Origin of the sequence: Bartonella phoceensis (assembly GCF_902825145.1) — a bacterium.
Taxonomy (GTDB): domain Bacteria; phylum Pseudomonadota; class Alphaproteobacteria; order Rhizobiales; family Rhizobiaceae; genus Bartonella; species Bartonella phoceensis.
Map to the genome: position 1 here is coordinate 57672 of NZ_CADEAD010000004.1, position 57671 is coordinate 115342.

The following is a 57671-nucleotide window of genomic DNA, read 5'->3' on the forward strand; positions in this document are numbered from 1 at the left end:
CTACGTCTGCTAAGGCGGGGGATTATGTTGTTTTTCTTGGTGCGGGTAATATCACACAGTGGGCTTGTGCGTTGCCTCATCAGTTGGCGGTACTTGATAGCGATGATAAATTTTCAACTCATTGATGGTGAGGCGCTGTTGGCGCGATTGCAACCACTACTTTGCGGAATAAAAGGCAAACTTACGCCTAATGTCAATATGCGTAAGGTAACGTGGTTTCGCACGGGGGGGCTGGCAGAACTTTTTTATCAACCTGCCGATGAAGCCGACTTAGCTCTTTTTTTACAAAATCTCCCTGAGTCTATCCCTGTAACAATTGTGGGGATTGGTTCTAATCTTCTCGTGCGTGATGGTGGGATTCCTGGTGTGGTTATTCGTCTTGCGGCTAAAGGTTTTGGGCAAGTGCAGCAAGTTTCTCCAAAAGGCTTTTTAGTTGGTGCTGGTACGGCGGATAAACATTTAGCTGCTGCCGCATTAAAGGCAGAAATTGCAGGTTTTCATTTTTATCATGGTATTCCTGGTGGTCTTGGCGGGGCTCTCAAAATGAATGCAGGTGCAAATGGTGTTGAAACCGCAGCGCGTGTTGTTGAGGTTTATGCGCTGGATCGCAAAGGACAACGTCATATCTTGAGTTTGAAAGATATGCATTATTCCTATCGCCATTGTGATATTCCTAAGGATTTTATTTTTACGGCTGCTTTATTGGAGGGAGAACCCAGTAATAAAGATGCTATTCGTGCTGCTATGGATGAAGTTGCTCTTCACAGAGAAACAGTGCAACCTATTCGCGAAAAAACAGGGGGATCAACTTTCAAAAATCCTGAGAATACATCCGCGTGGTGCGTGATTGATGAAGCAGGGTGTCGTGGTTTGCAGATTGGTGGAGCTCAAATGAGCGAAATGCACTGTAATTTTATGATCAATACAGGGCAAGCAACAGGTTATGATCTGGAAGCTTTGGGGGAGACGGTACGTGCGCGTGTTTTTGCTCACTCCGCCCATCTATTAGAGTGGGAAATACAACGTATCGGTCAATTTGAACAAAGCCGTATTGTCCCTTCTTTTGACCCATCTCATTAGTTGATTCAGTTTTATAAAAAAATTGGTAATAAAAAATTGAGTCATTTCAAAGAGATAATAAAAAAATCTATTAAGAATCAATAAATTAACAAAGAAACTCTTGCGTCATGCGTCTCAGTCTGATTCATTATGCAAAATGCTAGGTTATTGATTCGAAAAGATAAATCTTGGCGTTTCCCGTATATGGTATTAGTGGTTTCTATATAGTCTATATATAGTATACACAAGAAGGTCAGTTGTTATGAAAGATGAGCATATAGCTGTATTGATGGGAGGATTTTCTTCTGAACGGTCTGTAAGTTTGTCTTCAGGTGCTGCTTGTGCTGATACTCTTGAAGCGCAGGGGTATCGTGTGAGCCGCATAGATGTTGATGGTAATATTGCTTCTGTTCTTGAACAATTACGGCCTGATATCGCTTTCAATGCATTACATGGGCTATTTGGTGAGGATGGACGTATACAGGGTATTCTTGAGTATTTGAAAATTCCTTATACCCATTCTGGAGTGATGGCATCAGCTTTGGCGATGGATAAGGGGCGTGCAAAAATTATTGTTGCAAGTGTTGGGGTTTCTGTTGCGCCTTCTTTTGTTATGAGTCGTTTTGCTGTTGGACGGGAGCATCCTATGGAGCCTCCTTATGTGATTAAGCCTGTCTGCGAAGGGTCAAGTTTTGGTGTTGTGGTTGTAACAGGAGATGAAGCCACACCACCATGCAGTGTTATGGGGACAGAGTGGGTTTATTCAGATGAGGTAATGGTTGAAAAATATGTTCCTGGTCGCGAACTTACTTGCGCTGTTTTAGGAAATGAGGTGCTGAATGTTTGTGAAATTCTCCCCGCTCAGCACTTTCAATTCTATAATTATGATTCGAAATATAAAACTGGTGGCTCTCTTCACATTTGTCCTGCACAACTTTCACCAAATATTTACCAAAAGGTGCAAAGAATGTCTTTATCAGCACATCAGGCGATAGGTTGTCGAGGTATTAGCCGTTCTGATTTTCGTTTTGATGAAGAAACAGGAGAATTGGTTTGGCTTGAAATTAATACGCAGCCCGGTATGACATCTACCTCTCTTGTTCCTGATATTGCAAAAGCAAGTGGTTGTACTTATGGCGATCTTGTTCAGTGGATAGTGGAGGACGCGTCGTGTATGCGTTGAATGTTAATAAAACGAATGTTTCGATGGAGGTGCCATTAGTGCCAGCTTTGCCACGACTTTATCGTCGCTTTCTTCGGATTATGTTTGAATTTTTCTTTATTAATATTCATGTTCCACGCCATTTTGGTACTTTTGCAGTTTTGTCGTTTTTCTTTCTTACGGTGCTTTATGGGCTTTCATCAAGTGGGCACATGGGAGTGATTATGAAGACAGCCGTGTCCGATATTGGTTTTGTGGTAACCGATGTCGAGATAAGTGGTACTAAACGCTTGGTAAAGCAAGAAATTTTAAAAATTTTAAGACTTGATTCTGCTCAATCCATATTCGCTTTTAATGTTGATAAAGCGCGTTCTCTTTTAGAGCAGCAGGTTTGGGTGCAATCGGCTAATATTCAGAAGATTTATCCCAACAAAGTGCGTATTTCAGTTGTAGAGCGTAAACCCTATGCAATTTGGCAGCATGATGGTGTGATGGATATTGTTGATGAGACGGGTCGTGTCATCGTGCCCTTTAAAGGGGGGCTCATTCGGGGTTTGCCACTTGTGGTTGGTCAGGGTGCGCAAAAGGCTGCTAAACTGTTTATTCAAGCACTTTCGGCATATCCGCGATTGTACAGCCGTGTTCGTGCTTTTGTGCGTGTAGGTGATCGGCGTTGGGATCTTGTTTTGGATAATGGATTGCGTGTTATGTTGCCTGAAAAGGGTGTATTTGAAAGACTCTCTTCTCTTCTTAAGACAGGTAAGATGCAAGATCTTTTTTCTCGCGACATTTTAAGTATTGATTTACGTCTTTCTGATCGCATTACAGTTTCTTTATCGGATGAGGCGTTGCGACACCGCGCTGCTGTCGTGGCAGAAGAAGAGCGCATTTTAAAAGCGCGAAAGGCAGGGAATCTATGATGTTGCTCGGATCACATCATGTGGGGGGGCGTAAAACACGTTTTTTAACGGTACTTGATGTTGGCTCCAGTAAGATTGTTTGCCTTATTGCTTGTTTGCGTCCTTTAAAGCATGCACACTATTTACATGGTCGTACCCATTCTTTGGAAATTTTAGGCTTTGGAGTGCAGCGTTCACGCGGTATCAAATCTGGTGTTGTGATGGATATGTTTGCAGCAGAGCAATCAATACGGTTAGCTGTTGATGCAGCAGAAAAAATGGCTGGTTTGGTGGCTGATTCAGTGATTGTCAACTTTTCTTCAAGCCGATTACAAAGTGCTCTTATCAATGGTATGGTACGTTTGGGTGGTCGTGAAGTTACTAAGCGTGACGTACGTGTGGCTTTTTCAAATGTTTCGTGCAAAGCCTTTGATGCTGAGCGTCATGTTATGCACTCAGTTCCGATCTCTTACGTATTGGATGGAGATAAAGGCATTTCTGACCCTGTTGGTATGGCGGGTGAATTGTTTGGTGTGGATGTGCATGTGGTTACAGCGGAAACTGCGGCTTTGCGAAATTTAGAGACTTGTATTAATCGTGCGCATTTGAGTGTCGAAGCGATGGTTGCAACTCCCTTTGCAAGTGGTCTTGCTGTTTTAATGAATGATGAGGCACATTTAGGAGCAGCATGTATTGATTTTGGTGGTGGAACAACAACATGTTCAGTGTTTTTTGAGGGCAAATTTGTCCATGCGGATGCACTTGCTGTTGGTGGGCATCATGTGACTCTTGATGTCGCGCGTGGATTCTCTATGTCACTTACAGAGGCAGAACGTTTAAAAGTTGTCTATGGTTCAGCGCTTCTGACAAGTGCTGATGAGCGGCATATGATTAATGTGACGGAGATTGGGAGCGAACATCGTGAAACGCAATATCCTCGTGCTGTTCTTGGTCGTATCATTCGTGCACGTGTTGAAGAAATCTTAGAGATGGTACGTGATTGTTTAAATCGTTCTGGTTTTGGTCATATTATTGGTAAGCGTGTTATTTTAACTGGGGGAGCAAGCCAGTTAACAGGATTGCCAGAAATGGCACGTACTATATTGGGAAGAAATGTTCGTATAGGGCGGCCTTTGGGTATTTCGAGGCTTCCTTCTCTTGCAAAAGGGGCGGCGTTTACATCTGCGGTTGGATTGTTAATTTATCCACAATTGGTGGGTTTTGAAGAAAAAACAATAAAAACTGCGGTGAATCATTTATCGGTGGGCACGCGTGGGTATTTTCAGCGTGTTGGTCAGTGGTTGCGTGAGAGTTTTTAAATAAGTCTGAGGTAAATTAAATTTCATCGCTTGGACTTGCGATGTTTTATGAGAAGGAAAAGGAAATGACGATTAATCTGCATCGGCCAGATATCGCGGAATTAAAACCACGCATTACCGTTTTTGGTGTTGGCGGTGGTGGTGGAAATGCCGTGAACAATATGATTAATGCTGGTCTTCAGGGAGTTGATTTTGTTGTTGCAAATACGGATGCACAGGCTTTGGCTATGTCAAAGGCTGAACGTGTTATCCAGCTTGGTGCAGCAGTTACGGAAGGTCTAGGTGCCGGTGCTTTACCAGAAGTTGGGCAAGCGGCTGCAGAGGAATGTATTGATGAAATTATGGATCATCTAGCAGATTCTCATATGGTTTTTATTACTGCTGGTATGGGTGGAGGTACTGGAACTGGGGCAGCACCTGTTGTTGCTCGCGCTGCGCGTGAAAAAGGTATTTTGACGGTTGGTGTGGTAACAAAGCCATTTCAGTTTGAAGGTGCACGCCGTATGAAAACAGCAGAGACTGGTATTGACGAATTACAAAAGTCTGTTGATACATTAATTGTTATTCCTAATCAGAATCTTTTCCGTATTGCAGATGAAAAGACAACATTTGCTGACGCTTTTGCTATGGCTGATCAAGTGCTTTATTCTGGTGTTGCTTCTATTACGGACCTCATGATTAAAGAAGGGCTTATTAACCTTGATTTTGCTGATGTTCGTTCTGTTATGCATGAAATGGGCCGGGCGATGATGGGAACTGGTGAGGCGTCTGGTGAAGGTCGTGCTTTGAATGCTGCTGAAGCTGCTATTGCGAATCCCCTGTTGGATGATACCTCTATGCGTGGTGCTCGTGGCTTACTTATTTCTATTACAGGTGGTCGTGACATGACTCTCTTTGAGGTCGATGAGGCTGCTAATCGTATTCGCGAAGAAGTAGATGCGGATGCGAATGTTATCTTTGGTGCTATTGATGATGAGTCATTAGAAGGTGTTATTCGTGTATCCGTTGTTGCAACGGGTATTGATCGTGAGGTGAGTGAAGTGATCCAACCTTCTCATTCTCAAATTCAAAGACCAGCAGCTCCAATTCGCAAAAACGATCCTGGAATGACGTCCAATTCTTTTCATGTTCAGTCACAACCATTGCGTTCTGAATCAATGGTAGAAGTGATAGAAGCACTTGAAATAGAAAAGGGAAAATCGACGGGCGAGCAGTTCCGTCCTAAAAGTCAAATTTTTGCACAGCCTGCAGATACCGTTGCTGCACGAAGTGCGAATACTGCTCCTTATGGGGCAAGTACTGTGCATGGGCAGGTGTCAAGTGCGTCGCGTATGCAAGTTAGTCGTGGTGCTCAGTCATCTATGGTTGCACCAGTGAGCATGGAGGCAACAGCCCATGTTCTTGATGAGATGCCAGGAATTGTAGAGCAAAAAGAGAAGCAAGTACAACAAAGGCAAGTACAACATGTGCAAGCGCGTTCACCTATGCGTATGCCTGAATTAAAGGATTTCCCTCCTGTTGCGCACGGTCAACGTGAGAGAGCATATGCTGCCGAGCAGGGACCTCGCAATCTTTGGCAGCGTTTGAAACAAAGCTTGACATATCGTGAGGAAGTTGGGCCAGAAGCTAGGTTAGAACCTGCTGTGAGATCTTCTCAACAACAAGATGCGCATGCTCTTCATAAAAGTTCTCAAGCGCTTCCTCAAGATGCTTCTGTTTATGTTCCACGACGTTCTAGTGAGTTACACCCCCATGTACCACAAGATCAGCGTGCTTTTATCAGTGAGGAAGATCAATTGGAAATACCAGCGTTTTTGCGTCGTCAAGCAAATTAATGCGTAAAGGTAGTGAAGAAGGAATTTTTTTATCTGTTTTGTAATATTTAAAAGCTTTGTAGAGCAAACATACTGTAATTTTTGGGAGATCCTCTGTTTGTTATAAACCCGCTTAATAATAGGCGGGTTTATTATTTGCTATGCATGTCATTTTTATGATTTTATAAATATTTTTTTAAAAGCGTAAAAACGATTCAATGAAGTGACATAATGAAGTTAATGCAAAAATATCAGTCTACTCTTAAAAAGGCCGTGACATTTGAGGGTATTGGCGTTCACAGTGGGTGTTTGTCTGTGGTGAAAATTTGCCCGGCTGACGTGGGATGTGGTATTATTTTTAAGTGTTGTGGATTAGATGGAACAGGGTACAGAATTCAAGCACATGCATCGCAAACAGGAGCAACTGAATTATCGACAGTACTTGGACATGGAAATGCGAAAGTTGAAACAATTGAACATCTGATGGCTGCAATTGCTGCTTATGATTTGGATAATCTTATTATTGAAGTATCGAGTCATGAAATCCCTATTTTGGATGGTTCCGCTTGGCAGTATTGTCGCGCTTTTGAAGAAGTTGGTATTGTAGAGCAGAATGCACAGCGTTCTTATTTCATTATAAAAAAACCGCTGCGGATTGAAGGAGCTCATGGTTTTGCAGAGTTTTTGCCGTTTGATGGGCGCCGTTTTGATATCACGATTTCTTTTTCTTCTTCAGCTATCGGTAAGCAACATTTCAATTTTGATCTCACCCCAAAGGGGTTTCGAGATGATTTGTCACGTGCGCGCACTTTTGGTTTTGTCAAAGACGTGGAAAAATTATGGATTTCTGGAAAGGGTATAGGCGCTTCTTTAGAAAATTCTCTTATTATAGGTTTGAATGATAAAATTATGAATCCAGATGGTCCTTATTGGAAGAATGAATGTGTTCGGCACAAAATGCTTGATGCGATTGGAGATACCGCTTTGCTTGGAGCGCCTTTTATTGGGTTGTTTCGTTCCTATTGTAGTGGGCATAAAATTAATTCGCAATTGGTAAAGGCTATTTTGGCAGACCAATCATGTTACGAAGAGAGTTATTTATAGGTGGAATAGAAAATTGAAAAGACTTTCTATAGTCTATTTGATTTTTAAGGGGATGATTAATTTTAAGCTATGAAATTGGTTAGTGGATTTTAAAGTGATATGGTATAAAAATTTCTAATAAACAATTTTTGCTACAAGGTGATATTCTCTGGAGGCCGGGAAAACTATGATAAAAACTTATATATGTATTGAAAATATATCATATAGAAAATCTAAAATTGTGCGTAAGGTATTGGGGATAATGCTTTTGGGGAGCACTTGCATGTTAGCAGGTTGTTTATTTAAAGAGAAAAATACTCTTAATCCATCAGCATATGTTTTAAAAATGGATCCACCGGATGTTCTCTATAATCAAGCGCTTACTAGTCTTGAGAGTGGGCGTCTCGCGGATGCATCAAAAAAGTTTCTGACGATTGAAAAGCAGTACGCTTATACTGATTGGGGGCGTAAATCCTTAGTGATGGGTGCTTTTACAAATTATCGACTTGGCAAGTATGACGATTCAATTAGTATGGCTCAGCGCTATATTACTCTTTATCCAGGATCAGATGACTCTGCTTATGCTTACTATATTATCGGTCTTTCTTCTTTCCGTCGTATTCCTGATGTTACACGGGATCAACGCGATACCAAACGTGCTATTGCTGCCATGCAGCTTCTCATAGAGCGTTATCCTCATTCTGAGTATGTCAAGGATGCCAAGGATAAAATCCGTTTTGGGCGGGAACAGTTGGCTGGTAAGGAAATGCAGGTTGGCCGCTATTATGAAGAGGGACGGCGTTATGTTGCTGCAAGTAAAAGATTTCGTACTGTGATTGAAGAGTATTCTGATACAAATCAAGTTGAGGAGGCACTTTTCCGCTTGACAGAGGTTAATCTTGCTCTTGGCTTAACTATGGAAGCACAGACAGCAGCAGCTATTTTAGGACGTAATTATCCCAAGAGTGAATGGTATAAATTTTCTTATAATTTATTGCAGAAGAATAGTATGTCACCACAGGAGCATAAATCTTCTTGGATCTCCAATGCTTTAAGTGGTGATAAGAATAAGGTACGTTGATTCTCTATGCTGGTACAGCTTTCGATTCATGATATTGTTTTGATCGAAACGCTCGAAATTCATTTTACAGCGGGATTGTCGATTTTAACTGGTGAAACGGGTGCTGGGAAATCTATTTTGCTTGATGCTTTGTCGCTGGCTCTTGGTGGGCGGGGTGATGCTTCGCTTGTGCGTCATGGCGCTACCCACGGGCAGGTGGCGGCTGTTTTTGATGTCCCTGTGTCACATCCTGTGCGTCAGCTTATTCGTGAGAATGGTTTTGATGATGAGGGCGATATCATTTTACGGCGTGTGCAATCTATCGATGGTCGTAGTCGTGTTTTTATCAATGATCAGGTGGCGAGTGTTGCATTGATGCGTAATATTGGCCGTCAGTTGGTTGAAATCCATGGACAGCATGATGATCGCGCGCTTATTGATGTTGCTACACATCGCCAGTTATTAGATGCATTTGGTGGGCTTGAAGATGAGGTGGAAGATTTACGTCAATGTTATCGGATATGGCATGAATGTGAAGAACGTTTGCAAAAACAGCGTAGTAAAGTAGAGGATGCTGTGCGCGAGGCTGATTATCTTCGGGCATGTGTGGAAGAACTTGAAAAGCTTGATTTTCAAATTGGTGAAGAGGAAGCTCTCTCTCTTCGTCGTGCTGATATGCTTAAATTAGAAAAAATAGCAACAGATATTAAGGAAGCTGATGACCTTTTAAATAGTCAAAAATCACCAATACCCGTTCTTTCCAATTTTGTGAGGCGTTTGGAGCGAAAAATTCCTGAAGCGCAAGAGCTTATTGCACCTGTTGTGAAATCTCTTGATGATGCATTGCATGCACTTGCAACAGCACAAGAAGAGATCGAGACGGCCATACGAGCATTGGATTTTGAACCTTATGAATTAGAACAAATAGAAGAACGCCTTTTTGCTCTTCGTGGTTTTGCTCGTAAATACCATGTTTCTGCTGATGAATTGGTTCAGTTGCGTGATAAAATGTATGCTGAGCTTGCTGATTTTGAGGAGGCCCAGATCACGTTAATGCGTTTTGAAGATGAGGCAAAGCAAGCACAGGAAAATTATGATACATTGGCGCAAGCGTTGTCAATAAAGCGTCGGGAAGCAGCAAAAAACTTGTCTGAAAGTGTTATGACTGAGTTGCCAGCATTAAAATTGGAAAAGGCAGAATTTATCGTTGAAATGCAAACCGATGTTGAAAGACGCAATGCAGAGGGATGTGATCGCATTGAATATTGGGTTCGGACAAATCCTGGAACACGTGCTGGCCCCATGTTGAGTGTTGCTTCTGGTGGTGAATTGTCTCGTTTTTTATTGGCATTGAAGGTTGTTTTGTCTGATCGTGGATCAGCTCCCACACTCATTTTTGATGAAATTGACACGGGGGTTGGTGGAGCTGTTGCTGCTGCCATTGGGCAACGGTTACAGCGTTTATCGGAAAGCGTTCAAGTTTTTGCTATTACACATGCGCCCCAAGTCGCATCAAAAGCACATAGTCATTTTCTTATTTCAAAAGTTGAAAGCGGTGATAAAGGTTGCTTTGTGACAGCTATTCATAAAATGGAAGAGCATGAGCGTGCAGAAGAAATTGCTCGCATGTTGGCAGGAGAACAGATTACTGAAGAAGCGCGTGCAGCTGCTCAAAAGCTTCTCGCATAAAGGTTCAGTGATTTAGCGATAAAAATATCGCTTATCAATTATCTTACTGGCAAGTATGTGTTTATTTGGATTCTGTTTGTGACAAAGAGTTGAGATCCTTATGGCTATAGCCTATAATTTGGAATAGAGTTTATGAACAAGGACAGAATTAAAAACCTCACTGCTGTTGAAGCAAAAAGTGAATTAGAGTGGTTGGCAAAAGAGATTGCACGTCATGATGTTCTTTATAATCGTGATGACCAACCTGAAATTTCTGATGCAGAATATGATGCTCTTCGTCAGCGTAATGCAGAAATTGAAGCTCTCTTTCCTGAACTTATTCGTGTAGATTCTCCTTCGCATAAAATTGGGGCACCGATTTCTGAAAAATTTGAAAAATCTGTTCATACACAGCCGATGCTTTCACTTGATAATGCCTTTAGCGCTGAAGATGTGCGTGAATTTGTTGAGCGTATTCGTCGCTTTTTAAGGCTTCCAGCAGCACAGGTCGTGGAAATAACAGCTGAACCGAAGATTGATGGTTTATCTTTGTCTTTGCGTTATGAAAAGGGGCGGCTTGTATGTGCTGCAACACGTGGCGATGGAACTATCGGTGAAAATGTCACTGCAAATGCACGAACAATCTCTGATATTCCGCAAGTTTTGCAAGGAAAATTTCCTGATATTCTTGAGGTTCGTGGTGAAGTTTATATGGGACGCGAGGACTTTCAAGCGCTTAACAGGAGGCAACAAGAAAAAGGCAAGTTAACTTTTGCAAATCCTCGAAATGCAGCAGCTGGTTCGCTCCGTCAGCTTGATTCACGGATAACCGCCAACAGAAAGCTTCAATTTTTTGCTTATGCTTGTGGTGAAGTGAGTGAAATATTTGCAGAAAGCCAAATGGAGATAATGAAAAAGCTAAAAGAATATGGCTTTATTATCAATCCGTTCACGAAAGTTTTTAAGACAGTAGGAGAAATGATTTCCTATTATCACGATATCGAAGAATGCCGCCATTCTTTAAGTTATGATATTGATGGGATTGTTTATAAAGTTAATGATTTGATGTTTCAAATGCGTTTAGGGTTTGTGTCTCGTTCGCCACGCTGGGCTATCGCGCATAAATTTCCAGCAGAAAAAGTGATAGCGCTTTTGGAAGGCATTGATATCCAAGTGGGGCGCACTGGAGCACTAACCCCTGTTGCGCGCCTCGCACCTATCACTGTTGGTGGTGTGGTGGTTACCAATGCGAGTTTACATAATGAGGATTATATTAAGGGAATTGGTCATAAAGGAGAGCCTATTCGTGAAGGGCGTGATATTCGTGTAGGCGATACAGTGATTGTACAACGTGCTGGTGATGTGATTCCTCAAATTGTTGATATTATTGCTGAAAAACGTCCAAAGGACTCCTCTGCTTTTGTTTTCCCTCATCTCTGTCCAGCTTGTGGGAGTCATGCTGTTCGTGAAGTGGGAGAAGCTGTGCGTCGATGTACAGGTGGGCTTATTTGTCCTGCACAAGCAATTGAGCGTATTCGTCATTTTGTAGCACGCAATGCCTTTGATATTGAGGGACTTGGAAAAAAACAGGTGGAGTTTTTCTTTCATGTTCAAGATAAGGCCCTTTGTATTCATACACCAGCTGATATCTTTACTTTACAACGTCGCCAGGAAAATTCTCTGGTACGTTTGGAAAATATGGAAGGTTTTGGTGCTGTTTCAGTTCGTAAACTTTATAATGCCATTAACGCACGTCGAAAAATTCCTTTAAGCCGTTTTTTATTTGCATTAGGAATTCGCCATGTTGGAGAGGTTAACGCACGACGTCTAGCGCGTGCTTATCAAAATTATACGGCTTTTGAAACTGCAGTGATGGCAGCGGCTCTGTCGTGTGATAAGGAGAATGAAGAAGGCAATGAGGCTTGGATGGAACTTACAAATATCGAAGGAATTGGACCACAGGTAGGAAGTGCAATTATTGACTTTTATCAAGAAACGCATAACCGTGAGGTTTTGTCTGTCTTGCTTGAAGAGGTAACACCTCTTGATGAGGAGTCTATTCTAACAGATTCTTCACCCATCGCAGGAAAAATCATTGTTTTTACAGGAACTTTGGTACGTATGTCACGCGATGAAGCAAAAGCATTGGCGGAACGATTAGGAGCAAAGACCTCTAGTTCTCTTTCTAAAAAAACGGATCTTCTTGTTGCAGGATCTGGGGCAGGGTCAAAATTAGCTAAAGCACAAGAGTTAGGTATTGAGGTTATCGATGAAGAGACCTGGTTTCAGTTGATTGAGAGACATTGAAGGCTTTTTTCTTCAAAAGAGATGAATATATTTTATATAGGGCGAATTGATTTATAGAAATATTTTCTTTTTTAGACAGATTTGATTTTTTAATATTTTAGAAAAAACTTGTTCTATAAGGAGTGTTTTTTATTCTTTAGTGGCAAATATGCTTTTTAAAGAGGGGAGAGAAGAAAAAATTGTAGGGGGTGGCTTAAAGGGGCAGTGTTGCTTCTTTTGCCCATTTTTTCTCTTCTTCATTTAAGTAAGGTGCATTAGTCTGATAAACATGTGCATGGTAGTCGTTAAGCCATTGCCGTTCTTGTTGTGTCAAAAGCTCTGGGAGGATGAGCTTTCGGTCAATAGGACAATTTGTGAGTGTTTCAAAGGAAAGCATTTCTTGATCACCACCATTAATTTTTTGTGCTGGCTTTACAATGAGTAAGTTTTCAATACGAATACCAAAAGCACCTTCACGATAATATCCAGGTTCATTAGAAATAATCATTCCGGGAATCAATTCCTGAGACCCATTTCGTGAAAAATTTTGTGGCCCTTCATGAACAGAGAGATAAGATCCAACACCATGACCCGTGCCATGGGCATAATCAAAACCCGCTTTCCATAAGGTGATGCGTGCTAGAGCATCAATGTCTTGTCCGCGTGTTCCTTTTGGAAAACAAGCGGTTGAAAGAGCGATCATACCTTTGAGAACAAGAGTGAAACAGCGTTTTTCTTCTTCTCCAATATTTCCAATTGCTACTGTGCGTGTGACATCTGTTGTGCCATCACGATATTGTCCACCTGAATCAACAAGATAAAGTTCACCAGCATTGAGCTGCTTATTTGTTTGTGTCGTTACACGATAATGAACAATGGCACCATTTTCTCCTGCTGCTGAGATTGTATCAAAAGAGAGATCTTCGAGTTTTTCTCCCATTTCTTTTGCTGTCATTATGCGAAATTCTTCTAATTTTTGAGCAGTAGAAATTTCACTCATTGTACCTGGTATTTGTCTATCTAACCAAGAAAAAAAACGGGTAAGGGCGACGCCATCGCGAAGATGTGCTCTGCGTGCACCGTCTTGTTCTGTCCTATTTTTAATGGCACGTGGTAGAGCAGCGGGATCAGTCATCTTAATGAAAGAGCTTCCTTGTTCTTCAATAATGGAGCGTAATTTTTCGCATGTTAAACGCGGATCTAGGGCAAAAATTGTTCCTTTTTGAACATAATCTTTGATCTTTGGAATGAGCTGTGTTGGTTCGTATAATTTTGCATAACGTTCCAGATACTGTTTTTGTTCTACACCAATTTTTTTGCTGTTAATAAATAAGGCGGGTGCTTCTTTGATGGAAATAAGAGCAAAACAAAGGACAAAAGGTGTGTTGGAGACATCATTGCCCCGTATATTGAATGTCCATGCAATGGAGGAGGGGTCTGTAAAAATAAAGGCATCTGCATTGGCTCGTTCAATATTTTGGCAAATCAAAGTTAGCTTTTCATCGGTATTGCATCCTGCATATTTGAGAGAATGAACCGATACGGCAGATTGTGGTAAGGGTGGTTGATCATGCCAGATAAGATCAATAGGATTTTGTTGAACTGCTACAAGCTTTCCGCCTGCTTTTTCTAATATTTTTTTCAATGTATCTATAGTGAAGATGGTATGGAGCCATGGATCAAAGCCAATAGAGAGCTTTTGCCCATTTTTTTCGAGCCATTGTGAGGGCGAGCAAGTTACCAGATTTTCATACTCAAAAATATAAGGGTCAGTTTGTTGGCGAACTTGGAGCTTATAGCGCCCATCTGTGAATATAATGGCTTTGTTTTTTAAAATAAGTGCGATACCCGATGAGCCAGTAAAACCAGTGAGCCAGCTAAGGCGTTGAGCATGGGGAGGAACATATTCTCCTTGATGTTCATCGCACCGTGGAACAAGAAAGCCATCGAGTCCAAGATGATCGAGTTCTTTACGAAGAGAGGCAATACGTTCGAGAGCATGAGTAGGATTTGTTATTGCCTCAAAAGATTGATACATAACAACGTCCTTTTTATTTATTTGAGATGTATAGTAACCCATCCTTGACGGTGGTATGTTTCAATATGCTTGAGGCCTTGTTTTACATAAGCTTCCACTACATGAGTGTGTTGTTCTTCAAGAATTCCAGAGAGTATGAGTGATCCACCTTTTTGAAGTATCTGCACCATTTCTTCTGTAAATTCAATAAGCGGGTTAGCAAGGATATTGGCAACGATGAGATCAAAAGGTGCTCGTGATGCAATTGCATCATGGGCAAAACCTGTTGCTGTAACAGCTGTAATATATTCTTTGACACCATTTAATTCGATATTGTGTTGCGCAACTTGAATAGCAATTGGATCAATATCAGATGCGAGTACAGCAATCGGTTTGAGCATTGCTATGCCTATAGCTAATACACCGCTCCCGGTACCAAGATCAAGGGCATTTTGTGGATTTTCATTTTGCATCACTTTGGCAATCATTTCCAAACAACCGGCTGTTGTTCCATGGTGTCCAGTACCAAAAGCTTGGCTAGCTTCAATTTCAATGGGCAAAACACCAGGAGGAATGTCGTTACGGTTGTGGCTCCCGTGTAGTAAAAAAGGACCAGCACGTACAGATATTAGCCCTTCAAGACTTTGTTTAACCCAATCAATATTGGGTAAAATTTCACGGTTAATTTTACCAGGGTTTATAGAAAGGATTTGAGCAAAGCGTTTTGTGACACGCTCTTGGTTTTCTTGGTCTACATAGAGTGAAAGTTCATAGATGGTATTTTTTTCATCTATCTCTGTGAGAGCAAGAGGATACCCTTCTTCATCAAAGGCCGTTTCTAGAAGAGTATAAAATTGCTCTGCTTCATTTTTAGAAGTTGCACAATACAGACGAACTTGCTGCGACATTTTATTCTTTCTTTTAATGAGCTTTTTTAGTCTGAGATGAGTCTTTTTAGTTGTTCAATGGCTATAGTGTCTTTTATTTCAGGATCGTTCTCTTTTGTGTCATAAGGAATAACACCAAACAACTTTCCACCTTTTTTTAGTAAAAAAACTGCTGCTGTATGGTTGTAAGTGTAGTTCCCGTTTGTTCCAGGTACTTTTTCAGCAACGATATTAAAAGAATTCACCATTTTGTGAACTTTTTCAGGATCTCCACTGATACCAACGATTTTATTGGTAAAATTACTAAGATAATCATGAAGTACTTCCGGCGTATCACGTTCAGGGTCAACAGTAACAAACCATACCCCTAATTTATCAGCCTGTGGTCCAAGAGCTGTCAACCATCGATCAAGATTGATAAGTGTGTTAGGGCAACTTTCAGGGCACATGGTGAAGCCAAAGAAAACGATTGAAGGCTTACTTCTAACATCAGTTTCGGTAATCGTTTTTCCATTAGAATCGATCAGTGTAAAGTTATCACCTAAAGGCTTATTTCTTAAGGTATCATAAATAAAAATACCTGCGAGAAATATAACTGTTAATCCCAAGATGCGTATTATATTTTTCATAGTTTGACTCTCTTAGATGCATAAAAGGATTGTAACATTAGCCAGTTTGCTTTGCAATCTTTGTTTTATGGTTGATCTTGTTTATATGATGGGTCTGTCTTTTGTGTTAACTATAGAAAAACAATTAATTGGTGAAAGTTGAATGGATACTGAGAAAGATCTTCGATTCCACGAAAGTGAGTCTCGCATTCATACGACAGCACGATTGCATGGTTGTAAATTGGGGCGCTATTTGGAAATCAATGAGCGTGTAGTTTTGCGTGATGTAACAGTTGGAGATTTTTCTTATTTTGAGCGTAACAGGGAAGCTATTTATAGTGATATTGGGCGTTTTTGTTCTATTGCATCTCATGTATGCATGAATGCAATAGAGCATCCTGTCGAACGGCTTTTAACGCATAAAATAACATACCATCCTAATGAATATTTCCGATATAGGGCGTTAGATCGTTCTTTTCGTGAAAGGCGTTGTGCAAAATGTGTTATCATTGAGCATGATGTATGGATTGGACATGGTGCGGTTATTATGTCTGGGGTAACAATTGGAAAGAACGCTATCATTGGTGCTCATGCTGTTATAACAAAAGGTGTTCTTCCTTATACGATTGTTGTTGATGTTTCTGCAAAGCCATTGCGGATGCGTTTTTCCGATCATGTGATTCAAACACTTTTAAAGATGGCTTGGTGGGATTGGCCGCTTGATAAAATTTACAGTGCATTGCCTGATATGCAAAATCTTCCAATCGAGGTTTTTATTCGCAAGTGGAAGTCATATAAAAATAAAACAAAAAAACGGCTTTTCGTTTAGAAGGATAATTTTGCTATGCTTATACTTTATTAAGATTAAGTTTTGCTTACAAAATTGTCGAGTACACGCTGTTCTCCAGCTTTTTCAAACATAATCGTTAATTTATGATCGTCTATTGCTGTGATATGACCATAACCGAACTTTATGTGAAAAATCCGATCATTGATTGCAAAATCTGATGGTGCTTCAGAGATTGATTTGGCGATGACTTTTCCTTCAATGTTCTTTTGCGCTCGCTTCTGTCCTGATGTAGCATAAGCATTATAAAATGAACCATGATGCTTAAAGGAAGATTTTCCATAACCACCATAAAATGTTTCCATTTTTATAATTTCAATGTGCTCTTCTGGTAATTCATTGAGAAAACGAGAGGGGAGTGTAGATTGCCAAAGACCGTGGATTCTCCGATTAGATACAAACCATATATGCAAATGTTTTTTTGCTCTCGTCAGTCCTACATAAGCCAACCGCCGTTCTTCTTCTAATCCTAAACGGCCACCTTCATCCAGTGAGCGTTGGTGAGGAAAGAGACCTTCTTCCCAACCAGGAAGAAAAACTGTTTCAAATTCAAGTCCTTTGGCTGAATGAAGAGTCATGATGTTGACAGCATCAGTGTTTTCATTGTTTTCAGCATCCATCACTAGTGCAACATGTTCTAAAAAGCTATGAAGACTTTCAAATTGTTCCATAGAGCGGATCATTTCTTTGAGATTTTCTAACCGTGTTGGTGCCTCTGGTGAGCGGTCTTCTAACCACATAGCTGTGTAGCCTGAATCATCAAGAATTGTTTCAGCAAGCTCTCTATGAGAAGTGCATTGCAGCATATTCTGCCAACGACGGAAATATTCAACAATGTTGCGCAAAGCACTGCGTGCTTTAGGTTTTAGTTCGTCCGTTTCAATTATTGCAGCTGCGGCAGAAAAGAGAGGAATAGCGCGTGCACGTGCACTCTCATAGAGGGTTCGTAGGGTTGCATCTCCTAGGCCACGCTTGGGTGTGTTGATAACACGTTCAAAAGCTAAGTCATCTGCTGGCTGGGCAACAACGCGTAAATAAGCTATCGCGTCACGTATTTCCATCCGTTCATAAAAGCGTGGACCACCAATGATGCGGTAGTTAAGGCCAAGTGTTACAAAGCGATCTTCAAATTCACGCATCTGAAATGATGCGCGCACTAATATAGCTATATGATTTAGTGAACGACCAGCTTGTTGTGCACGTTCAATTTCTTCTCCAATTGCACGTGCTTCTTCTCCTGAATCCCATGCGGCATGAATTTTTACTTTTTCTTCTTCGGTATTTATTTGATCTGAAAAAAGTGTTTTTCCAAGTCTTCCTTGGTTATGAGAAATGAGATGAGAAGCGGTTTTGAGAATGTGTGATGTTGAGCGATAGTTACGTTCTAAACGAATAATTTTTGCGGGAGGAAAATCTTTTTCAAAACGCAAGATATTATCGACTTTAGCACCACGCCACCTGTAAATAGATTGATCATCATCACCAACACAACAAAGATTGACGTGTTGTCCTTTGGATTGTTGTGCCAAAAGCCGAAGCCAAAGATACTGGGCTGTATTCGTATCTTGATATTCATCTACAAGAATATAGCGAAATTTGGTATGATATTCGCGAAGAATATCTGGATTATGTTGGAAGATAGAGATAGAATGAAGCAGAAGATCTCCAAAATCACAAGAATTAAGGCTTTTTAGTCTTTCCTGATAGCTGCGATAGAGCTTGCGTCCCATACCGTTAGCAAAGGAATGGGCATCGCTTTCTGAAATATGTTCTGGTGAAAGTCCTTGATTTTTCCAAGAATCAATCATCATGGCAAAGCCACGTGCTGGCCAACGCTTATCATCCAGTCCTTCAGCTTGAATAAGCTGTTTTAACAGACGAATAACATCATCACTATCCAGAATTGTAAAGTTGTTTTTTAAATCAACAAGTTCTGCGTGACGACGCAAAATTTTTGCTCCGGTAGCATGAAAAGTTCCAAGCCAAGGCATCCCTTCAACAGTTTCACCAATAAGTTCACCAATACGCATTTTCATTTCACGGGCTGCTTTATTGGTGAAAGTGACAGCAAGTATCTGTTTAGGAGAAGCAAGCCCGGAGTGCAGAATGTGAGAAATACGGGTTGTTAAAACGCGTGTTTTTCCAGTACCAGCACCTGCAAGAACTAAAAGAGGCCCCTCAGTATTCATAACAGCTTGTTGCTGTTCTGAATTGAGCTGTTCTAAATAGTTCGTGTTATATGATTTTTTTCCTTTTATAACAGGCGAAGAAGTCCCAGAGTTTTTCTCATCATAGGTTGGGGAGGCATCTTCTTCAAAGAAAGGTATGTGATCAGAAAAATTATTCATTATACCTTTTTTGTAATCTTTTTTTTATTAAAGTTCTAGGTTAAAAAAACAACAACAACTTCGATTGAACAAGAGACAGATATCACCAAAAATGAAACAAATATTAAAAACGTTGGGTGAGAACGCTCTCAAGTGCATAAACACGTAATGAAGACGAAAGATTCACATGTTGTGGCCGCTTTCTGTCAATATCAGTGATAATAAAGGCTAAAGATTGTCCTTTCTTTCGTGCTACTGCTTTGAGAATGTCTAGAAATGGTTGTTCTAAAGATATGCTTGTTGCATGTCCATCAATCCGAATGGATATTTTTCGTGGTATTATCTTTGACCAATCGATAAAATTATCTTCACGCATCATTCCTACTCTCATTCATCGCGGCATAAACGATTTTGATCAAGAAATTTTTGCACTTTTAAAGATTCCTTATGCTCAAAAATCTTTTCAACTTTTGTTCGTCCAAAACGAGAGCGATTCTCCTCTGCGTGAACAGCCTGTTCTGCCCACTTTTTTCGTTTTCGAAATTGACGAAGGTTAATAAGTTTAGTCATGAGAAAATTTATTTTTTGCGAAAAGAATCTAAAGAAACAACATCAGCACTTGGTTTGGCATCATTGTTTGAAGGTTCTTTATTTGCGCTGAGATTTTGTTCTTTTGGTAATGTAGTTTCTTTTTTTTGTTTATCTGATGATGGAATGGCAGGTGTCGAGGAGATATTTTCTGAATTTTCACTCTCGTCGGAGGTGAGATTCGAGGGTAGATCAAATGCTGCTTCAAATGATGCAACAGGGTCATAAAATACTTGGATGGAAGTAAAAGGAATCACGAGTTTTTCACTAATTTCTCTAAAGGAGAGTGTTACCTCAAAAGCATTTTCTAAAACACTTAAGTCCCTAAACTGATGTTGTAAAACGATTGTCATTTGTTCTGGGTAACGACTTTTAAGACGAGGAGAGATTTTTACACCTGGGGCATTTGTTAGAAAGGTAATAAAAAAATGATGATTTCCTGGAAGACCTGCTTTGGCAACTTCCGATAAAACTTTACGGATAACTCCACGAAGCGCATCCTGAACGAGAATATCGTAACGGATTTGATCTTGAACCATCGAAGTTTATTCCTTTTATTTTACGTTGCAAATGAGCATGCGTAGTATTGTGCAATAGAATGTATTTTTAAGCTAGCAATATTTGCTTACTATGCACCTAAATTAACTAAAAAAGTAGGGAGAATTTTATGACAAATACTTTCTAAAAAATCAATTGATAACATTTATAAAGATGAAGGCTTCTGTTGCCAGGTGCCTTCGAACCCCGCTTAAACCTGCGACGGTTTAAGACTCAATTTGAAACATTCACACCACTTAAGCGGCGCGACGTATTTCCGCATAGTTGTCATTTGCAACTACTCATTTAGCCCGATAACGGTGGTACAATACCGAGTAAAAGAGCGATCTTTACACCCTTGTCGATCCTATTTCGCCCCCACCAAAATATAATTTTGGTTGTTTATACTTTGGTGGAGGCGCCGGGTACCGCCCCCGGGTCCAATAGGTTTATTTCACCGTCCATTTATTACCATAGCTGGAAAGCCAGCTTTCTAAATATAGATGAAGAACAGTCTTAGGAAAAGGGGGGTTGTTAATATTTTTAATCCTCTAGTTATTTACGGAGCTATATGTGCGGCTGTAAAGTATAGCCGCTCATTTTTGGAGAGGAGATGGAGCAAAATGAAAAATGATCTAGAAGATATTAAATTATATGACCCAAATCCCGATGAGGCTGCAATAGAACGGCTCAGCCATCGTTTAGCTTTGGTGATGCAAAAGCAGGATGCGTCGCTTGTTGCTACATCAGATTCAAAAGAGGTAGAACGTGTTGAAAAATGGGTTCAAGATGTTTTGGATGTTGATGAGCAGAGTGCTAAAATGGCTGTTGAAAAGGTTGCAGAGATGATGTCTGGAAATCGCAGAAAAAGTCGAATGACTTTTTATTATTTGGTAGCCAAACAATTAAACAGGCTTCATAAAATTTAAGAATATTAAAATTGAATTTTTATGCAATTATGATAAAAAGCCCAATCTTTTGGGCTTTTTCATTTCATGCAGGAAGTTAATGGGCTTTATCGTCTTGGAGTGATCCTCTTTTACGCATACTTGGGGCAAAGAGAAGCGCAATGAAAGCCATGATCATCACGATGGTTATGTAAAAGTAAAAGAGTGATTCATAACCATACTCTTTTAGTCCAAGCGCGACGTATTCAGCAGAATCACCAAATAAGGCGTTACCAATGGCATGAGAGATGCTAACGCTTAACGTCTGTATGGAAGAGGGAAACATGTCTGATTTTATCACACCAGAGATAGATGTATATATGCTCATAACGAAGAGCAAGCCAATAACGACGGATAAGGCAATCTATATGTTATGGGTATTACTGATTATCCAGAGTCCAGGAAAAATAAAGGTGGCAGAGAGTATACTCCAAATGATGCGTAAAGTTTTTGTTCTAATTTCATCGGCAATGATACCTGCTATGGGCTGGAACAGGATGAAAATAAATAGCGCAGCCGTCATAATCGTTCTTGCGGTTTGTTTATCAAAGCCGGTGGTTGTGATCAGATATTTCTGCATATAAGTCGTCAAGGTGTGAAATGTGAGTGACCCTTCTGATGCAAAGCAGGCAATCACGACAACGGCTTTTGTATGTTTGGTGAGAAGTTCCTTAAGATTATCAGAGTGTTTTTGAGATCGGCTTTCTTCCGTGGTTGTTTCATGGAGCGCACGACGTAGATAAATCGCAACGAGTGTTCCACATCCACCAATCACAAAAAGAATACCCCAATCCCATGCTTTTAACTGATCTTCAGAGGGATAAGTTGCCAGAATATTATTAAACAGGGAGTAAAAACAAACAGATAGTTCTCATATAAACATTATAATTCTTCTCTTTTTTCTAAAATAAAATACTCAAAGATTCTACAACCCAAATAAAGCGTCTCAAATATTTTTCATAAAAAACTATCACTATAGAATTAAATTTTGATAATACAAATTATAATTAACTTTTATAGATCGAAAAGGGGAGTATTTCATGAAAAGCAAAACAGCTTTAGAATCAGATGATACAAGGAAACGCATTTTTGCTATCATCTCCAGTGCATCGGGGAATTTAGTGGAATGGTATGATTTTTATGCTTACTCCTTTGCATCGGTTTATTTTGCATCACAATTTTTTCCTGAAGATGAAGATGCTGTTACACAACTGTTAAAAACTGCAGGAATCTTTTTTATTGGCTTTCTTATGCGTCCAATCGGAGCATGGCTCTTTGGCTTCATTGCTGACCGCTATGGACGTAAACGCTCAATGCTTATTTCTGTTTTTATGATGTGTGGAGGTTCTTTTTTCATTGCCATACTTCCCACCTACGAGACTTTAGGAATGACAGCAGCATTTCTTCTCCTTTTAGTCCGTATGTTTCAAGGACTTTCCGTTGGTGGTGAATACGGTACAGCAGCTACTTATATGAGTGAAGTTGCACCCAAAAATCGTCGTGGGCTCTTTGCTTCTTTTCAATATGCAACAACGATATCAGGTCAACTTCTCGCGAGTTTTATAATATTTATTTTAGCCATTTACCTTACTGAAAATCAATTAAGAGCGTGGGGATGGCGTATTCCTTTTATCATTGGTGGTTTTGGAGCAATCGTTTCAATTTATCTACGTAGCATGCTTCATGAAACAACAACCCTCAAAAGCCGCTCTGAACAGCACGCCGGTAGTCTTAAAGAACTTTTTCGCAATCATAAAAAAGCGTTCTTTTTGGTTGTTGGCTTTACAGCTGGCGGTTCACTCACATTTTATACATACACCACTTATATGCAAAAATATCTGGTCACAACCACTGGCTTTGATAAACAAACTGCAACAACGATAATGACTGCCGCCCTCTTTGTTTTTGTGTTATTTCAACCCCTTTTAGGTATCCTAGCCGATAAAATTGGAGCAAGAGCTTTACTTATTAGTTGGAGTGTTTTATCCATTATCTGCACCATTCCTGTCCTTAAAATGATTGGAAATGCCCATAATGCATGGACAGCGCTCTTAATCATTATCGGAATACTCTGTATTATGAGTTTTTATACATCCATCGCCGGTATTATAAAAGCAGAATTATTCCCTGCTTCAATCCGAGCAGTTGGAGTCGGGTTTGCTTTTGCCGTAGGGAATGCACTGTTTGGTGGTTCTGCTGAATATGTAGCATTTAGATTAAAAAGTATAGGATATGAATCTGTTTTCTTTTTTTACATTATTGGTATGATGGTCATTGCCCTCATCTCTATTCTCTTTATGCCCGATATAGATAAAGGAGGATATCTGAAAGATGATGAGATCCATTAATTTTCTACAAACAATAGAAAGGCCCATAAATTGGGCTTTTTTATAATGTATGTATGAATATTCAATATAGAAGCAAAAAATATAAAATCATCTACTCTTATAGCTTACTCTACAAGAAAAAATATTATGCTCCTTTATCAGATAAAGAATACGAGTATAAAGATTTCTATTATTGAGATTTCATCAAATATTTTTAATTGCTTAGCAATGAAATAATAAAAAGTTACATAATTTTTCTACACCGCTCAAATATCCTACCGGAAATTTTTAAAATAGCCGTTATTTAAGCACTCTGCTTACCAACATTTTATCTCGCTTGAGACTATTTTATCAATACACTATTTTCATTTAAATTCAAAGCTATAAGTCTTTCTTCTAATACAAAAATAAAACCCTCAGAAGCTGCAAGCTTATCATTCAAATAACTTTTCTCAAATAGCTTTCATAAGCAATTATTATGATACAATTGATTTTGGTGATATAAATCGTAAAATAAACTATAAGTCTAAAAGGGAAATAACTTATGGAAAATGGAACAATTTCAGCATCACAGGATGCAGGAAAACGCGTTTTTGCTATTATAGTAAGCGCATCAGGAAATTTCGCAGAATGGTATGATTTTTACATTTTCTCATTTGCATCGATTTATTTTGCATCACAATTTTTTCTTTCAGATGGTGATGTGATTACGCCGCTGTTGCAAACTGCAGGTGTATTTTTTATTGGCTTTCTTATGCGCCCTATTGGCACTTGGTTTTTAGGATTTGTCGCTGATCGTTATGGACGTAAACGCTCAATGCTTGTATCTATTTTTATGATGTGTGGTGGCTCTTTTTTCATTGCCATACTTCCCTACCTATGAAATCTTAGGAAGAACATCAGCAATCCTTCTACTTTTAGCGCAGATGATGCAAGGCCTTTCAGCGGGAGACGAATATGGTACAGCGGTCACTTATATGAGTGAAGTTGTCTTCAAAAATCATCGTGGGCTTTTTGCTTCTTTATAATCTGCCACTTTTATTACAGGTCAGCTTCTTGCCAGTTTCATTGTAAATATCATTGCTTTTTAGATAAAAATGTGTGGAGGTAGGGTGGTCTTGTGAGGAAAATATAGTTTAATTTCTATTATTGATAATAAGTAAGCTGTATTTCTATTATACTGCGCTTTTTTTAATTTTTTAGATGGGGAGAAATTTACGTAGTTAAGAAAGCCATTATTTTTCGTGAATTTAGCGAAATATCAAGGCATCTTAAGTATAGCATTTCCCCGTTTGTATAATTTCTATTGTTTTATAAAATGGGTGTTGTTTACGTTTGTGAAATGTTGGGTATTTATTGACAAACTTGCGGCGTTTGAAGATATTGATTGATAACGTGTTTATGGGAGGAAACAAAGTTTTTTGTTTTTCTTGTATGCAGTTTATTATCACATCCATGTTGTGATAATCCGCCATTCACACATTTACAGCTGAAAGTGCTGCTGTTGTTCATTTTTGTACGCTTATGCTGTTGTAAAAAAGAACTTTTCAAAATGGGATGACTATAATTTTTGTTATAGAAGGAAGTCTTTTTCAATAAAGGTTAATCATTATTGAGACAGCTCCTTTTTTCTTCAATTTTGATAAAAAAGCGTACGCTTATAAAAATAAATCAAATATTTTTTGATCTTAAAGATTCTATCTTCAGTGGAAGAAGAAAATGACATATTGGTAATAATAGCGGTGATTTACTTTTCATAATTCGTTATAGAGGGGAATATTACTCTCCTTTACGATATTGGGAATGCAGTTTGTAAATATTCATTCCCCTATGAAAGACATAAAAAAAGTCCAGGATACCGGTCTTTTTTGTTTAGCGTAAAAAGCTAATGAGTATCGTCCCTTTGAAGATATCCCTTTTTTCGAGCATCTGGCATAAAGAAAATTGCAATCAATGCAATGATCATCATACCGACTATATAAAAATGGAATACAGATTCATAGCCGATTTTTTTAAATTCAAGGGCTACAGTTTCAGCAGAACCACCAAAAAGTGCGTTAGCAATAGCATAAGAGAGTCCAACTCCCATTGCACGTATTGAAGCAGGGAACATCTCCGCTTTTACGATACAAGAGACAGATGTATAAAAACTCATGATGCAAAGAATCCCAATAATGACGGATAATGCTACCCATGTATTAGGAGTGCTACCAATGATTCTCAGTGCAGGAATTATAAAGATGATGGATAAAGTACTCCAAATAAGCAGTGAAGCTTTTGTGCCAATTTTGTCTGCTAGAGAACCAAATATGGGTTGGAGTAACATGAAAACGAAGAGTGCAACAGTCATTATTGTTGTGGCAGTATGTTTATCAAATCCGGTAGTCGTGATCAGATATTTTTGCATATAAGTCGTACAGGTATAAAATGTGAGTGACCCTCCAGCTGTAAAACCAATTACTAAAAAGAAAGCTTTTCTATGATTGCATAGAAGCTCTTTAAGACTACCAGCCTGTTTTTTAGAACGGTTTTCTTCTGTGGTTGTTTCATGAAGTGAGCGACGTAGAAAAATCGCAACAATTGCTCCCAATCCACCAATTGCAAAAGGAATACGCCAACCCCATGCTTTCCACTGATCTTCTGTTAAATAGAGTGCTAGAGTAACCATAACCAAACTGGCGAGAAGCTGACCACCAATGAGTGTGGCATATTGGAAAGAACTAAAAAAACCACGACGATTTTTGAAAGCAACTTCACTCATATAGGTCGCTGTTGTACCATATTCACCGCCGACTGAGAGTCCTTGAAGCATACAGAGTAAAATGAGCAGAACCGCTGCTGTTGCTCCAAGAGTTTCATATGTAGGCAGTAAAGCAATGAGAAATGAGCCACCGCACATCATAAAAACAGAAATAAGTAAAGAGCGCTTACGTCCATAACGGTCAGCAATAAAGCCAAAAAGCCAGCCGCCAATTGGACGCATGAGAAAGCCTATAAAAAAGACAATAGAAGATTTTAAGAGTTCGGTAACAACATCCCCATTCGAGGGAAAAAATTGCGATGCAAAATAAATGGATGTGAAAGAATAAACATAAAAATTATACCATTCTATTAGATTACCTGATGCACTAGATATGATAGAGAAAACACGTTTTCGTGTATCATGTGGTGATAGAGTTGCTTCATTTTCCATAAGTCTATCCCCTTCTTCTATTCATGTTTGTTGATTCCCCCTATATTTATTTGTTTACGAGCCGTCTATAGTGATTTTAGCTTTGGCATCAAAAATTTGATCTTATCATGATGATTTCTTGTATGGTATATTTAAGGAGAGAAATTTGAATTTTATTTTTATGAATTTTACAGTTTCTATTTTTTATAATTAATAGAATCGGTCATAATGCTGCTATGAAAGCTTATCTTAATCTTTTATCTCATGTTTTAAATCATGGCACTGATCGTGCGGATCGGACGGGTGTTGGAACACGGTCAGTCTTTGGCTATCAGATGCGATTTGATTTACAGGTGGGATTCCCGCTGTTAACAACAAAGAAGCTGCATTTACGTTCAATCATTTATGAGCTTTTGTGGTTTCTTAAAGGTGATACGAATATCGCGTGGTTGAAGGAACATGGTGTGTCCATTTGGGATGAGTGGGCTGATGAGAAAGGGGATCTCGGTCCTATTTATGGTTATCAATGGCGTTCTTGGCCTACTTCTGATGGGCGACATATCGATCAAATTAGTCATCTTCTAACGATGATTAAAGAAACACCTAATTCTCGTCGCTTAATTGTATCTGCATGGAACCCCACATTGATAGAAGAGATGGCTCTTCCACCGTGCCATTGTCTTTTTCAATTTTACGTTGCTGATAATAAATTGTCCTGTCAGCTTTATCAACGTTCAGCGGATATTTTCTTAGGTGTTCCGTTCAATATTGCCTCTTATGCTTTGTTAACAATGATGATTGCGCAAGTGTGCGGTCTTAAAGTAGGAGATTTTATTCATACTCTCGGTGACGCACACCTTTATTCTAATCATTTTGAACAGGCTCGATATCAATTGTCTCGTGTACCAAATGCTTTGCCGTTTATGCATATAAATCCAGCGGTAAAAGACCTTTTTTCTTTTAAATTTGAGGACTTTGAATTGCTTAACTATGAAGCGCAACCACATATCAAGGCATCGGTAGCAATATGACTGTTCCAGTGTGTTTAATTGCGGCTGTTGCAGAAAATGGTGTTATCGGTCGTGAAGGTACTATGCCTTGGCACTTGTCGACAGATTTGCAACGCTTTAAGGCTTTGACTTTCGGTAATCCCGTTATTATGGGTCGAAAGACTTGGGATTCGCTTGGGCGTTCTTTACCAGGGCGTACAAATATTGTTATTACGCGCAATGGTACGTTTATGGCTGAAGGCGCTGTTATTGTTCGTTCTTTATCTCAGGCTTGTTCTGTTGCAAAAGAAGTAGCTTTTCAAAATGGTGCAGATGCAATTTTTATTATTGGTGGTGGTGAAATTTTTCAACAAGGGTTGCATATTGCTGATAAAATATTTCTTACAGAAATCTTAGCTTCCATTAAAGGTGATAGTTTTTTTCCTATTTTTGATAAAGAAAAGTGGACTATTGTACAAACACAATATATCTCAGAGGGAGATAAAGACAGTCATCCGACACGCTTTGTGGTTTATGAGCGGAAATAACCATTTATAATGAAGTGGAAAGAGCCTGTCAGTTACATTGTAATTAGATAAGAGCCGCCCTATAAGAGTAAATGAATGGTGGTTTTTTGTTTAATGGTATTCAATTAAAGAGGTGATAATGCCCTGGACAAATCAGAATGGCGGCGGCGGCCCGTGGAACGGTGATAAAAAACTCGGTGGTGACAGAAAAATACCAGCTAAGAACCTTTTTGGTTCTGGTGGCAATAACGGTGGTGACAATGGTCCCAATCTTGATGATCTTTTGCGTAAAGGGCAGGATCAATTTAAGCAAATTGGGAGAAGTGGATTTTTTGTTCTATTTCTTCTGCTTGCTGTGTTTTTTTGGCTCTATCAGTCTCTTTACATTGTGCAGCAAAATGAACAAGCGGTTGAGTTGCGTTTTGGGGTCCCTAAGTCAGAAATTATTGGTGATGGCTTGCATTTTCACGTGTGGCCAATCGAAACCTATATGAAAGTACCTTTGACGGAAAAAACGATTGCGATTGGTGGACAGCCTGGTCAGGCGCAACAAAGTGAAGGTTTGATGCTTTCGAGTGACCAGAATATTGTTAATGTTATTTTTTCTGTTTACTATCGAATTTCACATCCTAGTCAATTTTTATTCAATGTGAATGATCAAGAGGGAACTGTGCGTCAAGTTGCTGAGAGTGCAATGCGTGAGGTTATTGGCTCAAGGCCTGTTGATGATGTTTTGCGTGACAAGAAAGAAGAAGTTGCAAGTGACGTTAGAAAAATTATCCAGTTGACTGTAGATAAATATCAACTTGGTGTTGAAATAAGCCGTGTATCGATCAGTGAAGCTGCTCCTCCTACCAAGGTTGCTGCTGCGTTTAATTCTGTTCAGCAAGCAGAACAAGAACGTGGGCGAATGATTGAAGAAGGAAATCGTGTGCGTTTTACAAAGATTGGTTTAGCAAATGGTGAAGCTTCACGTACACGGGAGGTCGCAAAGGGGGAGAAGGCACAAGTGGTTGAAGAGGCAAGAGGGCGTGCTGAGCGTTTTCAGACTATCGCTCGTGAGGCTGCGGTTTCTCCAGAGGCCACGCGTTATCGTCTTTATATGGAGACGGTAGGGCATATTCTTTCTTCACCAAATAAGTTGATACTTGATCAAGTAAATTCTCCAACGGTGCCTTATCTCCCTCTGAATGAATTGCTACGTAGCAATTCATCAAACAACGCGAAAAAAGCTTTACCGCGTTCTGCTTCGTTTTTGGATTCTCGCACTTCTGGAGGGCGCTGATTATGCAACAGTCTCGTTTTTTGTTTATATGCAGTGCCATAGTGCTTCTTTTGATGGTTTTGTGGATGTCTGTTTTTATCGTCTATCCTCGTCAACAAGTGGCGGTTAAGCGTTTTGGGCAAATTGTTAAGGTAGATTCTGATCCCGGGATCTATTTTAAGGTGCCCTTTGTGGATAAGATGGTTGTCGTTGATAACCGGTTGCTGCGTTACGATGTTCCTACACAATCTGTACAGGTTCGTGGTGGTGCTTATTATGAAGTGGATGCGTTCTTTATTTATCGTATTACAGATCCTAAGTTATTTTTACAACGCATTGCTTCAGGGCGTCCACAAATTGCTGCACGTGAAAATCTTGTACCGCGTTTTATTGACGCTTTGCGTGCTGTTTATGGTCAACGGGAATTTAAAGCTGCTTTGTCAGATGAACGGGGAGCGATGATGGCTGAAGTGCAGCGGCAATTTTCTGTGGATGCAGGTTCATTAGGTATTACTATTGTTGATGTCCGTATTCGTAAAACTGATTTAACTGATGCTGTTTCAGAAGATGTCTATCGGCAAATGGCAGCTGAACGTGAGGCGGTAGCGGAAAATATTCGTGCTCGTGGTCAGCAGGAGCGGGATCGTATTGTGGCGGAGGCTAATCGTGAATATGAAGAGATTGTAGCTGCTGCAAAGCGTGATGCTGAAATTACTCGTGGTGAAGGTCAAGCTGAAAGTATTCGCCTTTTATTGAATGCGAGACAGGCTAATCCGTCCTTTTATGATTTTTGGTTAGCAATGGAACAATATAAGAATTTGGAGCATGTTCCGATGGTAATTGCTCCGAACGATGATTTCTTTTTCTATTTCCGCAATCCATTGCGGGAGAAGAAAAAATTTTCATCAACAATGAATACTGGCTTTAGTAAAACTGATTCAAAAATCGGGGGAGAGTAGAGGCAACAATAGGCTATGAACACGCGCTTTTGCATGAGAGAATAATTTATTATTGCTTTTTTTCATGATAAAAATGGGAGCGTGTTTAGCTAGATTGATTTTGTGTAGATGAATTGAGTAAAGCTCTTTGCGGCATTTTGTTAAAGGCATGTTATGGGTAGAAATGTTGTAGGTAAAAGTGCGTCTTTGGTTTTTTTTGCCACAAGAGTTGTTGTTTGTGTACTGTTGTTTTTATCTGGATCTATCAGTTTGTCTTGGGGAGAAGAGACAAAAAACAAACCTCTTTCCGTTCCTGATTTGGCTGCTGAACTTTTAGAGACGGTTGTGAATATTTCGATAGCACAGACCGTTGATGGGACCGAACAAGACGAGCATACTCCTGTGCCCGTTATACCAAAGGATTCATTGTTACAAGAATATTTTAGTGATTTTTTTGCACCCAAAGATGGTCAAAAAGGTAGTCAATTTCAAAAGGTCCATTCTTTGGGATCTGGTTTTGTGATTGATGCCCAGAGAGGGCTGATTGTTACAAATTATCACGTTATCGTTGACGCTGATGATATTGAAGTTAATTTTACTGATGGTACAAAACTAAAAGCAAAATTACTTGGAAAGGATAGCAAGACTGATTTGGCCCTCCTGCAAGTAGATGCTAGAAGTAAAAAATTGAAAGCTGTACGTTTTGGTGATTCAGAAAAGGCGCGTATTGGTGATTTTGTTATGGCTATCGGAAATCCTTACGGTTTTGGTGGAAGCGTGACAGTTGGCATTATTTCTGCACGCAATCGCGATCTTAATGCTGGTCCTTATGATAATTTTATTCAAACAGATGCGGCAATTAACCGGGGCAATTCTGGCGGTCCGTTATTTGATAGAAATGGTGAGGTAATTGGCATTAATACAGCAATTATTTCGCCTTCTGGGGGGTCTATTGGTATTGGTTTTGCTATACCATCAGATATGGCTCTTTCCGTGATTAATCAGTTGCGTGATTTTGGAGAAATAAGGCGTGGTTGGTTGGCTATTCGTATTCAACCGGTAACAGAAGATATTGCAAAAAGTTTAAAACTAGACAACGCTGTGGGTGCATTGGTCGCTGGTAAAATAGAACAGGTGAATGTAGATAATAGCCAGTTGCAAATTGGAGATGTTATTCTTTCCTTTGGGAATGCAGAAATTAAGCATGCGCGTGATTTGCCGCGTTTAGTAGCAGAAAGTCCGGAGGGAAAAGTGGTGAACGTTACTGTTTTACGGAACGGACAGAAAAAAACAGTAAAAGTTAAGCTTGGACGTTTGATTGAGACAGAGGAAAATGAGAATACAGAGGAAGAAGCCAATGATGAAAAAGATAGTGCTCTATCAAAAAGTGTATCAATGCAATTTATGGGAATGACATTATCCGAGCTTACAGTGGATTTGCGTCATCACTATTCAATTACTGATAAAATTCGGGGGTTGGTGGTGACATCTATTGCGAAAAATAGCGCTGCAGATAAAAAGCGTATTCGTATTGGTGAAGTGATTGTTGATATCAATCAAAGTTCTATTGCGACCATTGATGAAGCTAAAAAACGTCTTCATAAATTACGTGAAGCCGGACGCAAAAATGCTCTCTTCATCGTTGCTCAACCAGACGGAGAGTTACGGTTTGTAACGATTCCAATGGATTAATGCTCTTGAATAATGTGTTGAGTTATTTGTATTTAAGGTTCTTTTGGTATTGTTATTGTATTTCTTTTTCAAAGAGGGCGGAACTATTATAGGCGCTTTCTTTGTGTGAATTATAAAGGTTCTAGTTGTGTTTTCGTATTGAAGTGTTCACTCTATGATAATGGAGATGAAATATACTGTCTTTGGGGTTGGGTATGCGTATTATAATAAGTTGTTGATTGATGGATATAGGAATTTCCATTCATGACACACAGGACAATTACATTGATAGCGGGGCCAACTGCAAGTGGAAAATCTGCACTTGCCTTACAAATGGCTCAAGAGAGAGATGCTTTCATCATTAATACGGATTCCATGCAGGTTTATGATGTTTTAAATATTTTAACAGCTCGGCCGACAGAGGCCGATATTGAAAGTGTTCCCCATTATCTTTATGGATATGTGAATCCTTCTCTGAATTATTCGGTAGGGCAATGGTTGCTCGATGTTGAGAAGTTGTTGAATAGGTTTACAACAAAATCACTTATTTTTGTCGGGGGGACCGGACTTTATTTTTGTGCCCTTTTAGAAGGAATTGCGGAAATTCCCTCTATTCCACAAGTTTTAAGGCGAAAATGGCGGTTTCGGCTTGAGCAAGAGGGTGCTGAAAGTCTTTATCAACAGTTATTGCAAGTTGATGTAGTTCTTGCTGAGAAAATGTCTTCGCAAGATGGTCAGCGTATTGTTCGTGCTTTAGAAGTTTATGAAGCAACAGGTAAAAAGCTAAGTTGGTGGCAAAAGCAAAAAACTTTTCCTTTGATTTCTTCAGATGATACAGAAAAAATTCTTCTTCTTCCATCGCGTCAACAGCTTTATGAACGGATTCATGAGCGATTGAACTCTATGATTGAAAGAGGTGCTTTAGAAGAGGTTTCTGCTATGAAGAGGCTTAAACTTTCTCCTTGGTTACCAGCGATGAAAGCTATTGGCATCCCTGAGTTCATAGCGTATTTGGATGGAGATAGAAGCTTTGAGAATGCTCTTGAAGCGGTGAAAACACAGACGAGAAGGTATGCAAAAAGGCAAATGACATGGTTTCGTAATCAATTTGATAAAGAATGGATGCTGATTTCTTGATAAGAGGGCTAGAAAGGTTTTAAATATAATTGAGGAAAGGCTGAGAATATTATAAATAGGAGACTTTTAGTGAGATAATTTTTGATTGACGAATAGCGCTGGTGGAATTAGAATTTATTTTGAGGAAGTATTCTTCTTATGTATGTCTTACGTGAAAATAAGGGGGAGAGTCATACGGTATATGCTTTTTACATGTGATGAGCTCCTTCGGGGGCTTTTTTTATAGGCTCCTTTGGGATTTTTTTTGTGTTGTAAAATAGGCGAGGGGGATAAATGACACATCATCCAAGAATGCAAAAGGGTATGGACGGAAAAATGATGTCAGGGGCTGAGATGGTGGTTCAAGCTCTGATTGATCATGGGGTTGAACATCTGTTTGGTTATCCTGGTGGAGCTGTCCTTCCTATTTTTGATGTTATTTATCAACAGGATGCGATTCAACATGTTTTGGTGCGTCATGAACAAGCAGCAGGACATGCTGCTGAAGGTTATGCTCGGAGTACAGGAAAGGTGGGCGTTATGCTTGTGACTTCTGGTCCAGGTGCAACGAATGCTGTGACACCTTTGCAAGATGCACTCATGGATTCCATTCCTCTCGTTTGTTTTTCTGGTCAGGTACCGACAACCGTGATTGGAACAAATGGTTTCCAAGAGGCTGATACGGTTGGTATTACAAAACCCTGTACCAAATATAATTGTTTGGTTAAAGATATAAATGATCTTGCAGCTACCATTCATGAAGCTTTTTCGATTGCCCAATCAGGACGTCCTGGACCAGTTTTGATTGATATTCCTAAGGATATTCAATTTGCTTCGGGTATTTATAGAGTGCCTCAAATTTCGGCATCTGTGTATTCCTATCCACAATTGAAAAGGAATACTAAGGATATTGAATGTGCTGTTTCTCTTTTAGCAGAAGCAAAACGCCCTGTTATTTACTCTGGTGGTGGTGTTATTTCATCGGGGCCTAAAGCTGTGCAGCTGTTGCGTGATTTAGTTCAATTAGGAGATTTTCCAATTACGTCAACACTTATGGGACTTGGTGCTTATCCGGCTTCTAGCAAAAACTGGCTTGGAATGCTTGGAATGCATGGAACCTATGAGGCGAATATGGCCATGCATGATTGTGATGTTATGTTAGCTGTTGGTGCACGGTTCGATGATCGTATCACTGGGCGGCTTGATGCATTTGCGCCTCATGCACGCATTATTCATATTGATATTGATCCTTCTTCTATCAATAAGATTGTAAAAGTAGATGTTCCACTTATTGGTGATGTGGTTGATGTTTTAGGAGATATTCATCAATGCTTGCATATGCAGAAACCAATATTTAAAAAAGAAAGTCGTGATACGTGGTGGAGGAAAATTAATTGTTGGAAAGCGCGTAACTCATTGGCATATATGAAGAAAAGCGATGTCATTATGCCACAGTATGCTCTTGAACGACTTTATGCCCTTACCAAAAATATGCGTGCTTATATCACAACGGATGTTGGACAGCATCAGATGTGGGCTGCACAGTATTATCACTTTGATGAACCAAAACATTGGATGACTTCTGGTGGCCTTGGAACTATGGGGTACGGTCTTCCTGCTGCTATTGGTGTTCAAATAGCACATCCTGGAGCGCTTGTTGTATGTATTTCTGGTGATGCTTCAATTCAGATGAATATTCAAGAATTGGCAACAGCTGTTCAGCATAATACGCCAGTGAAAATTTTTATTTTAAATAATCAGTATATGGGTATGGTTCGCCAATGGCAGCAATTGCTACATGGCAATCGTCTTTCTCATTCTTATACGGAATCGATGCCTGACTTTGTGAAATTAGCACAAGCTTATGGAGTGGTTGGTCTTCATTGTTCAAAACCAGATGAGCTTGATAATAAGATTCAGCAAATGATTGATTGTGATAAGCCGGTTCTCTTCGATTGTCGTGTCGATAATTTAGAAAATTGTTTTCCCATGATTCCATCTGGGTGTGCACATAATGATATGTTGTTACCTGATGAAGCTAATGATGAAGCAGTTGCAAATGCTATTTCTGCTGAAGGACAAATTTTTGTATAAAATTAATATATTAACCAAATGATAAAGGGATTTTTAGGTTATTGATTCCGTAAAGTTTTTAGTTCTATTCCTCATTTCTGGGAGCTTTTTCCTTGTAGAGTTTATTTTTATGATCAACACTACACCCTGTTTACGGAGAGATGGTATACTATTGGCTGTCTAGCCCAAAAACGCTTTATATTGTAGATTGTTATACCTAAATTGGTAGCATATATTGCTCCTTTTCTTAAAGCATATGCTGATTTTTTGATATTTGGTTACATGCTTTTAAAATATAGGCCAAAAATTTATTTTAGAGAATGTCTTACTGCTTTTACCGCATATAAATGTCTCATTTTAGAGAAGGCGAACTTGAAATATTTTGATTCATTTAGGCGATATTGGAAGAAAGATATCTTTTTGGAATGGGCTTTTTTCTGTTTTTAAATAAAATGATATATTCCATCATGTTTTTCAATTGATTCAAGTTGCATCACCACGATATAAATTTATTTTCTATTAATTCGTATCCTTGTTTTTTGCTTCTTGCATAGTTTGTGCAGTATTTGATGTGTTATGGTCGTGGGATGTGCGAGATGGTTTATCATCTTACGCTTAGACGCATTTCATTTATGTCGTAAATCATGCTTTTATTGAAAATTATTATGAGAGAAAAGGGAGAAGCCTTATAGCTACTCCCATAGGGTAAGCAGCTTTTGTTAAGATTTGCTTCATGGATTTTTCTAAAGATTCGATAGTTTTATTGATGCGTTCAATTTATTTTTTATTATGGGTACGTGTACGCATTTTTCTTCATGCGCAAGGGAGCTGATTACTTGAGTAAGGCATGTGTCATAATTCATGAAACTACACTGTTTATATTCTGTATAAAGGCAGTTATTTGTAATGAAGGATTTGTAATTGCAATTTATAGATTTAAAATTTTTCTTTAGTTCTAGATATGATGCACCACAGGTGCATATATATTATTCTAAGTGTACGGTGCGTCTTAATCCGATTGTTTGTATTCTACTGTAGAATAGAATATTTTACCTAATAAGTCTAAAATTTTATCAAGAAGGTTGATACAAATTGTGTCTGGGCATTCAATTGAAATTATTGAAATATTTTAAATGCAGATAATTGGCACAATGGTTGATAATTGTGGGTTGATATCCGTACTGTGAAAGTGGTGAAATGGCCATGTATCAGAAATTCTTAATGACAAAAACTTCTCTTGATAGTGGTTTTGTTTCTAAAACCCTTGCTCTTTTTATGCGAATCTTATTTTGATAAATTATGCAATTTTCACGGGAACAGGATAATGCATTGAAGGCTGTTGCCGCGTGGTTAAGGGAAGGGCGTTCTCCACTTTTTCGCCTCTTTGGCTATGCGGGGACGGGTAAAACGACTCTTGCACGCTATTTTGCTGAAACAGTTGATGGTTCTGTCCAATTTGCGGCGTTTACAGGCAAAGCAGCACAGGTTTTGCGCTCTAAAGGTGCTAGTAATGCTTGTACTATTCATTCACTGATTTATTGTCCGCGTGGAGAAGAAGAAGTTTCCGATGAAGTAACAGGAAAAAAATCTATTGCACCAACATTTGCACTCAATCGAAAGAGTGCTGCTGCGCAAGCTAAGCTTATCATTGTTGATGAGTGTTCGATGGTGGATGAACAATTGGCACGTGATTTAATGAGTTTTCGGACGCCAGTTCTTGTTCTTGGTGATCCGGGCCAATTGCCCCCTATCTCAGGAGGGGGCTTTTTTTCCAATAGTGCACCGGATTTTCTTCTTTCAGAAATCCATCGGCAAGCGCGTGATAATCCAATTGTTCGTTTGGCTATGGATGTGCGTGAAGGACGTGATATTGCTTATGGTGATTATGGGACAGCGCGCGTTATTACACGTAAAGAGGTGGACCAGCAATTGGTTTTGAACGCTGATCAGATGTTGGTAGGAGTTAACAGAACACGCCACCTTTATAATAAACGTTTGCGTGCGTTGAAGGGATTTACAGCAGATTATCCACAAGCGGGAGATAAGCTTGTGTGTTTGCGGAATGATCCTCATAAAGGCTTGTTGAATGGCTCTTTATGGAAGGTCATGACTTCACAGAGGGAAACTGTTAAACCAGGTATTAGCCTTCTTATTAAACCAGAAGAGAGCGATTATGGGGTGACGAAGATTAAGCTTTTAAAAGCAGTGTTTGAAGATCCTGATAATGAGATTTCATGGGCGTTAAAAAAAAGATATGATGATTTTGATTATGGATATGCGTTAACTGTTCATAAAGCACAAGGATCTCAATGGGACAATGTCGTTTTGTTTGATGAAAGTTTTGCGTTTCGTGATATGTATGCGCGTTGGCTTTATACGGGAATTACACGTGCGGCAGAGTATTTAACAATTGTTCGATAGGGAAAATATTTTTATTTTCTGGGTATTGGTGAATGTATTTTTCTAATTTTAGAATTGTATATGAAAATGGGAGTAGGCATGGCCATAAAACTTTCGGTTAATCTTAATGCTATTGCCGTTTTGCGCAATCGGCGTAATCTTCCTTGGCCTGATATCAAGAATATTGGGCATATAGCACTTAAAGCTGGTGCTGCTGGTTTGACGGTTCATCCACGTCCTGATGAACGACATATTCGTTTTGCTGATTTGCCAGATATACGTTGTTTAATGAACAGAACGTTTCCTGCTGCTGAATTTAATATCGAAGGTTATCCAAGTGATGCGTTTTTGGATGTAGCAGAAAACTACGCTGATCAGATTACGCTTGTTCCTGATGATCCTTCTCAATCAACGTCTGATCATGGTTGGAATTTTGCTCGTCATGCAGAATTTTTAGCACCTATTATTCAACGTTTGAAAACAAAAAAAATTCGTGTGTCTTTATTTGCTGACCCTATTGTTGATGGTCTTGATCTTGCTAAAACGATTGGTGCTGATCGTGTGGAGTTTTATACTGGGTCTTATGGGGGTGCGTTTCAGGATAAGACAAAACAAGATCAAGAGCTCAATAAACTTGTTTTGGCCGCAGGAAGAGCGAAAGAACTGCAATTAGGTGTTAATGCAGGGCATGATCTGACAGTTACAAATCTTTCCGCCCTTGTCAGTCGCATTCCTTGGCTTGATGAAGTTTCTATTGGTCATGGGTTGATTGCGGATGCGTTAGAATATGGAATGCATAACACGGTACAGCGTTTTATCCGATTATTGGTGTGATTTTCCTTCGTATAATTGGGCAGATACGCTTTTATAAAGCTCTGTTTGTTTGTCTTTTTAAAAAGCAATTTCGCGTATGTTTAGACGAATAACCACTGTTTGTTGCATGCATTATGATAGCAACAAAATGCTGGCTTCAATTGAAAAAATTGGTAGTGATTTTCACTACATTAGTTTGTGGAGAGAAAGGCGACAAAGCTCTATAGTTTTGGTGAAGCTTTTTTAAAAGGTAAGAAATCAATGGTAGATTTCATGAAAAATTAAGGTTTCTCTAAGTTGTTGAGAGCGTTTTTAGAAAAAAGAAAAAAATTTTTAGATTTATGGTGGCAATGAGATTATGAAGATCCCATGATAAGGATGGAAAATTTTATAGTTTTCAAGTAACGATTGCTGGGGAGTGTTTTCAAAAGATTAGTGTTTGATAAGATTACGCTGTATTATTGAACTTTATGAATGCTTTGTATGCTGTTTCAATCACAAATTTATCGAGTCAAAATGCCTGGCTATCACGTATAATGAGGCTGCTGAAACTGGAAGTTATATAAATGGTATCTTTTTTATGAGAAAGGTAAAATTATTTTTTTACGCTCAAGTATAAGAACGATCTCTCTTATTTATAAATTTTCTTGCTATCCATTTTGATTTGGTTCATGTTAAAAATCGTGTAGTGTGTTTTCCATTTTAAAGATATACTGCTTCATTGAGCAGAAAAAGAAGTGAATCTTATTAGATGTATTTCTTTTTAGAAATGTTGTTCTGTGTGATATAGCGTTATCGTAGAGCAGCAGGTGAAATCTGTTTTGGGAATCTGAATGTGTTTTGGGAAGGTTTGGGGGCCATGCGTTTTTGTATTCAAAATATAGGTTTTGAAAGATGGCTCAATTGCTTTGTTATTATAAGCAGTATTTTTGTTCTTTATAGTGTGTGAAGCACCTAAAGTCATTTGTTACTTTTTATTCAATAAAAATAATCTGACATTCAATTTAAACGTAGAGGGAAGGAAGTATTTTATGCATATTTATTATGATCGTGACGCAAATGTTGATTTAATTAAAGGGAAAAAGGTAGCCATTGTTGGTTATGGTTCACAAGGGCATGCGCATGCTTTAAACTTGAAAGATTCCGGTGTTCAAAATGTGCGAATTGCTTTGCGTGCAGGGTCGGCAACAGTTAAAAAGGCTACTGCGGATGGTTTTGAGATTATTAGTGTTGCTGAAGCAGCAAAGTGGGCAGATCTTATTATGATGGCAACGCCAGATGAATTACAAGCTGATATTTATAAAGAGCATATTCATGATCATTTACGTGATGGCGCTGTGATTGCTTTTGCACATGGTTTGAGTATTCATTTCGGCTTAATTGAACCTAAAAAAACAGTTGATATTGTGATGATCGCTCCTAAAGGTCCAGGTCATACAGTGCGCAATGAATACCAACTTGGTCGCGGTGTTCCTTGCTTAATTGCGATTGCACAAGATGCTTCAGGGCATGCCCATGATATAGCATTGTCTTATGCATGCGGCCTTGGGGGTGGACGCGCTGGGGTGATTGAAACAACATTTAAAGAAGAGTGCGAAACTGATCTTTTTGGTGAACAAGCTGTGCTCTGTGGTGGCCTTGTTGAGCTTATTCGAGCAGGTTATGAAACACTAACACAAGCAGGTTATGCACCGGAAATGGCTTATTTTGAGTGTTTGCATGAGGTTAAATTGATTGTTGATCTCATGTATGAAGGTGGCATTGCAAATATGAATTATTCGATTTCCAATACAGCTGAATGGGGTGAATATATGTCTGGTCCACGCGTGATCACGAATGAGACGAGGGCAGAAATGAAACGTATTTTGAAAGATATTCAGACGGGTAAATTTACTTCGAATTGGATTCAAGAATACAAAGCTGGTGCCGCTCATTTTAAAGGCATGCGGCGTTTAAATGATACACATCCTATCGAAGAAGTTGGCAAAAAACTCCGTTCTATGATGCCTTGGATAAAATCTAACGCTCTGGTTGATAAAGAGCGTAATTGAAATTCAAGATGAGATTACTATAAGAAAGTTCTCATGATTTATGTATGAAAAGGGTAACTTTGGTTACCCTTTTTAAATACGTTTTTTATGTATAAGTTTTATTTGTTCTTCGGAATATTTTTTTTCTTATAAACATAAAATACATTATACCTAAGAAAATAAACCAAAAGATACTGTATTTTAAAGCTATTAGGGTATCATGTTCTAATGTCAACAAATAGAGCATGAAAGCAAAAAAGACTAAAACTACCCCGCACATGATGATACCGCCTGGCATTTTGTAGACGGATTCAGTATGCAGATGAGGGTGGTTACGACGATACACAATATAGCTAATCAAAATAACAGACCATACGAATAAAAATGCAATAGCTGAAATACTTGTCACAATTGTAAAAGCGCTTATGATGCTTGGAGATGATGACACAATTGTATATCCTATTAAAATACATAGGCAGGAAAAGAACAGAGCATTGGCTGGAACATGGTATTTGGAAAGTTTTCCAAGAATGCGAGGCGCTCCTTTTTGTGTTGCAAGCCCATATATCATGCGGCTGGTAGAAAAAATACCACCATTTGCTGAAGAAGCAGCTGAAGTGAGAACGACAAAATTGACCAAACCAGCAGCTATCGGAATACCAGCAAGCCAAAACATGGAGACAAAGGGGCTTTTCTCTGGAACAATTTGATCCCAAGGTGTAACTGACATAATCACACCCAGAGAAAAGATGTAAAAGAGTACAATACGAACTGGTATTGCATTAATTGCTTTTGGCAGAACTTTTTTAGGTTCTTTGACCTCAGCTGCAGTTGTTCCGGCAATTTCGATACCAACAAAAGAAAAAATGGCAATTTGAAATCCAGCAAAAAAACCTGTAATTCCTTGGGGAAATATATCTCCACCATTCCATATGTGACTGAGAGAAGCGACAGTACCATTTGGTGAGGTAAAGCCTGTAGTAATCATATAAAATCCAACAACAATTAATGCTAAAATTGCTACGACTTTGATAAGACCAAACCAGAATTCAAGTTCACCAAAAAATTTTACGGCAAGGAGGTTAATGATTAAAAAGAAACCAATGCAAGCAAAAACAACAATCCACGGATTAAGTGTTGGCCACCAGAAATGCATATAGTTAATGATAGCAATAATATCTGCAGCTCCAGTCACTATCCAGCTTAACCAATAGTTCCAGCCAACAAAAAAAGCAATTCCTGGTCCCAGCATATCAGTAGAAAAATCAATAAGAGATCGGTATTTTGAATTAGAAAGCAACAATTCTCCCATAGCGCGCATTACAAAGTATAGGGCACATCCGATAATAGCATAAACGAGTATGATGGAAGGGCCTGCTACGCTAATTGTTTTTCCTGATCCCATGAAGAGACCTGTCCCAATAGCTCCACCGAGGGCTATAAGCTGTACGTGACGGTTGTCTAGTCCACGTTGTAGTTTTTTCTGAGGATTATCTTCTAAATTTTGTTCATAATTCATTTTTTGAAGGTTCCCTTTAATTATTTAAGATTCAAAATTACACTGAAAAAAGCAATCTCCTGTATCGAAGCATGATATAAATGAGGAGTAAAGAAAAAAAACGTTTTTCATGATTTCATGTGGATAAAGAGAAAAGTATAGGAATGGCAAGGATATACTCCTTTACTCCCAAACAATACGGTAGATATTTTAGTATAGAGTTTTAAGTTTTAGCTAAGGTGACCGATAAATGGTTGATACAAAGATTTCGTATTATTATGTCAATTATTTTAAGTTTTTTCAAATAGTTGTAAGAAATTTCTCATATATTATAGCAAATTATACTCGTATAATAAAACTGTAATTATCATAGATTTTATAAAAAATATTTTATTATCATAATAATAAAGTTTTAAGTTATTATATTACTTAATGATTTTTTTTTATAATCAAGAAAATAAAAAGATTTTTACAATTACCTTATTTAGTACTATAAATGGGAGATTGTTACTTTTTTTGTGACAGATAGGTGAAAAACCTATAAGTTTTTTATTCTTAATTTGTGAATAGGAATTCTATTCAGATATTTATATCATTTGGTAAAATCTTACGAGAGACTCAGACTAATATCGTATAAAAGCTCTTTAGAAGATGACAAAGAAATACAACGTATTTATAGTGTTTCTTTTTCTGAAAAGATTATAAAAAGATTTATTTCATATGGTTTATATCAAGAGAGAAAGATTCTTTTAAGAGATAAAGCCAGATGTTTATTGTAAGAGTTCCATATTAAATCTTTTTTGATCCTTTGGCCACAAAGTGATGGAGATATTTGTTAGAGTTTTTGATAGGTTTCTCAAAAGAGCTTTGAAAATTAGAAAAATTAATAGAAAAGAGGAAAATAATAATACATATTTTGTGGAGGTAAATGAAAAATTCTCTTCTCTTGGTTTTATTGTGAGTGTAGTTTAAAATTGGATTTTTTTTACTCAGTGGAAAAATGCAACCTTATATTAAGAATAGGTGGGGCATATGTTGTTTTTATGCATTTTTTTCAAAATTAGATTTTAATAGCAGAAAATTAAAAAACAGCATAAAGTTATAAAAACCAATATTTGGTTGTAAAAACAAGAGAAAGCTTTGAAAAGAATAAACTGCTATAAAATCCAGACCAGATACACTTCAATAAAAGAAAGTTCGAAAATCTTATCTCCAAATTTCTATTTGCTATTCCGTACCTTTTAAAAGATGTATGAAATCAAAAAGTTACTGATCTCATAAATTGAAAATTGAGATGGTGGGTGATGAGGGGATCGAACCCACGACACGCTGATTAAGAGTCAGCTGCTCTACCGACTGAGCTAATCACCCACAGCTTTTCAAAAGATGAGAATGAGCGGTTCTATAACGCTCATGAGGGGGGATGTCTAGATGGTTTTATTGTTTTTTATATGAAAATAGTAAAATCTATAGCTAAATTGGCTATACAGTTAAAAATATGATACGACCTCTTGATCTTATATAAAAATAGACCCATTATTAAAAGAGCTCTGTGAATTGAGTGTTCCGATTATTATGTGGAACTATAGTTGGAGGATTGTCGAGCATAATGCCCGAGGAAAATTCAGAAGAGCCTTCTTGTGGTTGTAAGCAATGTAGGCCCGTGTTCTGTTTTATAAATTTTATCAATAATCGTATGCCTTTAAGGAATATTTTGCCGTCGCTTGCTTTAAACGCAAAAGGATTGCGTTCGATATTCTTGATCAATTATGCGAATGAAAGCTCATGAATTTGTTTTGTCAATTGCGCGCTTTTAAGTTTTTAAAAGGTGAACTGTAATGGAGTGGATCACTGATCCCCATGCGTGGTTTGGCTTGGTCACGTTGATTTTTCTCGAAATCGTTTTAGGAGTGGACAACCTTGTCTTTATTGCAATTTTAGCTGAAAAATTGCCGATGCATTTGCGCGATCGTGCACGCTTGATCGGACTCACTTTAGCATTAGTGATGCGGCTTTTTCTTCTTACGGTTATTGGATGGGTAATGAATCTCGATACGATAATTTTTTCACTCTTCTCTTTTGTATTTAGTTGGCATAGTCTTATTTTAATTGGTGGTGGGGCTTTTTTGCTGGCAAAAGGAACACTGGAATTACATGAAAGGTTAGAAGGGGTATTGCATGAAAGAAAAACAGGCGTCGCTTATGCCGTTTTTTGGCAAGTAATTGTTCAAATCGTGGTGCTGGATGCCGTTTTTTCCCTCGATAGTATTATTACTGCAACAGGCATGATTGTAAAAGAGCAGGCGGTGGTTATGTATATAGCGGTCATTGCTGCTATGGGGGTGATGATGTATGGATCTGGCCCTCTTATGCGCTTTATTAATCGACATTCTACTATTGTCATCCTTTGTCTTGGCTTTTTGATGATGATTGGTTTTACCCTTATTGTTGAAGGATTTGGTTTTCATATTCCGAAAGGGTATTTGTATGCTGCTATTGGTTTTTCTGTTCTCATTGAAGCTTTTAATCAAATTGGACGTCGTAATCGTGAAAAAATGATTACAACAAATAATCTACGTGGTCGAACAGCTGATGCTGTTTTAAGGCTTTTGGGAGGGGGAAATAAAGACAGCCATCTTGGTGAGACTGTAGATGTTATTGCTGAACAAGCAGCAGCTTCTGAGTTGTTTCGACCTGAAGAAAAAGAGATGATTCGTGGTGTTCTTGATTTGGCTGATCGTCCTGTTCGCTCTATCATGTCTCCACGCAATGAAATTGAATGGTTGGATTTAAATGGTGATGAGAATGAAATGCGTGAAGAACTACAACAGGTAAAACATAGTCGCTTAATTCTTGCACGTGAAAAAGTGGATGAGTTTGTTGGTGTTGCTTTGACAAAAGATCTTCTTTTAAATTTGGCTGAGGGAAAAAAGATCAATTGGAAAAAAGCTATGCGAGAGCCCCTTGTGGTTCATGAAAATACGAGCGTTTTACGATTGATGGAGCAATTACGCCATTCTTCGATTCAGCTTGCAATTATTGTTGATGAACATGGATCTTTTGAAGGGATTGCAACGCCAACCGACATTCTTGAAGCCATTGCAGGTGATTTTCCTGATGATGATGAAGAACCCATGATTGCAGAACAACTTGAAAATGGAAGCATTCTTGTTGAGGGATATGCTGATATCCGTCGTTTGAGTGGTTATCTTGGGCGTAATCTTGTTGATGAGGCAGACCGCTATACAACTCTGGCTGGGTTTATGCTTTGGCGGTTTGGTCATTTGCCGAATGAAGGAGAAAGCTTTGAAGCTGATGGGTTGCGCTTTAAGGTTATAGAAATGGATCGCCGGAATGTATCTAAAATTTTGATTTCTCCCCTCGTGTAACCAGAAAGAAAAAAGTATATTATTTTGATAGATCATCTTATAAAAAAATGCTTTCTTATGAGAGAGAACGAAAAGGGTATGGAGATTTTAGCCGATAAATTATGTTATTATTATTTTTTAAATATGTTTTTGCGCATTGCAACATAGAGTAAGAAAAAGTTGAATTATCAGTGAATCTTTAAATTAGAGTAGGGGAATCTTCGGACTAAATGAAGGATTTTATCAATGATCTGCTAGGAAGAGAGAACGGTACAGAGTTATCGGTGAAAGAGTCGTTAGTTTCAAAAATGACGATTGTATAGGCATATATACATTATGCCTGTGTTTTTTAGAGATAAAAATTTGATAGAATCGTTTTTTGTGTTTTTAATATGATCGTTTAGAGGAACTCTTTTTATTAGAAGTGTTACCGAGTGCATTATTCTATAAAATGGTAACCTCTTAATATTTCATGTTGGAAATTAATTGAAGATTATAGAAGCGGTTATTTTCTATATGCAATTCATTTGGCAGATTAATGAATGGCTTTCTGAAAGAAAATTGAAGTGTCAATATCTCCATGTATTTTATACTGTTGTGTTGGTATAAAAAGAAAAGAATTGCAATTCTCAGTATAAAAGAGATAAATAGAAAATCAATGGTTGCATTGATTTCCTTTCATTTATTCAGGCGGTGTCTTGGGAGTTTGTTTCCAATATTGTTGAGCTTCAAAAATTGCTACAATAAATAGCGAAATGATGAACGGTATGATCAAATAAAACATTCTAAATACAATAAGTGCCGCAACAACATCCGTTGGGTTTATATGAGGCATACCTGTTATGAATAAAGCCTCTAAAACACCAACTCCTCCTGCTGGAGCATTAGAGAGGAGAGTTATTGTAAAAGATGCTAGAAAAACACCAAGCACAGAAATAAAATGAATATCTGTATTGTAAGGGAGAACAGCGTATATAATCCCTGCTGCTCCTAAAAGCTCTATGGGACTAATGAGAAGCTGTTGAATAACAATCTTTAGCCGTGGGTAGGAAAGTTGAATTTTTTTACTCAAGCGTAGGGGTTTTAATTGAAGCCAGCTGCCAAAAGTATAAAGTGCTATAAAACTTAGCAAAATTGCTCCAACGGTTATTCCAAGCCACTCAGGAAGATCATCGTGAATGAGCGTGATAATTTCGGGTTGCAAAAGCAAAACGATTCCAAAAAGTAGGATTGTACCTATCACAAAAGTAAAAGAGCAAAAACCTACTAATATCGCGATTTCTGTTCCATTTAATCCTTTCATTTTATAAGCGCGATAGCGCACGACTGCACCAGAAAAAACTGAAGCACCAATATTGTGTGAAAGAGCATAAGTTGTAAACGAACATATAGCGATAAAGATCCAAGAAATCTTATGTCCCAGATGTTGCAAGGCAATTCGGTCATATCCAGCAAGGGCAGCATAAGCTAGAAGAGAACACGAACAGGCTAACAGCCAGTGTTGTCCATCTAAATTACTCAAGCGTTCCAATACATCACTAAAAGAAATGGCAGAAAGCTTTATATAAAGGATGCGGATAGATATCAGCATTGCTAAGATACCGATAAATGGCCATATAAACTGCTTTATTTTCACGCTTCTTTATCCATTTATGTTGTTTGTAAATCTAATTCACGATTGTGCATATTTTTTACAGATCTTTGTCCCGTTATATGCTCGATAACACCATTGGCAATTTCTTCATCATCAGTTACTACGATATCTGCACCTAAATCAATGAGATAAGATGTTTCTACATCGGATAGTGCATGCGTGATTATCTGGATATCCTTCTTCATTTCATGTATATTCACTATACATTCTCCTACTTCAATGGTGCTGCGCATTGTAATAACAACTTTGTGTGCATCGCTTATGTTTGCTGCATTCATTGTTTCTTGTTGAATGATGTTTCCGCAAATGACTTCGAATCCGTCTGCAATTGCTTGATCGGCGAGGCGTTTTGATTCTTCTACTATCACTACGGGTTCGCCTCTATCTGTTAAAGATAATGCAACACATTTACCAATACGACCATAGCCAATAATCACAATATGGTTGGTTTTTAAAGTCATTTGTAAGGATTCTTGGTCGGGATCTTGTGGGTCAATATCAATAATTGTCTCTGTATCTTGCAAATTTGCAGGAACTTTTTCCAGACGTTTTTTAATTTTGTTACAGGCCATGAAAACAAGGGGATTGAGCAAAATAGCAAGAATTGCACCTCCAAGAATTAAATCATGCGCATCGTTATTTAAAAGTCCCAAGTTCAAACTTAGACCTGCGAGAATAAAAGAAAATTCTCCGATTTGAGCAAGACTTGCAGAAATAGTCAAAGCTGTTGCATTAGAATAGCGAAAGGCTTTGACGATTAAAAAAGCAGCAGTAGACTTTCCTAATATAATAATCGACAATGTTGCTAGGAGAGGGAAAAAATGAGTTAACAATTTCCCTGGGTCAAATAACATCCCCACAGAAACAAAGAAGAGAACAGAAAATGCATCTCGTAGTGGTAAAGATTCTTCCGCTGCATGATGGCTTAATTCTGATTCGCTCATTACCATACCTGCAAAAAAGGCACCAAGAGAAAGAGAAACGCCAAATAAATGCGCTGCTCCGAAAGCTACTCCTAGTGCGATAGCAACGACACTAAGACGAAATAATTCGCGTGATCCTGATTGTGCACTTATTTTTAGCAACCATGGGATAATACGTCGCCCAATAATAAGCATAAGTGCAATAAATATAATAACTTTCAGGATGGTAAGACCTAAAATTCCCCAAATACTTAAGTCTAACCATTGAACAAGAGGATCGAACGCTTCTTTTTTTGTATTGCTAAGGATATTTGCCAGTGATGGTATGAGAACAAGTATAAGAACCATCGCTAGATCTTCAATAATCAACCATCCAATAGCAATACGTCCTTTTTCTGTTTCAATAAGATGGCGTTCTTGCAAAGCACGCAGAAGGATAACAGTACTTGCGATTGATAAAGCTGAACCGAAGACCAAACTACTGCTAAACCCCCATCCCATGATTAGACCAAGGCATAGGCCTAGAAAAGTAGTAAAGATCATCTCTGTAATAGCAGCAGGGATAGCGACAGCTTTTACAGATAAAAGGTCTTTTAATGAAAAATGGAGTCCAACGCCAAACATCAGCAAAATGATACCAATTTCAGCGAGTTGGTTGATAATGACAGAATCTATTCTAAGGCCACCTGTATTTGGTCCTACAATAACGCCGGCTAATAAGTATCCTACGAGTGGTGAGATACGCAAACGACTCGCTATCATTCCTAAAAGAAACGCTAAACATAAGCCTGCAACAATTGTTGTAATCAGTGGTGTATCGTGGAGCATGGACTATTTACGACTTTTTATCAAAAAATAATTAAGTTAAGAGGATTGTAATTTTCATGAGAAGAAAGGGGAGATGTTATATGAAGCACATGGTATTTTCATTTTAGTTTAGTATTTGTACGATTGTTCCGTTTACGCCACCAATTCCCTAGCAGGAGTAAAATAGGAGCGGCAATAAAGATAGAGGATGATGTTGCAATAATAATTCCAAAGACCATCGGGAGTGCAAAATTATGGACAGCACTTCCGCCCCATATAGCCATGGGTAACATAGCAAGAATTGTAGTTGCTGACGTAAAGAGGCAGCGTACAAGAACTTGGTTAATTGAGAGATCAATGAGTTCACGCAACGGCATTTTTTTGTAAAGACGCATATTTTCGCGCATTCTATCATAGACAACGACTTTATCATTTATAGAATAACCAACAATTGTTAAAAGAGCAGCGATGGCTGTTAAATTGAAATCAAATTGAAATAAGGCAAAAAAACCGATCATTTTTGTGGTGTCTAAGATAAGTGTTACAATTGCACCGACCGCGAAGAACCATTCAAAGCGTAACCATATATAAAGAGACATGGCAATTGCTGCCAGAATAACAGCAGTAAAAGCAGCTGTAGCAAGCTCACCTGAAATTTTTGGGCCAACAACTTCTATTTGGTCGAATGTCACATCTGGGTAGATGTTTTGTACTGCTGTTTTAACTTTATCAATGGCGATGGTTTGTTGTACTTCACTGCCACTTTGTTTCTGCATACGAATCAATACAGTATTTGTATTATCAATATTTTGCAAGGTGATTTCACCAATATTAAGGGTGGAAAGCTTAGAACGCAATGTTGCTAAGTTTGGTGGTACTTTTGTGGTAATACTCATTTGACTACCACCAATGAAATCAATTCCAAAATTCAAGCCAGGTTTAAAAAACAAAAAAGCTGAAGTAAGTGATAAAATAATTGAGACACCAATACCAATGAAACGTGCTTTCATAAAATGGAAATTTGTATTTTGTGAGATGATGTTGAAAATAGAATGAATATGCAGCGTTTTAATTTTCCATTTACGTATTGCCCAAATCATCATGATGCGCACAACGGTGATATTTGTGAACATGGAAATGATAATACCAAGCAGCATTGTTACAGCAAAACCGCGAACAGGACCCGTGCCAAACCAAAATAGTAAAATAGTTGCAATAATTGCAGTAACATTCGCATCAACAATGGTTGCGAACGCATGTTTGAAACCCCAATCCAAGGTTGCAAAGGCACTAACACCTTTTCGGCTTTCTTCACGGATACGCTCATTGATGAGAATATTGGCATCGACGGCGATACCAATACCTAAAATAATACCAGCAATACCTGGTAATGTGAGAGTCGCACCCAAAAGACTTAGAGCTGCAAATGTTAAAATAGTGTGGAGTGCTAGGGCTATATTCGTAATAATTCCCCAAACTCTGTAGAGAAGAAAAATAAAAACTGTAACAAGAACAAAGCCGATCATACCGGTGTAAAGCCCCATTTGGATGGCGTCAGCACCAAGATTTGGGCCTACAGTTCTCTCTTCAATTACGGTTAGAGGTGCTGGCAAGGAACCAGCACGCAGGAGAGCTGCCAAGGTTGAGGCTTCTTTAGGGTCAAAGTTTCCTGTAATTTGACCTTGTCCATTAGGAATAACACTATTGATGGTAGGAGCAGTCAAAACTTTGTTATCAAGAACGATTGCAAAAGGACGATTAATATTTTGTCGTGTTATTTCTGCAAATATTTTTGCACCAGCAGAATTCAGAGTGAATGAAATGATAGAACGTCCCGGAATTTGTGGATCAAAACCTGCGCGGGCATCTTTTAAGACATTTCCATCTAAGGCAATTTGATCATAAATTGCGTAGCGTTGTGTCTCATCTGTATATCCGGGGAGGATTGAAACACCTACAGGTGGGTTATTTATATCCACATTAGAGGGCACCAGATGAAAGGTCATCTTAGCGGTTGTTCCTAAAAGGTCATGTAGCTGCTTTGGGTCTTGTAAGCCCGGCAATTGAACCATAATACGATCAGTCCCTACCTTTTGTATAGCAGGTTCAGTAACACCAACTTGATCTATACGGCGACGGATGATTTCTAAGCTTTGTTCAACAGCATTGTTTATACGATCCTTTATACCAGATTCAGTTAGTGCGACACGGATAATTTCATTTTGAGCACTGATAGTGATATCATCGGCTGTAGCACCAAAACTACTGTGTATGGGGTTTACCAATGTTTTCAAAGCAGAAAGTGCTTTTTCACTTTGTGAGAGGTCAGAAATAAGTGCAACAACGCTATCTTCAATGATGCGAACACTTGAGGTTCGGATTTGTTTTTCACGGAGTGTATTTCGCACATTCCCTAGAAGGATATGTAATTGATCGCGCTTTAATGTTTTACTATCGACTTCAAGTAAAAGAGAAGAACCTCCTTGAAGGTCAAGTCCGAGTGTTACACGGGTGTCGGTTAAAAATCGTGAATTTTTTACCTGTTCTTGCGAGAATAAATTGGGTAAGGCAACGTAAATGCTGCTTAAAAGGATTAAACAATAAAGAGTGGTTAACCAACCGGGTGTACGCATAATATATTCCGCTGATAGGCAATTTAAAAGTTATTAAAGTTTAAAGGTAAGATAATAATTTCATAATTTAAGTTTCAAACAAGAGGAGGAGCACGTTTATTTAAAAAATATTGTGTTTGTGGGTTTCCAAGCTGTGTATAAATAACTGTGGTCATTACTAAAGAGAGATTCAATACTAAGATATCTTGAAAAATATTGAGAGGCAGAATAAAATCTCTATGGGCTGTTACAAGTTTTTTGTGTCCGGTCATTGTAACATTTAATTGATCACGTTTGTTTTGTAAATCAAATGTATTCTTCTCAACTGTATTATTTGCTTGTGGTTTTTTGATCGAATAAGCTTTTGCATCTAGGTTACTTGTCAATAACATGCCAAAGCTGGAGAGAAGAAGCCAGGTCGAAAAAGGGGGAAAATTTTCTTTTTTGCAATAGAAGTGCAAAAAAAACATGCTAGAATACCTTTTTTAATCTTATTGAGTTCACAAAGCTTATTATCACCCTTTATCTTATTATCAGTATTATGGGATAAGGAAAAGCTTTTATAATTCTACAAAAGTTGAAAATATTTGTTCCATACCATATTTTTAAGATGGGGGTAGATTCCTCTTTATACATCTAAGGCAGATATGTATCCATTTTTTAAAAAAAAAATACGCATACTTTTATTTATTTTTGGGATTATTGTTGTATTCAATTCTTGTGCATGGGGGCATCTTGAAACACAAAATACCATCATTAAACGGGGGATTGCTTTTCACTCAATTGATGAGATTATTCAACAACAACAGCACATTATTAAGAATCTTAAACAAAATACAGAAACTTTAGAAAAAGACTTTGAAAAGCAATCAAAAGATCCACGTGCTTTGGTAGAACTGCGGTTACGTGCACAAGATATCAGTAAACGTGCTATAGAAGCAGCGTTTATTTTGCGTGTACCTCTTAATGATATTAATGTACTTCTTGATCAATTAACAGAACTCCATGATGATCTAAAAAATTTGGAAAAAATAGGTGAGGAACGCTCTCATTTGATGGAGAAAAAGGCTGAAATTAATAGTATAGTATTTCGGTTTGAAGAAATATTTTTGGTTACAAATAGAATAGCTGAACTGGCTATTTCTCAATCTCGAGAACTTTTTAAACATACACTTACACACAGGCTTGAGTTTTCGATGTCGATGATTAAACATCTCGTTCGGAAAACGAAAGAAGCTTCCTCGGATTTTCTTTTGTTGTTGAGTTCTTGGTGGAACTTCGCATTTTATTTCAAGTCGTTGCAGCTGATTCTTTCCTTTTTAATTCCATTTTTTGTTGTTGTAGGACTTTCTTATTTTTCTCGCAAAATTTTGACGCATGTACGGAACCATTTTACCAAAGGGAATGAAGAAATATCCTATTTACAATGTTTATCGGTTTCTTTTATTTCAGTTGTTCTTCCTTCGCTTGTATGTATTGTTTGTGTTTATTTCGTATTGTTTTTGTTTCATAATTTTGATATGAATCCAGGAAAGCTCACCACAGTATTTGATATGCTTGGGCGTCAAATTATCTTAGTTTTTTTGATAAATCGTTTAGCAGTTGTTTTTTTATCATCAAATATAAAACAAGTGCATCTTCTCAATGTTACACCGTTGGCGTCGTATCAATTAGTGATTTTGATCACTTTTTTAGGTGGAATTTTGGCATTTGATGCTGTTCTCGATAGTATTTATCAAGTTGTTTCAGCTTCTCTTTCGTTGACAATTGCCAAAAGTTTTATTGCTGTTTTTCTTGTCGCAATACTGTTGTTTATTATTTCATTTGTGCCTTTGCGGTTTAGACGGAGGGCTTCTCAACGTGAAGAGAAAGAATCGCACTTTTGGCCAATTTATATACGTATTCCTCTTATTGTATTGGGAATATTGCTGATTGTGATGATTTTTTTAGGTTATGTTGGTCTAGCACGTTTTATTATGCAGCAAATTATGATGAGTGGGGCATTTTTAGTGCTCATGTATTTGGGAATACGAAGTGCTCAGGTGCTTGGAACAAAAGGCCAATTTATGAAAACAAGCCTTGGTCATACTTTGATGCAATGGTTGCATCTAGAAGAGAAGACAATGAATCAATTGGGGGGTATTCTGAGTATTTTCCTCAACTTTATCGTGGTTATTTTTTGTGCAATGCCAATTGCTGTACAATTTGGATTCCCGTATTCTGATTTAAAAACAGTGTTGTGGCGGTTAATAACTGGTTTTCAAATTGGAAATGTAGTCATTTCTTTAACTTCTCTTGTAACTGGGATTGTTGCTTTTTTTATTTGCTGGTTTCTTATCCGCCGCCTTATCGCTTGGCTAGATGAAACAGTGTTAGAATATGGAGAATTCGATTCTGGTGTACGTAATTCTATCAAAACGGTTATAGGTTATGGTGGTATTGTTGTGTCGGCTTTGATAGGATTATCAATGGCAGGCTTAGATCTCAGAAATTTTGCGCTTATTGCTGGTGGGCTTTCACTTGGTATAGGTTTTGGATTGCAAAATATTGTTCAAAATTTTGTATCTGGGCTTATTATTTTGATTGGGAGACCGTTTAAACTTGGGGATTATGTGGAATCTGGATCAGTAGGTGGTATTGTTAAACGTATCAGTGTGCGTGCAACGGAGCTTGAAACATTTCAGCGTAAGACGGTTATTATTCCTAACTCAAGCCTCATTAATAATAACGTCAGTAATTGGACTCGTCGTAGCAAAATGGGGCGGGTTGATATCCCTGTTGCTGTTTCTTCCAATATTGCTCCAGAACGTGTTGTTGAGATTTTGCTAGAGATTTCTTCTACTACAGAAGGGATTTTAAAAAATCCTGCACCTCAGGTGAGTTTTACTGCATTTGATAGTAAAAAATTTTCCTTTAATTTAGCTATCTATGTGCCTAACATCACCTCACCTTCTAAGGTGACCAATGCTCTTCGCTTTGTATTATATAAACGCTTTGTTGAGGAAGGAATCCTGGAATGCTAAAATGTATTCATGTTTTTGTAATAACCGTGCTGTTGAATATTTTAACCGCGGCAGTTTTTGCAGCAACTGTGAAAAATACTGACTTAAAGGTACAAGCTCTCATCGTCGTTGAAGGGAGTGCACCTTTAAATATCTCGTTGAATACTCATCAAATCGTTACAGTTTGTACGAAGGGGTGTTTTATCACTTTTCCTAATAAAGACCGTTTTGCAATAAAGGCGGAAGATAATATAGAAATCAGTAAAGGTAGAGCAATTTTTAAGTAGAATGGTTTAAGATTTTTGTTAATTAGGTAAAATTTGGAAGGACCATGATATTGCTTTGTGCTCATTGAAATAGTACGATTAAAGAATGGAAAGCCAAAAAGAGATGATTTTTTGGTAAAATAGTGAGATTTTCAAATATACACATATTTTGAAATATGTGTTCTAAGTTGATAGTTTTTAGATTCTCCTATGATATTTTTGGTATTTTGTATCAATAAAAAAGTAAATTAATATAAAATATCATTATAAATGAATAATATTTAATAGAAGTGCTTTTTTAAAAATCATCTGTATCATTTCAGAAACTTCCTCAAGTAAACAGACTATTGAATGATCCAGTATATAGCTTTTGAAGCAATAATTTAGATGAGAAAATATCATGCTTATTTTTATAAAATAAAGGATAAGAGGTTCTTTGTTATATTTATTTGACTCTTATGCATTGATTCTTTCTAATATTTTAAAAGTAATTAAAATTTATTTGCTAATCTTAAATTTTGATGTAATGATAAGCTTAAATGTATCTATAAAGGAGTAGATGTTTTTTTGCAGCATAAGATTTTATAACAGTTTGTTTTTCTCGATGTGATTTTTGATTATATTTAGATTTAGCAGTGGGGTATAATTTTATGAATACAAGATTTATAACAGCTTCCATTTTTGCTTTTGTTTCATCTTCTATAGTACAGGCAGCAGATGTGGTTGTACCTGAAGAGCCGACGCACGTTGCTTCGGCAGTTATTACTTCTCCACCTTTTTCTTGGGTAGGTTTTTATTTGGGAGGTCAAGTTGGTAGATTCTCAAGTAAAACTTCTGCTATAGCACCTGATGTTGATATTCCCCTCTATCCCGATGAGGAAGCTAGAAAAAAGAAATGGGTACCAGTCGATCAAAAGTATATGCCTAAACTTTCAGGGTTTATAGGTGGTGTTTATGCTGGTGCTAATTTTGATCTCGGTAATAATTTTATTTTGGGGATTGATACGGATATAATTTTCACGGATCGAAAGGATATAAAGACTGCTGCCTTCACAGAATCCGATACTGATGAAAATGGAGGAGATCCCAACAATAAAAAAGTAAGGGTAGGTAAGGGTGGCAAACTTTCTCGGCCAGGTGTAATAGGTGAAGAAGATACAGAAGAAAATCGTTTGGCATTTAGCCATACTTTTAAACAAAAATGGGAAGGTGCCACACGGATGCGCATTGGTTTTTCTGCGGGCCGTTTATTGCCTTATATCGCTGGTGGTGTTGCTTATGGGCAGTTTCAGGACGTTTTGTCGATTTCACTTACGGGAGATGAAATCTTTAATAAAACGTCAGATGTTACAAACTCTATGATTGGTTATACGCTGGGTGGCGGTGTTGATTTTGCAGTGACAGACAATATCATTATGCGCGCAGAATATCGTTACTCAGATTTTGGTAAAAAGAAATTCAAAGACGAAATTGAAATTAAATATAAGACGAATGACTTTCGTGCTGGCATAGCGTACAAGTTCTAATTTGTATGAGATAAAGTAGCTTAAGAGGCTCTATTTTGATAGGGCCTTTATTTTTTTATTATACATTGTAAATATTATTTTATGATAGAATAAATCATTAACTTCGAATGATTTTATAAGATTAAGAAGAGCTTCCCAAATTTCTTTTGCTGAAAAGAAAGCTTTTTTTGGATTATAAGGTAGCACTTAATACGCAACTAAAAAAGATATGATTCGCCCTTCGTATAATCAAAATTCCATTTGAATACATTATAATAGGGCTAAAAAAAGTAATCTGAAAGATTATTATCGTAACTTAAACAATTGGAAAATAAGGAAAAATCTACATAAATGGTGCGGACGGCGGGACTTGAACCCGCAAGGTCTTAGACCGGCAGATTTTAAGTCTGCTATGTTTACCGTTTTCATCACGTCCGCGATAAGAGCTCTCTCATAAGCTATATCTTTTATTGAATCAAGAATTAATGATAAGAGAGAAACTTTTCATTTTTCAATGAAATTTTGACTGACAATAGTTGTCTTTACAGATAGAAAATAAAAAAAGAGCTTTAATAATTATGAACAAAGCATGAAATGATTGGTGTTATGCGTAAATTTATTCAAGACGTAACTGAAGCTATGGAAGCTTTGCATCATGTGTTTGCTGAAACACCACTTCAAAGAAATGATTTTCTTAGTCAAAAATATGATGCAGAAATTTATTTGAAACGTGAAGATTTAACACCGGTACGATCTTATAAAATTCGCGGTGCTTTCAATTTTGTTTCGAAAATGCTTGGTGAGGTTCCTTCGGATGCTGCATTTATTTGTGCATCCGCGGGAAATCATGCGCAAGGTGTCTCTTTTGTTTGTCGCTATTTTGAACGTAAAGGTGTGATTTTTATGCCTGTGACGACTCCACAACAAAAAATTGATAAGACACGTATTTTTGGCAAAGAGTTTGTGGATATCCGTTTAGTCGGTGAGACATTTGATCAATGTTATGCGGCCGCGCGATCTTTTGCTATAGAGAGTGGAGGGGTGATGGCACCACCTTTTGACAATATTCATATTATTACGGGGCAGGCGACAGTTCTATGTGAAGCTGTGTTACAATGGAAAAAACTCAATGGCGAGCGCGAGCCAGATTTAATGATTGTACCTGTAGGTGGTGGTGGTTTGGCGAGTGGTGTGAGTAAGTTTTTACGAGAATATGGTTGGAAGACGGAACTTCGTTTTGCTGAGCCGCAGAGAGCCGCAAGTTTGCGCGTTTGTTTAGAGAGTGGAAAACGTGTCAAACTTGAAAATATCGATACATTCATAGATGGTGCTGCTGTAGCCGAAATTGGTGCGTTAAATTACACAATACTGAAGCAATTTTCGCCCGATTCTGTTATTACAGTTCCTGAAAATCGTGTTTGTTCTACAATGGTTGAAATGCTTAATGTTGAAGGTGTGGTTCTTGAACCAGCGGGTGCTTTATCCATTGATGCTCTTAACAGTATTTCTCCTCAAGAGTTGAAAGGTAAAAAAATTCTTCTCATTATTTCAGGCGGTAATTTTGATTTTGAGCGTTTGCCGGATATTAAGGAGCGTTCTCTACGTTTT

General features: G+C 38.1%; 41 protein-coding genes, 2 tRNA genes, 1 other RNA gene and 2 pseudogenes (2 of these 46 cut by a window edge). 29 read left to right on the plus strand and 17 right to left on the minus strand.

The features are described 5' to 3' along the window. From murC to ligA, 10 genes are all read left to right on the plus strand, one after another. Window positions 1-125, plus strand: the 3' end of a protein-coding gene (gene murC, locus J7R07_RS05690; protein ID WP_208435925.1) for a UDP-N-acetylmuramate--L-alanine ligase. Its footprint begins 1303 nt before the window's first position; the window shows 125 of its 1428 coding nt (coding positions 1304-1428); its start codon lies off the left edge, out of view; its stop codon occupies window positions 123-125. Continuing rightward, window positions 103-1080 (plus strand): UDP-N-acetylmuramate dehydrogenase, encoded by a 978-nt coding sequence (murB, locus tag J7R07_RS05695; protein ID WP_208435926.1) that lies wholly within the window; start codon window positions 103-105, stop codon window positions 1078-1080. The genes murC and murB overlap by 23 nt, the downstream gene beginning before the upstream one ends. Before the next feature lie 241 nt (window positions 1081-1321). Then, the gene (locus J7R07_RS05700; protein WP_208435927.1) at window positions 1322-2242 is read left to right on the plus strand and encodes a D-alanine--D-alanine ligase; all 921 of its coding nucleotides are present in this window, start codon (window positions 1322-1324) and stop codon (window positions 2240-2242) included. Further along, window positions 2230-3141 (plus strand): cell division protein FtsQ/DivIB, encoded by a 912-nt coding sequence (locus J7R07_RS05705; protein ID WP_208435980.1) that lies wholly within the window; start codon window positions 2230-2232, stop codon window positions 3139-3141. The genes J7R07_RS05700 and J7R07_RS05705 overlap by 13 nt, the downstream gene beginning before the upstream one ends. Beyond that, the gene (ftsA, locus tag J7R07_RS05710; protein ID WP_208435928.1) at window positions 3138-4439 is read left to right on the plus strand and encodes a cell division protein FtsA; all 1302 of its coding nucleotides are present in this window, start codon (window positions 3138-3140) and stop codon (window positions 4437-4439) included. The genes J7R07_RS05705 and ftsA overlap by 4 nt, the downstream gene beginning before the upstream one ends. 65 nt (window positions 4440-4504) lie before the next feature. Then, entirely contained in the window at window positions 4505-6274 is a 1770-nt protein-coding gene (ftsZ, locus tag J7R07_RS05715) for a cell division protein FtsZ (RefSeq protein WP_208435929.1), read from the plus strand. 210 nt (window positions 6275-6484) lie between these two features. Next, entirely contained in the window at window positions 6485-7357 is an 873-nt protein-coding gene (lpxC, locus tag J7R07_RS05720) for a UDP-3-O-acyl-N-acetylglucosamine deacetylase (RefSeq protein WP_208435930.1), read from the plus strand. A 166-nt stretch (window positions 7358-7523) separates the two neighbouring features. Further along, a complete protein-coding gene (locus J7R07_RS05725; RefSeq protein WP_208435931.1) occupies window positions 7524-8417 on the plus strand; it encodes an outer membrane protein assembly factor BamD in 894 nt (297 codons plus the stop codon). 6 nt (window positions 8418-8423) lie between these two features. Beyond that, the gene (gene recN, locus J7R07_RS05730) at window positions 8424-10085 is read left to right on the plus strand and encodes a DNA repair protein RecN (protein ID WP_208435932.1); all 1662 of its coding nucleotides are present in this window, start codon (window positions 8424-8426) and stop codon (window positions 10083-10085) included. 132 nt (window positions 10086-10217) lie between these two features. Then, window positions 10218-12371: an NAD-dependent DNA ligase LigA gene (gene ligA / locus J7R07_RS05735; RefSeq protein WP_208435933.1), complete on the plus strand. Its 2154-nt coding sequence runs from the start codon at window positions 10218-10220 to the stop codon at window positions 12369-12371. A 193-nt stretch (window positions 12372-12564) separates the two neighbouring features. Here ligA and J7R07_RS05740 read toward each other — a convergent pair whose 3' ends face one another. The 3 genes from J7R07_RS05740 to J7R07_RS05750 are packed head-to-tail and all read right to left on the minus strand — an operon-like array spanning window position 12565 to window position 15883. Further along, window positions 12565-14388 carry an aminopeptidase P family protein gene (locus tag J7R07_RS05740; RefSeq protein WP_208435934.1) on the minus strand — a complete coding sequence of 608 codons (1824 nt, stop codon included), beginning with the start codon at window positions 14386-14388 and terminating at the stop codon, window positions 12565-12567. Between the two features lie 17 nt (window positions 14389-14405). Beyond that, the gene (locus J7R07_RS05745; RefSeq protein WP_208435935.1) at window positions 14406-15275 is read right to left on the minus strand and encodes a 50S ribosomal protein L11 methyltransferase; all 870 of its coding nucleotides are present in this window, start codon (window positions 15273-15275) and stop codon (window positions 14406-14408) included. A 26-nt stretch (window positions 15276-15301) separates the two neighbouring features. Continuing rightward, window positions 15302-15883, minus strand: a complete 582-nt coding sequence (locus J7R07_RS05750) for an SCO family protein (RefSeq protein WP_208435936.1) — start codon at window positions 15881-15883, stop codon at window positions 15302-15304. Between the two features lie 142 nt (window positions 15884-16025). On the opposite strand from J7R07_RS05750, the gene J7R07_RS05755 reads away from it, so the two are divergent. Next, the gene (locus tag J7R07_RS05755) at window positions 16026-16691 is read left to right on the plus strand and encodes a DapH/DapD/GlmU-related protein (RefSeq protein WP_208435937.1); all 666 of its coding nucleotides are present in this window, start codon (window positions 16026-16028) and stop codon (window positions 16689-16691) included. A gap of 35 nt (window positions 16692-16726) precedes the next feature. Here the strand turns inward: J7R07_RS05755 and J7R07_RS05760 are convergent, their stop codons facing one another. The 5 genes from J7R07_RS05760 to ssrA all read right to left on the minus strand — a co-directional run bounded on the left by J7R07_RS05760 (window position 16727) and on the right by ssrA (window position 20690). Continuing rightward, entirely contained in the window at window positions 16727-19057 is a 2331-nt protein-coding gene (locus J7R07_RS05760; protein ID WP_208435938.1) for an ATP-dependent helicase, read from the minus strand. Between the two features lie 103 nt (window positions 19058-19160). Continuing rightward, window positions 19161-19412 (minus strand): ribbon-helix-helix domain-containing protein, encoded by a 252-nt coding sequence (locus tag J7R07_RS05765; protein WP_208435981.1) that lies wholly within the window; start codon window positions 19410-19412, stop codon window positions 19161-19163. Window positions 19413-19423: 11 nt separating this feature from the next. After that, window positions 19424-19606, minus strand: a complete 183-nt coding sequence (locus J7R07_RS05770) for a DUF4169 family protein (protein ID WP_208435939.1) — start codon at window positions 19604-19606, stop codon at window positions 19424-19426. Window positions 19607-19614: 8 nt separating this feature from the next. Further along, window positions 19615-20163, minus strand: a complete 549-nt coding sequence (locus J7R07_RS05775; RefSeq protein WP_208435940.1) for an SspB family protein — start codon at window positions 20161-20163, stop codon at window positions 19615-19617. 171 nt (window positions 20164-20334) lie between these two features. Then, window positions 20335-20690, minus strand: a transfer-messenger RNA (tmRNA) gene (gene ssrA, locus J7R07_RS05780). Window positions 20691-20784: 94 nt separating this feature from the next. Between ssrA and J7R07_RS05785 the strand changes: the two genes are divergently transcribed. After that, window positions 20785-21090 carry a DUF2853 family protein gene (locus tag J7R07_RS05785; RefSeq protein ID WP_208435941.1) on the plus strand — a complete coding sequence of 102 codons (306 nt, stop codon included), beginning with the start codon at window positions 20785-20787 and terminating at the stop codon, window positions 21088-21090. A 76-nt stretch (window positions 21091-21166) separates the two neighbouring features. Here the strand turns inward: J7R07_RS05785 and J7R07_RS05790 are convergent. Further along, a pseudogene (locus J7R07_RS05790) lies at window positions 21167-21943 on the minus strand (MFS transporter); the annotation flags it as partial. Between the two features lie 205 nt (window positions 21944-22148). Here J7R07_RS05790 and J7R07_RS05795 point away from each other — a divergent pair. Continuing rightward, window positions 22149-23456: an MFS family transporter gene (locus J7R07_RS05795; RefSeq protein WP_208435942.1), complete on the plus strand. Its 1308-nt coding sequence runs from the start codon at window positions 22149-22151 to the stop codon at window positions 23454-23456. Between the two features lie 523 nt (window positions 23457-23979). Further along, a pseudogene (locus tag J7R07_RS05800) lies at window positions 23980-24460 on the plus strand (MFS transporter); the annotation flags it as partial. 860 nt (window positions 24461-25320) lie between these two features. On the opposite strand, the gene J7R07_RS05805 reads toward J7R07_RS05800, so the two are convergent. Continuing rightward, the gene (locus J7R07_RS05805) at window positions 25321-26628 is read right to left on the minus strand and encodes an MFS family transporter (protein ID WP_208435943.1); all 1308 of its coding nucleotides are present in this window, start codon (window positions 26626-26628) and stop codon (window positions 25321-25323) included. A 215-nt stretch (window positions 26629-26843) separates the two neighbouring features. On the opposite strand from J7R07_RS05805, the gene J7R07_RS05810 reads away from it, so the two are divergent. From J7R07_RS05810 to ilvC, 10 genes are all read left to right on the plus strand, one after another. Next, window positions 26844-27638, plus strand: a complete 795-nt coding sequence (locus J7R07_RS05810) for a thymidylate synthase (RefSeq protein WP_208435944.1) — start codon at window positions 26844-26846, stop codon at window positions 27636-27638. Continuing rightward, window positions 27635-28144: a dihydrofolate reductase gene (locus tag J7R07_RS05815; protein ID WP_208435945.1), complete on the plus strand. Its 510-nt coding sequence runs from the start codon at window positions 27635-27637 to the stop codon at window positions 28142-28144. The genes J7R07_RS05810 and J7R07_RS05815 overlap by 4 nt, the downstream gene beginning before the upstream one ends. 118 nt (window positions 28145-28262) lie before the next feature. Then, window positions 28263-29408, plus strand: a complete 1146-nt coding sequence (hflK, locus tag J7R07_RS05820; protein WP_208435946.1) for an FtsH protease activity modulator HflK — start codon at window positions 28263-28265, stop codon at window positions 29406-29408. 2 nt (window positions 29409-29410) lie between these two features. Beyond that, the gene (gene hflC / locus J7R07_RS05825; protein WP_208435947.1) at window positions 29411-30346 is read left to right on the plus strand and encodes a protease modulator HflC; all 936 of its coding nucleotides are present in this window, start codon (window positions 29411-29413) and stop codon (window positions 30344-30346) included. A gap of 153 nt (window positions 30347-30499) precedes the next feature. Then, the gene (locus J7R07_RS05830) at window positions 30500-32017 is read left to right on the plus strand and encodes a Do family serine endopeptidase (protein WP_208435948.1); all 1518 of its coding nucleotides are present in this window, start codon (window positions 30500-30502) and stop codon (window positions 32015-32017) included. A gap of 243 nt (window positions 32018-32260) precedes the next feature. Then, window positions 32261-33133, plus strand: coding sequence for a tRNA (adenosine(37)-N6)-dimethylallyltransferase MiaA (gene miaA / locus J7R07_RS05835; RefSeq protein WP_208435949.1), 873 nt, complete (start codon window positions 32261-32263; stop codon window positions 33131-33133). A 273-nt stretch (window positions 33134-33406) separates the two neighbouring features. Further along, window positions 33407-35206 carry an acetolactate synthase 3 large subunit gene (locus J7R07_RS05840; RefSeq protein WP_208435950.1) on the plus strand — a complete coding sequence of 600 codons (1800 nt, stop codon included), beginning with the start codon at window positions 33407-33409 and terminating at the stop codon, window positions 35204-35206. Between the two features lie 1278 nt (window positions 35207-36484). Beyond that, window positions 36485-37606: an ATP-dependent DNA helicase gene (locus tag J7R07_RS05845; protein ID WP_208435951.1), complete on the plus strand. Its 1122-nt coding sequence runs from the start codon at window positions 36485-36487 to the stop codon at window positions 37604-37606. Window positions 37607-37684: 78 nt separating this feature from the next. Further along, window positions 37685-38419 (plus strand): pyridoxine 5'-phosphate synthase, encoded by a 735-nt coding sequence (locus tag J7R07_RS05850; RefSeq protein WP_208435952.1) that lies wholly within the window; start codon window positions 37685-37687, stop codon window positions 38417-38419. Window positions 38420-39429: 1010 nt separating this feature from the next. Continuing rightward, window positions 39430-40449 (plus strand): ketol-acid reductoisomerase, encoded by a 1020-nt coding sequence (gene ilvC / locus J7R07_RS05855; RefSeq protein ID WP_208435953.1) that lies wholly within the window; start codon window positions 39430-39432, stop codon window positions 40447-40449. Window positions 40450-40534: 85 nt separating this feature from the next. On the opposite strand, the gene J7R07_RS05860 is transcribed toward ilvC, so the two are convergent. Together J7R07_RS05860 and J7R07_RS05865 are read right to left on the minus strand one after the other, a co-directional pair. Further along, window positions 40535-41947 carry an amino acid permease gene (locus J7R07_RS05860; RefSeq protein ID WP_208435954.1) on the minus strand — a complete coding sequence of 471 codons (1413 nt, stop codon included), beginning with the start codon at window positions 41945-41947 and terminating at the stop codon, window positions 40535-40537. A 1274-nt stretch (window positions 41948-43221) separates the two neighbouring features. Continuing rightward, window positions 43222-43297: transfer RNA gene (locus tag J7R07_RS05865), tRNA-Lys, on the minus strand. Window positions 43298-43764: 467 nt separating this feature from the next. Between J7R07_RS05865 and J7R07_RS05870 the strand changes: the two genes are divergently transcribed. Next, window positions 43765-45315 (plus strand): TerC family protein, encoded by a 1551-nt coding sequence (locus J7R07_RS05870; protein WP_208435955.1) that lies wholly within the window; start codon window positions 43765-43767, stop codon window positions 45313-45315. A gap of 661 nt (window positions 45316-45976) precedes the next feature. On the opposite strand, the gene J7R07_RS05875 is transcribed toward J7R07_RS05870, so the two are convergent. The 4 genes from J7R07_RS05875 to J7R07_RS05890 all read right to left on the minus strand — a co-directional run bounded on the left by J7R07_RS05875 (window position 45977) and on the right by J7R07_RS05890 (window position 51682). After that, window positions 45977-46930, minus strand: a complete 954-nt coding sequence (locus tag J7R07_RS05875; protein WP_208435956.1) for a lysylphosphatidylglycerol synthase transmembrane domain-containing protein — start codon at window positions 46928-46930, stop codon at window positions 45977-45979. Between the two features lie 14 nt (window positions 46931-46944). Continuing rightward, window positions 46945-48699, minus strand: coding sequence for a cation:proton antiporter domain-containing protein (locus tag J7R07_RS05880; protein WP_208435957.1), 1755 nt, complete (start codon window positions 48697-48699; stop codon window positions 46945-46947). Between the two features lie 98 nt (window positions 48700-48797). Beyond that, window positions 48798-51311 (minus strand): protein translocase subunit SecD, encoded by a 2514-nt coding sequence (gene secD / locus J7R07_RS05885; protein ID WP_208435958.1) that lies wholly within the window; start codon window positions 51309-51311, stop codon window positions 48798-48800. Between the two features lie 74 nt (window positions 51312-51385). Beyond that, a complete protein-coding gene (locus J7R07_RS05890) occupies window positions 51386-51682 on the minus strand; it encodes a hypothetical protein (RefSeq protein WP_343070151.1) in 297 nt (98 codons plus the stop codon). Window positions 51683-51937: 255 nt separating this feature from the next. Between J7R07_RS05890 and J7R07_RS05895 the strand changes: the two genes are divergently transcribed. From J7R07_RS05895 to J7R07_RS05905, 3 genes are all read left to right on the plus strand, one after another. Continuing rightward, window positions 51938-54313 (plus strand): mechanosensitive ion channel family protein, encoded by a 2376-nt coding sequence (locus J7R07_RS05895; protein ID WP_208435960.1) that lies wholly within the window; start codon window positions 51938-51940, stop codon window positions 54311-54313. Further along, complete coding sequence (locus tag J7R07_RS05900; RefSeq protein WP_208435961.1) at window positions 54307-54579, plus strand: hypothetical protein; 273 nt, start codon at window positions 54307-54309, stop codon at window positions 54577-54579. Before J7R07_RS05895 ends, J7R07_RS05900 begins: the two co-directional genes overlap by 7 nt. A gap of 629 nt (window positions 54580-55208) precedes the next feature. Then, window positions 55209-56084, plus strand: coding sequence for an outer membrane protein (locus tag J7R07_RS05905; RefSeq protein WP_208435962.1), 876 nt, complete (start codon window positions 55209-55211; stop codon window positions 56082-56084). 331 nt (window positions 56085-56415) lie between these two features. On the opposite strand, the gene J7R07_RS05910 is transcribed toward J7R07_RS05905, so the two are convergent. Beyond that, window positions 56416-56501, minus strand: a tRNA-Leu gene (locus tag J7R07_RS05910). Between the two features lie 156 nt (window positions 56502-56657). On the opposite strand from J7R07_RS05910, the gene ilvA reads away from it, so the two are divergent. Continuing rightward, window positions 56658-57671, plus strand: the 5' portion of a protein-coding gene (ilvA, locus tag J7R07_RS05915) for a threonine ammonia-lyase IlvA (RefSeq protein ID WP_208435963.1). It continues 264 nt past the right edge of the window; the window shows 1014 of its 1278 coding nt (coding positions 1-1014); its start codon is at window positions 56658-56660; the stop codon falls past the right edge of the window.

What these genes read in the sequence shown, in the direction of transcription:
- murB (WP_208435926.1), top strand. Translation starts at nt 103, where the DNA reads ATGATAAATTTTCAACTCATTGATGGTGAGGCGCTGTTGGCGCGATTG.
- J7R07_RS05700 (WP_208435927.1), top strand. Translation starts at nt 1,322, where the DNA reads ATGAAAGATGAGCATATAGCTGTATTGATGGGAGGATTTTCTTCTGAA.
- ftsA (WP_208435928.1), top strand. Translation starts at nt 3,138, where the DNA reads ATGATGTTGCTCGGATCACATCATGTGGGGGGGCGTAAAACACGTTTT.
- ftsZ (WP_208435929.1), top strand. Translation starts at nt 4,505, where the DNA reads ATGACGATTAATCTGCATCGGCCAGATATCGCGGAATTAAAACCACGC.
- lpxC (WP_208435930.1), top strand. Translation starts at nt 6,485, where the DNA reads ATGAAGTTAATGCAAAAATATCAGTCTACTCTTAAAAAGGCCGTGACA.
- J7R07_RS05725 (WP_208435931.1), top strand. Translation starts at nt 7,524, where the DNA reads ATGATAAAAACTTATATATGTATTGAAAATATATCATATAGAAAATCT.
- recN (WP_208435932.1), top strand. Translation starts at nt 8,424, where the DNA reads ATGCTGGTACAGCTTTCGATTCATGATATTGTTTTGATCGAAACGCTC.
- ligA (WP_208435933.1), top strand. Translation starts at nt 10,218, where the DNA reads ATGAACAAGGACAGAATTAAAAACCTCACTGCTGTTGAAGCAAAAAGT.
- J7R07_RS05740 (WP_208435934.1), bottom strand. Translation starts at nt 14,388, where the DNA reads ATGTATCAATCTTTTGAGGCAATAACAAATCCTACTCATGCTCTCGAA.
- J7R07_RS05745 (WP_208435935.1), bottom strand. Translation starts at nt 15,275, where the DNA reads ATGTCGCAGCAAGTTCGTCTGTATTGTGCAACTTCTAAAAATGAAGCA.
- J7R07_RS05750 (WP_208435936.1), bottom strand. Translation starts at nt 15,883, where the DNA reads ATGAAAAATATAATACGCATCTTGGGATTAACAGTTATATTTCTCGCA.
- J7R07_RS05755 (WP_208435937.1), top strand. Translation starts at nt 16,026, where the DNA reads ATGGATACTGAGAAAGATCTTCGATTCCACGAAAGTGAGTCTCGCATT.
- J7R07_RS05760 (WP_208435938.1), bottom strand. Translation starts at nt 19,057, where the DNA reads ATGAATAATTTTTCTGATCACATACCTTTCTTTGAAGAAGATGCCTCC.
- J7R07_RS05765 (WP_208435981.1), bottom strand. Translation starts at nt 19,412, where the DNA reads ATGCGTGAAGATAATTTTATCGATTGGTCAAAGATAATACCACGAAAA.
- J7R07_RS05770 (WP_208435939.1), bottom strand. Translation starts at nt 19,606, where the DNA reads ATGACTAAACTTATTAACCTTCGTCAATTTCGAAAACGAAAAAAGTGG.
- J7R07_RS05775 (WP_208435940.1), bottom strand. Translation starts at nt 20,163, where the DNA reads ATGGTTCAAGATCAAATCCGTTACGATATTCTCGTTCAGGATGCGCTT.
- J7R07_RS05785 (WP_208435941.1), top strand. Translation starts at nt 20,785, where the DNA reads ATGAAAAATGATCTAGAAGATATTAAATTATATGACCCAAATCCCGAT.
- J7R07_RS05795 (WP_208435942.1), top strand. Translation starts at nt 22,149, where the DNA reads ATGAAAAGCAAAACAGCTTTAGAATCAGATGATACAAGGAAACGCATT.
- J7R07_RS05805 (WP_208435943.1), bottom strand. Translation starts at nt 26,628, where the DNA reads ATGGAAAATGAAGCAACTCTATCACCACATGATACACGAAAACGTGTT.
- J7R07_RS05810 (WP_208435944.1), top strand. Translation starts at nt 26,844, where the DNA reads ATGAAAGCTTATCTTAATCTTTTATCTCATGTTTTAAATCATGGCACT.
- J7R07_RS05815 (WP_208435945.1), top strand. Translation starts at nt 27,635, where the DNA reads ATGACTGTTCCAGTGTGTTTAATTGCGGCTGTTGCAGAAAATGGTGTT.
- hflK (WP_208435946.1), top strand. Translation starts at nt 28,263, where the DNA reads ATGCCCTGGACAAATCAGAATGGCGGCGGCGGCCCGTGGAACGGTGAT.
- hflC (WP_208435947.1), top strand. Translation starts at nt 29,411, where the DNA reads ATGCAACAGTCTCGTTTTTTGTTTATATGCAGTGCCATAGTGCTTCTT.
- J7R07_RS05830 (WP_208435948.1), top strand. Translation starts at nt 30,500, where the DNA reads ATGGGTAGAAATGTTGTAGGTAAAAGTGCGTCTTTGGTTTTTTTTGCC.
- miaA (WP_208435949.1), top strand. Translation starts at nt 32,261, where the DNA reads ATGACACACAGGACAATTACATTGATAGCGGGGCCAACTGCAAGTGGA.
- J7R07_RS05840 (WP_208435950.1), top strand. Translation starts at nt 33,407, where the DNA reads ATGACACATCATCCAAGAATGCAAAAGGGTATGGACGGAAAAATGATG.
- J7R07_RS05845 (WP_208435951.1), top strand. Translation starts at nt 36,485, where the DNA reads ATGCAATTTTCACGGGAACAGGATAATGCATTGAAGGCTGTTGCCGCG.
- J7R07_RS05850 (WP_208435952.1), top strand. Translation starts at nt 37,685, where the DNA reads ATGGCCATAAAACTTTCGGTTAATCTTAATGCTATTGCCGTTTTGCGC.
- ilvC (WP_208435953.1), top strand. Translation starts at nt 39,430, where the DNA reads ATGCATATTTATTATGATCGTGACGCAAATGTTGATTTAATTAAAGGG.
- J7R07_RS05860 (WP_208435954.1), bottom strand. Translation starts at nt 41,947, where the DNA reads ATGAATTATGAACAAAATTTAGAAGATAATCCTCAGAAAAAACTACAA.
- J7R07_RS05870 (WP_208435955.1), top strand. Translation starts at nt 43,765, where the DNA reads ATGGAGTGGATCACTGATCCCCATGCGTGGTTTGGCTTGGTCACGTTG.
- J7R07_RS05880 (WP_208435957.1), bottom strand. Translation starts at nt 48,699, where the DNA reads ATGCTCCACGATACACCACTGATTACAACAATTGTTGCAGGCTTATGT.
- secD (WP_208435958.1), bottom strand. Translation starts at nt 51,311, where the DNA reads ATGCGTACACCCGGTTGGTTAACCACTCTTTATTGTTTAATCCTTTTA.
- J7R07_RS05890 (WP_343070151.1), bottom strand. Translation starts at nt 51,682, where the DNA reads ATGTTATTGACAAGTAACCTAGATGCAAAAGCTTATTCGATCAAAAAA.
- J7R07_RS05895 (WP_208435960.1), top strand. Translation starts at nt 51,938, where the DNA reads ATGTATCCATTTTTTAAAAAAAAAATACGCATACTTTTATTTATTTTT.
- J7R07_RS05900 (WP_208435961.1), top strand. Translation starts at nt 54,307, where the DNA reads ATGCTAAAATGTATTCATGTTTTTGTAATAACCGTGCTGTTGAATATT.
- J7R07_RS05905 (WP_208435962.1), top strand. Translation starts at nt 55,209, where the DNA reads ATGAATACAAGATTTATAACAGCTTCCATTTTTGCTTTTGTTTCATCT.